The sequence below is a fragment of the Salipiger marinus genome, assembly GCF_035481585.1.
In the GTDB taxonomy this organism is placed as follows: Bacteria; Pseudomonadota; Alphaproteobacteria; order Rhodobacterales; family Rhodobacteraceae; genus Salipiger; species Salipiger marinus.
This window is the reverse complement of record NZ_JAYKSL010000003.1, coordinates 281,126-322,427: the sequence shown is the minus strand read 5'-3', so window position 1 is coordinate 322,427 and position 41,302 is coordinate 281,126. Positions and strand designations below refer to the sequence as shown.

General features: G+C 69.0%; 46 protein-coding genes, 1 tRNA gene and 1 other RNA gene (1 of these 48 only partly in view). 13 read left to right on the top strand and 35 right to left on the bottom strand.

Annotated elements, in window-relative coordinates; all coding sequences use genetic code 11:
* Positions 1–238: 238 nt before the first annotated feature.
* The 6 genes from VK682_RS06395 (at position 239) to ffs (ending at position 4,542) form a co-directional block, all read left to right on the top strand.
* Positions 239–853 carry a histidine phosphatase family protein gene (locus VK682_RS06395; RefSeq protein ID WP_324781578.1) on the top strand — a complete coding sequence of 205 codons (615 nt, stop codon included), beginning with the start codon at positions 239–241 and terminating at the stop codon, positions 851–853.
* Positions 850–1,548, top strand: coding sequence for an HAD family hydrolase (locus VK682_RS06390; RefSeq protein WP_324781577.1), 699 nt, complete (start codon positions 850–852; stop codon positions 1,546–1,548). Before VK682_RS06395 ends, VK682_RS06390 begins: the two co-directional genes overlap by 4 nt.
* A 133-nt stretch (positions 1,549–1,681) precedes the next feature.
* Complete coding sequence (locus VK682_RS06385; RefSeq protein WP_324781576.1) at positions 1,682–2,686, top strand: ABC transporter substrate-binding protein; 1,005 nt, start codon at positions 1,682–1,684, stop codon at positions 2,684–2,686.
* Between the two features lie 53 nt (positions 2,687–2,739).
* Positions 2,740–3,528, top strand: coding sequence for an ABC transporter ATP-binding protein (locus VK682_RS06380; protein WP_324781575.1), 789 nt, complete (start codon positions 2,740–2,742; stop codon positions 3,526–3,528).
* A gap of 109 nt (positions 3,529–3,637) precedes the next feature.
* Complete coding sequence (locus tag VK682_RS06375; protein WP_089843091.1) at positions 3,638–4,399, top strand: ABC transporter permease; 762 nt, start codon at positions 3,638–3,640, stop codon at positions 4,397–4,399.
* Between the two features lie 44 nt (positions 4,400–4,443).
* Positions 4,444–4,542, top strand: an RNA gene (gene ffs, locus VK682_RS06370) — signal recognition particle sRNA small type.
* A 274-nt stretch (positions 4,543–4,816) separates the two neighbouring features.
* Here ffs and VK682_RS06365 read toward each other — a convergent pair.
* Complete coding sequence (locus VK682_RS06365) at positions 4,817–6,079, bottom strand: MFS transporter (protein ID WP_089843094.1); 1,263 nt, start codon at positions 6,077–6,079, stop codon at positions 4,817–4,819.
* Positions 6,080–6,625: 546 nt separating this feature from the next.
* Between VK682_RS06365 and VK682_RS06360 the strand changes: the two genes are divergently transcribed.
* The gene (locus VK682_RS06360) at positions 6,626–8,077 is read left to right on the top strand and encodes a sensor histidine kinase (protein WP_230795833.1); all 1,452 of its coding nucleotides are present in this window, start codon (positions 6,626–6,628) and stop codon (positions 8,075–8,077) included.
* 155 nt (positions 8,078–8,232) lie between these two features.
* On the opposite strand, the gene VK682_RS06355 is transcribed toward VK682_RS06360, so the two are convergent.
* From VK682_RS06355 to VK682_RS06345, 3 genes are read right to left on the bottom strand one after another with little or no spacing between them, the layout of a single operon-like run.
* On the bottom strand, positions 8,233–9,021 hold the full coding sequence (locus VK682_RS06355; RefSeq protein ID WP_089843100.1) for a metal ABC transporter permease: 789 nt from the start codon (positions 9,019–9,021) through the stop codon (positions 8,233–8,235).
* The gene (locus tag VK682_RS06350; protein WP_089844044.1) at positions 9,021–9,767 is read right to left on the bottom strand and encodes an ATP-binding cassette domain-containing protein; all 747 of its coding nucleotides are present in this window, start codon (positions 9,765–9,767) and stop codon (positions 9,021–9,023) included. Before VK682_RS06350 ends, VK682_RS06355 begins: the two co-directional genes overlap by 1 nt.
* Complete coding sequence (locus VK682_RS06345; protein WP_230795834.1) at positions 9,758–10,243, bottom strand: transcriptional repressor; 486 nt, start codon at positions 10,241–10,243, stop codon at positions 9,758–9,760. The genes VK682_RS06350 and VK682_RS06345 overlap by 10 nt, the downstream gene beginning before the upstream one ends.
* Before the next feature lie 94 nt (positions 10,244–10,337).
* Between VK682_RS06345 and VK682_RS06340 the strand changes: the two genes are divergently transcribed.
* Entirely contained in the window at positions 10,338–11,336 is a 999-nt protein-coding gene (locus VK682_RS06340) for a zinc ABC transporter substrate-binding protein (RefSeq protein ID WP_230795835.1), read from the top strand.
* Between the two features lie 379 nt (positions 11,337–11,715).
* Here the strand turns inward: VK682_RS06340 and VK682_RS06335 are convergent, their stop codons facing one another.
* The 17 genes from VK682_RS06335 to VK682_RS06255 form a co-directional block, all read right to left on the bottom strand.
* Positions 11,716–12,495, bottom strand: coding sequence for a LamB/YcsF family protein (locus VK682_RS06335; RefSeq protein WP_230795836.1), 780 nt, complete (start codon positions 12,493–12,495; stop codon positions 11,716–11,718).
* Positions 12,496–12,507: 12 nt separating this feature from the next.
* Complete coding sequence (locus VK682_RS06330) at positions 12,508–13,521, bottom strand: 5-oxoprolinase subunit C family protein (RefSeq protein WP_230795838.1); 1,014 nt, start codon at positions 13,519–13,521, stop codon at positions 12,508–12,510.
* Entirely contained in the window at positions 13,518–14,252 is a 735-nt protein-coding gene (locus VK682_RS06325; RefSeq protein ID WP_230795839.1) for a 5-oxoprolinase subunit B family protein, read from the bottom strand. Before VK682_RS06325 ends, VK682_RS06330 begins: the two co-directional genes overlap by 4 nt.
* Positions 14,253–14,334: 82 nt before the next feature.
* Positions 14,335–15,591, bottom strand: coding sequence for an aminotransferase class V-fold PLP-dependent enzyme (locus tag VK682_RS06320; RefSeq protein ID WP_089843119.1), 1,257 nt, complete (start codon positions 15,589–15,591; stop codon positions 14,335–14,337).
* Between the two features lie 2 nt (positions 15,592–15,593).
* Positions 15,594–15,803, bottom strand: a complete 210-nt coding sequence (locus VK682_RS06315) for a DNA gyrase inhibitor YacG (RefSeq protein ID WP_089843122.1) — start codon at positions 15,801–15,803, stop codon at positions 15,594–15,596.
* The gene (locus tag VK682_RS06310; RefSeq protein ID WP_089843124.1) at positions 15,800–16,828 is read right to left on the bottom strand and encodes a ribonuclease E/G; all 1,029 of its coding nucleotides are present in this window, start codon (positions 16,826–16,828) and stop codon (positions 15,800–15,802) included. Before VK682_RS06310 ends, VK682_RS06315 begins: the two co-directional genes overlap by 4 nt.
* A complete protein-coding gene (locus tag VK682_RS06305) occupies positions 16,825–17,406 on the bottom strand; it encodes a Maf family protein (protein ID WP_230795840.1) in 582 nt (193 codons plus the stop codon). The genes VK682_RS06310 and VK682_RS06305 overlap by 4 nt, the downstream gene beginning before the upstream one ends.
* Before the next feature lie 87 nt (positions 17,407–17,493).
* Positions 17,494–17,712, bottom strand: coding sequence for a translation initiation factor IF-1 (infA, locus tag VK682_RS06300; protein WP_005978431.1), 219 nt, complete (start codon positions 17,710–17,712; stop codon positions 17,494–17,496).
* Between the two features lie 105 nt (positions 17,713–17,817).
* Positions 17,818–18,702, bottom strand: coding sequence for a carbon-nitrogen hydrolase family protein (locus VK682_RS06295; protein ID WP_230795841.1), 885 nt, complete (start codon positions 18,700–18,702; stop codon positions 17,818–17,820).
* A 168-nt stretch (positions 18,703–18,870) separates the two neighbouring features.
* A complete protein-coding gene (locus tag VK682_RS06290; RefSeq protein WP_324781574.1) occupies positions 18,871–19,479 on the bottom strand; it encodes a GNAT family N-acetyltransferase in 609 nt (202 codons plus the stop codon).
* A complete protein-coding gene (locus VK682_RS06285) occupies positions 19,476–19,874 on the bottom strand; it encodes a ketosteroid isomerase-related protein (protein ID WP_230795843.1) in 399 nt (132 codons plus the stop codon). The genes VK682_RS06290 and VK682_RS06285 overlap by 4 nt, the downstream gene beginning before the upstream one ends.
* Positions 19,871–20,317 (bottom strand): arsenate-mycothiol transferase ArsC, encoded by a 447-nt coding sequence (locus tag VK682_RS06280; protein WP_089843142.1) that lies wholly within the window; start codon positions 20,315–20,317, stop codon positions 19,871–19,873. The genes VK682_RS06285 and VK682_RS06280 overlap by 4 nt, the downstream gene beginning before the upstream one ends.
* Positions 20,318–20,320: 3 nt before the next feature.
* Positions 20,321–20,800: a UPF0262 family protein gene (locus VK682_RS06275; protein ID WP_089843145.1), complete on the bottom strand. Its 480-nt coding sequence runs from the start codon at positions 20,798–20,800 to the stop codon at positions 20,321–20,323.
* A 101-nt stretch (positions 20,801–20,901) separates the two neighbouring features.
* Complete coding sequence (gene hisD / locus VK682_RS06270) at positions 20,902–22,203, bottom strand: histidinol dehydrogenase (protein ID WP_230795844.1); 1,302 nt, start codon at positions 22,201–22,203, stop codon at positions 20,902–20,904.
* 203 nt (positions 22,204–22,406) lie between these two features.
* Positions 22,407–22,874, bottom strand: coding sequence for a DUF2948 family protein (locus VK682_RS06265; protein ID WP_230795845.1), 468 nt, complete (start codon positions 22,872–22,874; stop codon positions 22,407–22,409).
* The gene (gene murA / locus VK682_RS06260; RefSeq protein ID WP_230795847.1) at positions 22,871–24,142 is read right to left on the bottom strand and encodes a UDP-N-acetylglucosamine 1-carboxyvinyltransferase; all 1,272 of its coding nucleotides are present in this window, start codon (positions 24,140–24,142) and stop codon (positions 22,871–22,873) included. Before murA ends, VK682_RS06265 begins: the two co-directional genes overlap by 4 nt.
* A gap of 3 nt (positions 24,143–24,145) precedes the next feature.
* The gene (locus tag VK682_RS06255) at positions 24,146–24,307 is read right to left on the bottom strand and encodes a hypothetical protein (RefSeq protein ID WP_165616716.1); all 162 of its coding nucleotides are present in this window, start codon (positions 24,305–24,307) and stop codon (positions 24,146–24,148) included.
* A gap of 209 nt (positions 24,308–24,516) precedes the next feature.
* Between VK682_RS06255 and VK682_RS06250 the strand changes: the two genes are divergently transcribed.
* Positions 24,517–24,591: transfer RNA gene (locus VK682_RS06250), tRNA-Thr, on the top strand.
* A 104-nt stretch (positions 24,592–24,695) separates the two neighbouring features.
* Here the strand turns inward: VK682_RS06250 and VK682_RS06245 are convergent.
* The 6 genes from VK682_RS06245 to VK682_RS06220 all read right to left on the bottom strand — a co-directional run bounded on the left by VK682_RS06245 (position 24,696) and on the right by VK682_RS06220 (position 30,314).
* Positions 24,696–25,508, bottom strand: coding sequence for a phosphodiesterase (locus tag VK682_RS06245; RefSeq protein ID WP_230795849.1), 813 nt, complete (start codon positions 25,506–25,508; stop codon positions 24,696–24,698).
* A complete protein-coding gene (locus VK682_RS06240) occupies positions 25,508–26,539 on the bottom strand; it encodes an ABC transporter ATP-binding protein (RefSeq protein WP_230795851.1) in 1,032 nt (343 codons plus the stop codon). The genes VK682_RS06245 and VK682_RS06240 overlap by 1 nt, the downstream gene beginning before the upstream one ends.
* A complete protein-coding gene (locus VK682_RS06235; protein ID WP_089843166.1) occupies positions 26,536–27,324 on the bottom strand; it encodes an ABC transporter permease in 789 nt (262 codons plus the stop codon). Before VK682_RS06235 ends, VK682_RS06240 begins: the two co-directional genes overlap by 4 nt.
* 4 nt (positions 27,325–27,328) lie before the next feature.
* Positions 27,329–28,132, bottom strand: coding sequence for an ABC transporter permease (locus tag VK682_RS06230; protein WP_089843169.1), 804 nt, complete (start codon positions 28,130–28,132; stop codon positions 27,329–27,331).
* Positions 28,133–28,198: 66 nt separating this feature from the next.
* The gene (locus tag VK682_RS06225; protein ID WP_089843172.1) at positions 28,199–29,194 is read right to left on the bottom strand and encodes an ABC transporter substrate-binding protein; all 996 of its coding nucleotides are present in this window, start codon (positions 29,192–29,194) and stop codon (positions 28,199–28,201) included.
* Positions 29,195–29,198: 4 nt separating this feature from the next.
* A complete protein-coding gene (locus VK682_RS06220) occupies positions 29,199–30,314 on the bottom strand; it encodes a LacI family DNA-binding transcriptional regulator (RefSeq protein ID WP_230795852.1) in 1,116 nt (371 codons plus the stop codon).
* A 250-nt stretch (positions 30,315–30,564) separates the two neighbouring features.
* Here VK682_RS06220 and VK682_RS06215 point away from each other — a divergent pair, with 250 nt between their 5' ends.
* Positions 30,565–31,515, top strand: a complete 951-nt coding sequence (locus VK682_RS06215) for a class I SAM-dependent DNA methyltransferase (protein WP_230795853.1) — start codon at positions 30,565–30,567, stop codon at positions 31,513–31,515.
* Positions 31,516–31,545: 30 nt separating this feature from the next.
* On the opposite strand, the gene VK682_RS06210 is transcribed toward VK682_RS06215, so the two are convergent.
* The 6 genes from VK682_RS06210 to VK682_RS06185 form a co-directional block, all read right to left on the bottom strand.
* Positions 31,546–32,457, bottom strand: coding sequence for an autotransporter outer membrane beta-barrel domain-containing protein (locus VK682_RS06210; protein WP_230795854.1), 912 nt, complete (start codon positions 32,455–32,457; stop codon positions 31,546–31,548).
* A 30-nt stretch (positions 32,458–32,487) separates the two neighbouring features.
* Entirely contained in the window at positions 32,488–33,084 is a 597-nt protein-coding gene (gene recR, locus VK682_RS06205; RefSeq protein WP_230795855.1) for a recombination mediator RecR, read from the bottom strand.
* Positions 33,085–33,109: 25 nt separating this feature from the next.
* A complete protein-coding gene (locus VK682_RS06200; RefSeq protein WP_089843189.1) occupies positions 33,110–33,454 on the bottom strand; it encodes a YbaB/EbfC family nucleoid-associated protein in 345 nt (114 codons plus the stop codon).
* A 111-nt stretch (positions 33,455–33,565) separates the two neighbouring features.
* The gene (locus VK682_RS06195; RefSeq protein WP_230795856.1) at positions 33,566–33,922 is read right to left on the bottom strand and encodes a hypothetical protein; all 357 of its coding nucleotides are present in this window, start codon (positions 33,920–33,922) and stop codon (positions 33,566–33,568) included.
* A gap of 72 nt (positions 33,923–33,994) precedes the next feature.
* Complete coding sequence (locus VK682_RS06190) at positions 33,995–35,755, bottom strand: DNA polymerase III subunit gamma/tau (RefSeq protein WP_230795857.1); 1,761 nt, start codon at positions 35,753–35,755, stop codon at positions 33,995–33,997.
* A gap of 144 nt (positions 35,756–35,899) precedes the next feature.
* A complete protein-coding gene (locus VK682_RS06185; RefSeq protein ID WP_230795858.1) occupies positions 35,900–36,745 on the bottom strand; it encodes a DUF4394 domain-containing protein in 846 nt (281 codons plus the stop codon).
* A 220-nt stretch (positions 36,746–36,965) separates the two neighbouring features.
* Here VK682_RS06185 and VK682_RS06180 point away from each other — a divergent pair, with 220 nt between their 5' ends.
* Together VK682_RS06180 and VK682_RS06175 are read left to right on the top strand one after the other, a co-directional pair.
* Entirely contained in the window at positions 36,966–37,550 is a 585-nt protein-coding gene (locus tag VK682_RS06180) for a protein-tyrosine phosphatase family protein (protein WP_230795859.1), read from the top strand.
* Positions 37,551–37,634: 84 nt separating this feature from the next.
* On the top strand, positions 37,635–38,543 hold the full coding sequence (locus VK682_RS06175) for an alpha/beta hydrolase (RefSeq protein ID WP_230795861.1): 909 nt from the start codon (positions 37,635–37,637) through the stop codon (positions 38,541–38,543).
* Between the two features lie 201 nt (positions 38,544–38,744).
* Here the strand turns inward: VK682_RS06175 and VK682_RS06170 are convergent, their stop codons facing one another.
* The gene (locus VK682_RS06170) at positions 38,745–39,518 is read right to left on the bottom strand and encodes a DUF1013 domain-containing protein (protein ID WP_089843199.1); all 774 of its coding nucleotides are present in this window, start codon (positions 39,516–39,518) and stop codon (positions 38,745–38,747) included.
* Between the two features lie 138 nt (positions 39,519–39,656).
* Between VK682_RS06170 and VK682_RS06165 the strand changes: the two genes are divergently transcribed.
* A complete protein-coding gene (locus VK682_RS06165) occupies positions 39,657–40,301 on the top strand; it encodes a ribonuclease T2 family protein (RefSeq protein WP_230795862.1) in 645 nt (214 codons plus the stop codon).
* Between the two features lie 401 nt (positions 40,302–40,702).
* On the opposite strand, the gene VK682_RS06160 is transcribed toward VK682_RS06165, so the two are convergent.
* Positions 40,703–41,302, bottom strand: the 3' portion of a protein-coding gene (locus tag VK682_RS06160; RefSeq protein ID WP_230795863.1) for a sulfotransferase family 2 domain-containing protein. It continues 48 nt past the right edge of the window; the window shows 600 of its 648 coding nt (coding positions 49–648); the start codon falls outside the window, past its right edge; its stop codon occupies positions 40,703–40,705.

Sequence of the window (41,302 nt, the reverse complement as noted above, 5' to 3'; positions counted from 1 at the left end):
CGCTGCCCCTCGCGCTCCCCGGGATATTTATCCCAAGAAGAAGAGGCGGACCTTCTTCTTGGCAAAAATATCCCCGCCGGAGGCTCCGGCGCTGGCGAGGCAGAGCGTCCGCCGCCCGTTGCGCGCCACGGCCAAGCCTGATCTGATAAGCCCGCATCTGATGTGGAGATCTGCGATGACCCCCCGCCCGACCCGTTTCCCGCGCGATCCCGCGCGCCTCTGGCGCCAGAGCTGAGCCATGGCGCGTCTGCTCTATCTCAGCCACCCGCAGGTGCGCATTGATCCCGCGCAGGACGTCCCGTCATGGTCGCTTAGCCCGGAGGGGGCGGCGCGGGTTGCTGCGCTGGCGGCACGCGGCGCGCTGGCGGGCATCACCCGGGTTGTGTCCAGCGCGGAGGTCAAGGCGCTGGAGACGGCGCGCCCGCTGGCCGCCAGCCTCGGCTGCACCGTCGAGATCCGCCCCCGCATGCACGAGAACGACCGCAGCGCCACCGGCTTCCTGCCGCCTGCGGAGTTCGAAGCCGTGGCCGACCGGTTCTTCGCCGAGCCGCAGACCAGCGTGCGCGGCTGGGAGACTGCCGCCGCCGCGCAGGCCCGGATCCTGTCGGAGGTGGCCGCCTGCCTGAGCGACGAGACCTGCGGCGACGTGCTCTTCGTCGGCCATGGCGGGGTCGGCACCCTGCTGCTCTGCGCGCTGCTGGGGGTGCCGATCAGCCGCGCCTATGATCAGGGCCCCGGCGGCGGCGGCAATGTCTTTGCCTTCCGCTGGCAGCCCCGGCAGGCCCTGTCGCGCTGGCAGCCGATGGAAACGCTCGCCGCCCCCTCTGCCGCATCCCAAGAGGCCCCGGCATGACCGCACTGCCATTCGCCGCCGTGATCTTCGATCTGGACGGAACGCTGGTCGACAGCGAACGTCTTGCGCTGGAGGCGGGGCGGCGCGCCTTCCGGCGCTTCGGCGTGACCGTGACCCCCGGCTTTCTGGAGGGGCTGATCGGGCGCGACCGGGAGACCGTCGCGCAGGTCTTTGCCGCGCAATATGGCGATCTGGACCAGAGCGCGCTGAACGCGGCCATCCGCGCCGAATCCGCCGCGCTGCGCCGGACCGAAGGCGCGCCGCTGAAGCCCTTCGCGCGCGAGCTGGTGGCGGAGATCGCAGCCCTTGGCCTGCCCATGGCCGTGGCCACCAGTTCCGGCCGCGCCGCCGCAGAGGCAAAGCTGGCGCGGGCCGGGCTGCGCGCCGCCTTCCGGGTGCTGGTCTCCGCCGACTGCGTGCACCGGCCCAAGCCCGCGCCCGAGCCCTATCTGCTGGCCGCCGCGCGGCTCGGGCATCCGCCCGCCCGCTGCCTTGCCTTCGAGGACAGCGATACCGGCGCCGAGGCCGCACATGCGGCGGGGATGCGCGTGGTGCAGGTGCCCGATCTTGTGCCCGGATCCGGACGCCATGCGCATCACATGGCCGTCGATCTGCGCGCGGGGGCGCAGGCGGCGGGGCTTCTGCCGTCGCGGGATGCACCTTCTGCCCAGCCTGCAGGCACATCTCCCGAATGATGCACAAAACTCGGGCGCATGTCATGTCTCAATGCTGGACTTCGCCACATTTCCGGGCATTCTGGTGCCAGCCATGACACACCCGCCGCAAAACACGGCGGAAATTCCGCCCCAACAGGGAGACACCCGCAGCATGACCCCCCGCGCCCTCGTTCTGGCCACCGGGCTTCTGGCCGCCGCCTCGGCGGCTCAGGCCCAGACCGCCCTGCCCTTCGCGCTCGACTGGAAATTCGAAGGCCCCGCCGCCCCCTATTTTGTCGCCATCGACAACGGTCATTTCGCCGAAGCCGGGCTGGAGGTCGAGGTGACCGCCGGTCAGGGCTCGCTGGACGCGATCCCCAAAGTGGCCACCGGCGCCTTTCCCGTGGGCTTTGCCGACATCAACTCGCTCATCAAGTTCCTTGACCAGAACCCCGGCGCCCCGGTCATCGGCGTGATGATGATCTACGACAAGCCGCCCTTCGCCATCATCGGGCGCAAATCGCTGGGCATCGAGACGCCGAAGGATCTGGAGGGCAAGGTGCTGGGCGCCCCGCCGCCCGACGGCGCATGGGCGCAGTTCCCGATCTTTGCCGCCGAAAACGAGCTTGATACCACAGCCATCACCATCGAGCCGGTGGGCTTCCCCACCCGCGAACCGATGCTGGCCGAAGGCAAGGTGGCCGCGATCACCGGCTTCTCCTTCACCTCCTATCTCAACACCGCCCGGCTGGGCGTCGAGGAATCCGACCTCACCACCCTGCTCATGGCCGATTACGGCGTCGATCTTTACGGCAATGCCATCATCGCCAATACCGACTGGGCCGAGGCCAATCCCGAGCTGCTGAAAAGCTTCCTCGCCGCCGTGGCGGCAGGCTGGAAGGACACCGTGGCCGATCCCGCCACGGCGGTGGAAAGCCTCGTGTCGCGCAACCCGGCCTCGGATTCGGAGCTGGAACTGCGGCGGCTGGAACTGGCGCTGGAGGCCAATGTGGTCACCGACTGGACCAGCGCCAACGGCTTCGGGCTCATCGACGAGGCGCGGATGGACAGCGCGGTCGAACAGATCAAGCTGACCTACGAGTTCCAGAACGCCCCCGACGCCGCGCTCTATTTCACCGAAAGCTACCTGCCCGAGGCAGGTTTTCCGCTGCAGTGACCCCCACGCCGGGGGAGGGTCCGCCCTCCCCCGCTGCCCTGCCAGAGACCACCATGACCCATCTGATCGAGATCACCGGCGTGCGCCACGCCTACAGGACCGCCAAGGGCCCGCTGCCGGTGCTGGACGGGCTTGACCTTGCCGTGCCCGAAGGCGGCTTCACCGCCGTGGTCGGCCCCTCCGGCTGCGGCAAATCCACCCTGACCAAGCTGGTGGCGGGGCTGCTGATCCCCGATCACGGCGAGGTGCGGCTGCATGGCAGCCCCGTCACCTCGCCGCGCGCCACCGTGGGCATGGCCTTCCAGAACCCGGTGCTGCTGGAATGGCGCAGCATCCTGAAAAACGTGCTGCTGCCGCTGGAAATCGTGCCCACCGATCTCAGCAAGTCGCAGCAGGAGGACCGCGCCCGCCACCTGCTGAGCCTTGTCGGGCTCGAAGGCTTCGAGGACAAGCGCCCTTCGGAACTCTCCGGCGGCATGCGGCAGCGCGCCTCGCTCTGCCGCGCGCTGGTGCACCAGCCCGAGGTGCTGATCCTCGACGAACCCTTCGGCGCGCTCGATGCCTTCACCCGCGAGGATCTGTGGCAGATCATGCACCAGCTCAAGGCGAAGGAACCTTTCACCGGCGTGCTCATCACCCATGACCTGCGCGAGGCGATCTATCTCGCCGATCAGGTGGTGGTGCTGTCGGGCCGCCCCGCCCGCACGCAGTACACGCTGGACCTGCCGCAGCAGGGCCCGCGCGACATCGCGCATCTTTATACCGCAGAGGCCGCGGAGCAGCTCGCCATCCTGCGCCACCAGATCGAGATCGCCCAAGGGCGCAGCCCCGCCGCCGCCTGACCCGCCGCCCGGATCTTCCGGGTTTCCATTGGCCAGAAATATCCCGGGGGAACGCGCCCCCGGCGCGTGGGGGCAGAGCCCCCGTCTCCCCCAGCAGCCGAGCCCGCCCATGACATTCCGCCAGATCGCCGTCCCCACCGCCGCCATGCTGATCTTCCTGCTGCTGTGGGAGGCGCTGGTCTGGATCATGGGCTGGCCCAATTACAAGATGGCCTCGCCCTCCGACCTCGTTCCCGCCTTCGAGCGCTACTGGCCGCTGTTCCTGACCATGGGCTGGCAGACGCTGTGGCGCACCGTGGCAGGGCTGGTGCTGGCGGTGATCTTCGGCACGGCCCTTGGCATGATCATGGGCTTTTCCCGCACCATGCGCGACGCGCTCTACCCGCTGCTGGTGGGCTTCAACGCCATCCCCAAGGCCACCGTGGTGCCGATCGTGGCGCTGATGTTCGTGGGGATGCACGATTTCAACACCGTGCTCATCGCCTTCATGATCTCGTTCTTTCCCATCGCGGTCTCGGTCTCCATCGGCCTCTCGACGCTGGAGCCGGAATATCGCGACATCCTGCGCAGCCTTGGCGCCAGCCAGACCACCATCTTCCGCAAGATCGCCCTGCCCAAGACCCTGCCGGAATTTTTCGGCGCGCTGAAGGTCTCGGTGACGCTGGCCTTCATCGGCACCAACCTGATGGAGATCGTCTCGCCGCATGGCCGCGGCCTTGGCGCGCTGTTTGACAGCGGCAAGACCAATTCCGACTATCCGCTGATGTTCGCCGTGCTCATCGCCTTGGCCTTCCTTGGCATCGTGCTCTATTACATCGTGGTCGCGCTGGAAAAAATCTTTGCGGGCTGGGCGGATCGCGCCCCCGGCTGAGACAGGGGGTTGCACATCGCCCGCGTGACGACTAGATGACGCCTTGAGAGGTTGGCGCGGGCAGGCGCCTCGCCAACCCGGTCAGGTCCGGAAGGAAGCAGCCGTAACGAGCCCCGCTTGGGTCGTTGTCCAGCCTCTCACCTTACCTCCCCCTCATGCGCTCGAGATGAACCACAGCCCGTGCTCCTTCCGAGGCAGGGTGCCGAGCGGAGGGTTTCTGCCGCCCCGCGGGCGGCTCCGGCTTCGGCCTGCGCCGTTGCCCGAACCGCGCGTCAGCCCTTTGTCACCCCGTCCTTCGAGGCCAGGATGCGGCCCTGCCTGCCGCTCGCGGCCCCGCGGGCAAGGAGGGCAGCCGCCGCGAAGCGCGGCAGAAAACGGTCCATCGTCTGCACGAAGCGACCGGTTTCGGCCTGCCCTCTACCGTGCCGCGTCTGTTCCGGAGGCCTCGGCGTTTTCCACCGCCCATTCCCCTGCCGCCTCAACCGCGACGGGCGATGCCGTGGGGAGCACGTTGAGGTAGCTGTCGGTGTCCTCCGCCGAGGCGACCGCCCGCTGTGTCATGCGGTAAAGCGCATAAAGCGCGATCCCCAGAAAGGTCACCGCAAGCACCAGCCAGAAGGCCTGCGGGGCAAGGCGCTGCATCGCCCAGCCGGTGACAAGCGGACCGGCAATCGCCCCCAGCCCGAAGGTGAAGACCAGCCCGCCGGAGGCCGCAGGCATGTCCGCGGCAGGAAGAGAATCGTTGGTATAGGCCAGCAGCAGCGCATAGAGCGGCGTCGTGACGCCCCCCGCAAGAAAGGCTGCGGTCATCAGCGGCCAGAGCCCGCTGCCGGTCACCCCTCCCATCGCGCAGGAGGCAGCGCCCAGAACCGCCAGACCAAAGATCAGCCTGCGCCGGTCCATCCGGTCCGACAGCCAGCCGATGGGATATTGCAGCACCAGCGCGCCTGCGAACAGCATCGCGATAAATAGGGCGATCTGCGACGCGGAGAGGCCGATCTGGGTGCCAAAGACCGCGCCCATGCCGGATTGCGTGGCATAGACGCTGCCCAGCAGGAAGATCCCCACCGTGCCGAGCGGCGAGCCCTGAAACAGGCGGCGCAGCGGCATCGGGCGCGCGACCTCCACCACCGGAACCACCGCGACGGACAGCAGGATCGGCGCGAAGGAGACCGAGACGAGAATGGACGCGCAGATAAACAGCACCGATGTTGCCGGATCGCCCAGGGTCAGCAGCCCCTGCGCGCCGATGATCCCCAGCGTCTGCGCGATCATGTAGGCCGACAGCAGCTTTCCCCGGGTCTGATTGGTGGCCGCGGCATTCAGCCAGCTTTCGGCTGACACATAGATGCCGGACATGCAGAACCCCACGAGAACCCGCAGCACGGTCCAGGCCCAGGGCTCTGCCAGAAGCGGCAGCGCGATCAGCGCCGCCGACATGAAGCTGCCAAGCGCCGCGAACACCCGCACATGACCCACGCGCTGGATCATCAGCGGCGTAAGCCGCGCTCCCGACAGGAAGCCCAGAAAATAGCCCGAGGTCACCACCGCCAGCGCGGTCGAGGAAAACCCCTCGAGCCCGCCGCGCAGACCGATCAGCGTAAAATGCATGCCGTTGCCGAGCATGATCAGCACCACGCCAAGCAGCAGGGCCCAGACCCCTGAAAGCACCTTGATCATCCCCTGCCCTTTTCGACCTGCGGCCTCGTCCACTGCCCGTCAGGCTAATAGGACGGGCCCGTTCTGCTCTTGCAGCAACGCCGTCTGATCCTCCGTTTGCGACAGGCGACACGGGCGCCGAGGCTGGCAACGATCTGGCCCCCGCCCCTTCCCCGACCCGGAAGCGGGGCTTTGACGGGTGATCGCGCCGTGCGCGAGACTGCACCTTTGGGCTGGTGACGTCGAAACGTCATCACGCCAGAACGATGATGCCTTCGCGGCGCGCAGGCAGCCGCCCTTCGCCGCGCACGCCAAGCCCCGTTCAGCGGATCACCTGCCGCGCGGCACGCGCGGGCAGGATGGCTGTGGCCTTGCTGTGCCCGGCCAAGCCTCATATGCTGCCGGGAAAGGCTGGGTCGACTTTCGCTGGACGCTGGATGAGCTGCGGAGATGGGGTCAGGCAGGCTCGCCCGACTTACGCGCCCGTGGCACCCGCGTCTTGGGGTTGGCTTCCCGGCCCATGGTCAACTATTGCGGCTTACATGTGAACATGCGCGCGGAGCGGACATGGCTGAACTGTCGGAAAATCTGGACGCTGAGGCTCTGCGCAACGCGGTGTTCGAGGCGGCGCCGCATGGCTATCTGATCCTTGACCCCGACTTCACCATCATCGACGTCAACCAGCAGTATCTGGACCTGACACGGACCCGGTGGGAGGATCTGGTCGGCGTCGCGATATTCGAGGCGTTTCCGGACAATCCCGATGATCCGAACGCCGATGGCGTGCGCAACCTGCGCGCCTCGCTGGAGACGGCGCGCACGACGGGCCGCACCCATGCCATGGCGGTGCAGAAATATGACATCCCGCTCCGCGAGCCGGGGGGCGGCTTCGAGGAGCGTTACTGGAAGCCGCTGAACACGCCGATCCTGCGCGACGGCAAGGTCGTGGCGCTGATCCACCATGTCCGCGATGTCACCGAGGAGACGCTGTTCCGCCGCGATCAGGCGATCCGCCTGCGGTCGGCCCAGCGGCTCAACGATCTTGCTTTCTGGGAATACGACCCCAGCACCGAGACCATCTACGTCTCGCGGGCCTTCGCCATCATGCTGGGCCTTCCGGAACGCGAGGGCACGCTGCCGGCGCCGGTCATCTTTGCCTTGGTCCACGCTCAGGACCGGGACGAGTTTCACGCCGCCTTCGAACAGGAAATGAACGCGCCGGAACATACCTCCGTGGCCCTTACGCACCGGCTGGTGCGGGAGGATGGCGCCACCCGGTGGCTGTCATCGCATGGGGAGCTTGTGCGGGATCACCGCGACGCGCTGCCCCGCTTCGTTGTCGTCAGCCTCGACATCACCGCCTCGAAGGAGCGCGAGGAAAAACTGGCGCAGACGCTGGAAGAACGGGACCGCCTACTGGCGCAGAAAGAAACGCTGTTGGGCGAGGTGAACCACCGCATCAAGAACAGCCTTCAGCTTGTGGCCAGCATCCTCAACACCGCCGCGCGCAGGGCCAGCAAGGGCGAAGTGCGCGAACGGCTCGAAGAGGCGGCGGCGCGGGTCCGCGCGGTCACCTCCGTGCACGAGATGCTTTACCGCTCGAACGAGGTGACGAGCGTCGCCTTCGGAGACTACCTGCGCGAGCTGTGCGGCAATCTTGCATCCGGCGATGCCGGGACAGCCGGTGTGGCCGTCCAGTGTGATCCGGCTGAGGTGAAACTGCCCGCGGACAAGGCGATCCCGCTCGCGCTGATCGTGAACGAACTGGCGACGAACGCGATCAAGCACGGGCTTTCAGGCGTTCCGAACGGGATCATCAAGGTCGCGACCCGTCTGGACGCTGGCGATCTGGTGCTGGAAGTCGCCGACAACGGCACCGGGAAGGCCGAAGGCGCCGAACAGGGTCTTGGCACACGCATCATCGACGGTCTGGTTGCGCAGCTTGGCGCCGCCATGCACACAAGCCCCGCGAAGCCCGGGTATCGCGTGGTCATCCGGGTGCCGCTCCAGACCAGATGAGCCTGCGCTGTCTGATCGCAAAGCACGGGGCCTTCGTCGCGCTTTCAGGGCCCTGCGCTGACCGGCCCCCTGCCTGACGTCAAAAGCGGCAAGGCCGCCCGCCGTCATCGGCACGCGAGTTCAAGATGCGCGGCACGGATAGGCCCGTGATCCGCTCAGCCGCGCAGCGCGCTTGCTGCGGCGGAGACGGCAAAGATCGCCGCCGCCACGCAGACCATCGACGGCCCGGCGGGCGTGTCGAACCACAGCGCCATCTGCAGCCCTGCAAGGGCCGAGACCGCACCGATCGCTGCCGCAAGCAGCGCCATCCGCTCCGGCGTGCGGGAAAACGGGCGGGCCGCGGCGGCGGGGATCAGCAGCATGGCCCCGATCAGCAGCACCCCCACCACCTTGATCGCCACCGCCACCGTCAGGGCCAGCGCCACGGTCAGGATGCGCTGCTCGCGCCGCGGATCAAGCCCGCTCGCCCATGCCAGATCCGGCGAGACGGTGGTGGTCAGCAGCGCCTGCCAGCGCCACACCATCAGCGCGCTGACCGCCAGCCCCCCGCCCCAGATCACCGCCAGATCGGCAGGCGTCACCGCAAGGATGTCGCCAAACAGATAGGCCGACAGGTCAAGCCGCGCGCCCGGCACGAAGGTGATCGCCACCAGCCCCACCGCCAGCGCGCCATGCGCCAGCACCCCCAGCACGGTGTCCAGCGCCAGCCCCCGCTCGCTCAGCGTGCCGACCAGCAGCGCCATCAGCAGCGCCACCGCCAGCGTGCCCGCAAAGACCGGCAGGGACAGCGCCAGCGCCAGCGCCACGCCCAGAATCGCGGCATGGGCCGTGGCATCGCCAAAATAGGCCATGCGCCGCCACGACACGAAACAGCCCAAGGGAGCGGCGGCCAGCGCCAGCCCCAGCCCCGCCAGCGCGGCGCGGACAAGAAAATCATCCAGCATCAGTGCACATGATCCGTATGGTCGTGGCTGTGGTCGTGATCGTGGCTATGGCTGTGCTCGTGCCGGTAAAGCGCCAGCGCGCCATGGGTGCCGGTGCCGAACAGCGCCCGGTATTCCGCCGCCTGCGCCACGGTTTCGGGATGACCCTGACAGCAGACATGGCCGTTCAGGCAGACCACGCGGTCAGAGGCGCTCATCACCACATGCAGCTCATGGCTGACCATGACCACGGCGCAGCCCAGCCGGGCGCGGATCTGTTCGATCTGCCGGTAAAACGCCGCCGATCCGGGCTGGTCCAGCCCCTGCGTCGGCTCGTCCAGCAGCAGAAGGTCAGGCCGCCCCAGCAGCGCCCGCGCCAGCAGCACGCGCTGGAACTGCCCGCCCGACAGGTCGGCCATGGGCCGGTCGGTCAGCGTGCCCGCCCCCGCCTCGTCCAGCGCCGCCTGCGCCTGCGCCGCCGCGATCCGCCGGGGCAGCGACAGGAACCGGCCCACGGTCAGCGGCAGCGTCGCGTCGATCTGCAGCTTCTGCGGCACATAGCCCAGACGCAGATCTGGCTTGCGGCGAATCTCTCCGGCCTCGGGGCGCAGCGCGCCGATCAGCGTGCGCAAGAGCGTCGACTTGCCGGATCCGTTGGGACCGACGATGGTCACGATCTCGCCGGGATCGACATGGAAATCCACGTCGCGCAGCACCACCTGCCCGGCCAGCGCCACCGTCATGCCTTTGGCCTCGATCAGCCGCACGGCTTGGCCTCGCGGCAGCGCGGGCACAGGCCCTCGGCCTCCACCACCACCCGCTCCAGCGCAAAATCAAGGCTCTCCGCCGCCGCGCGCACCGCATCGGTGATGGCGCGGGCGGGCATCTCCGCCACCGCCCCGCAGGCGCGGCACAGCAGGAAGGCGGGCTTGTGGCGCTCGCCGGGATGGGCGCAGGCGACAAAGGCGTTCAGCCGCTCGATCTTGTGGGCAAAGCCGTTGGAGACCAGAAAATCCAGCGCCCGATAGACGGTGGGCGGCTGCGCCGCCCGGCCTTCCTCGCGCATCACGTCCATCAGGTCATAGGCGCCCATGGCCCGGTGCTGGCGCAGCAGGATCTCCAGCACCCGGCGCCGCTGCGGCGTCAGCGACAGCCCATCGCGCGCGCAGACCTCCTCGGCGGAATGCAGCCCGTGGCTGCGGCACTGGTCGTGATCGTGGCGGGTGAAACCAAGCGGGTCCATGCGGCCTCCGTGTTTGGGGCTTGATATGTTATAGCAGGGGCGCTATCAAGCCCGGATCGTTACACTATAACATCACAACCCGAAAGAGGCTCCGATGCTGCGCTCCCTGCTTCCCGCCCTGCTGCTCTCCTCCACCGCCGCCCTCGCCGAGGTGCCGCGTGTCGCCACCGACATCGCACCGGTGCAGGGGCTGGTGGCCAGCGTCATGGGGGATCTGGGCACGCCCGCGCTGCTGGTCCCGCCCGGCGCCTCGCCGCATGACCACGCGCTCAAACCCTCCGAAGCGCGCGCCCTGCAGGAGGCGCAGCTGGTGGTCTGGATGGGCGAGGCGCTGAGCCCGGACATGGCGCGCAAGATCGACGCCATCGCGGGCGAGGCTGCGGCGCTGGCGCTGTTCGACCTGCCCGGCACCCGCCACCTTGCCACCCGCGAGGACGTGCTGTTCGGCGCCGCCGACACGCATGACGAGGATCATGACGCGCATGCGCATGACGACCACGCGGCGGAGGACGGCCACGAGGACCAAGGCCACGACGATCACGCCGCAGAGGATCACGGCCATGACCACGCCCATGGCGCCGACGACCCGCATGGCTGGCTTGATCCGCAGAATGCCCGGCTCTGGCTCGGGGCCATCGCCGAGGCGCTGGCAGAGGCCGATCCCGACCATGCCGACACCTACCGCGCCAATGCCGCAGCCGCCGAAGCCCGGCTTGACGAGGCCGTGACCAGCGCCCGCGCCACGCTCGACCCAGTGCAGGAGGCGCGCTTTGTCGTCTTCCACGACGCCTACCAGTATTTCGAACAGGCCTTCGGGCTGCAGGTTCTGGGGGCGCTCCGGCTGTCGGACGCCACCTCGCCGAGCCCGGCCCGGCTCGCCGCGCTGCGCGACGCGCTGGAGGCCGAAGGCGCCACCTGCATTTTCGCCGAACCGCAGTTCGACCCGCATCTGATCGAGACGGTCACCGCCTCCACCAGCCTGCCCGTGGCCGAGCTTGACCCGCTGGGCAGCACGCTTGCCCCCGGCGCCGATTTCTACCCCCGCCTGATCGAGGACATGGCGCAGCGCATCGCCACCTGCGCGCAGGGCTGACTGCGGCGTCCAGCGGCCACAAATATCCCGGGGGAGCCCCCGCAGGGGGCGGGGGCAGAGCCGCCGCTTTCCCCTTTTTGCCCGCCTCTGGCGGACGGGGGCAGAGCCCCCTCTTTCCCCTTCTTGCCCGCCTCTGGCGGACGGGGGCAGAGCCCCCTCTTTCCCCTTCTTGCCCGCCTCTGGCGGACGGGGGCAGAGCCCCCTCTTTCCCCTTCTTGCCCGCCTCTGGCGGACGGGGGCAGAGCCCCCTCTTTCCCCTTCTTGCCCGCCTCTGGCGGACGGGGGCAGAGCCCCCTCTTTCCCCTTTTGCCCGCCTTTGGCGGGCGGAGGCAGCGCCCCCTCTTCTCCCCTCAGCCCGCTCTGGCGGGCGGGCCCGTCCTCAGCCCGCGGCGCCGCGACGGCCCGCAAACGGCGCCAGCGTCACGCCCGCCGCCTCCAGCGCCGCGCGCACTGCGCGGGCGATCTGCAGGGCGGTGGCGCCATCGCCATGCAGGCAGATCGTGTCCACCGGCGCCGGGATCCGCGCGCCGCTTTCCGTGACGATGGCACCCGCCTGCACCATCTCCACCATGCGCCGCGCCGCAAGATCGGGATCGTGGATCACCGCCCCGGGCAGCGCCCGGTCCACCAGCGTCGCATCGTCGTTATAGGCGCGGTCGGCAAAGATCTCGCCCGCCCAGGCACAGCCCAGCCCCTCCACCGCGCGCTGCTGCGCGGTGGCGGCCAGCACCATGATGATGATGTCGGGATCGACGCGCAGCGCGCCCTCATAGGCGGCCCGAGCCAGCGCCTCGTCCTCGGCGCACATATTGGCCAGCGCCCCGTGCAGCTTCAGATGCCGCACCGAACCGCCCGCCGCGCGCGCCATGGCCTGCGCCGCCCCAAGCTGCCACGCCACCAGATTGCTCAGGCTTTCGCCCGCGATCTGCATCCGCCGCCGCCCGAAGCCCTGCAGGTCGGGAAAGCCCGGATGCGCGCCGATGCCGGTGCCCTGCGCCACCGCCACGCGCATGGTCTGCGCCATCACGTCCCAGTCCCCGGCATGGATGCCGCAGGCGATGTTGGCGGAGGTGATGACCTCCAGCAGCGCGGCATCCTGCCCCATGACCCAAGGGCCAAAGCTTTCGCCCATATCCGCGTTCAGATCGACGCTTGGCATGTCCTGCCCTCCTCAGTGATCGTGATGCTCGCCATTGGAAAATCCGCTGACCAGTTTCAGGCTCAGCAGGTCGCGCACCTCGGACGGGTGGCGGATCAGAGGCGCCACCTGCCCGCGCAGCCCCGCCATCTGCGCGCGATGCGCCACCTCCGCCGCCAGCGCCTCGTCGAGCGTCACGAAGCGGAACCGCAGATCCGCCCCGGCGGGCGCCTGCGCCACGCGCGGCAGATCGGCGGGAATGACCGTGCCCAGCCGGGGATAGCCGCCGGTGGTCTGGCATTCCGCCATCAGCACGAAGGGCGCGCCATCGCCGGTGATCTGGATGTCGCCCGGGGTGATGACCTCGGACACCACCGACAGCCCGCCCTCGACGCCAAAGCCCTCGCCTTCCGGCACCAGCTTCACGCCCATGCGGTTGGCGCGGGAATCGCGCACAAAGCGGGTCCGCCCCAGCCGGTCGCGCTGCTCTTCGGGGAAAAGCCCGGTCTGCAGGCTGGTCACAAGGCGCAGCAGCCCGCCGGAGAACCGGTCCTCCACGGCAAGCTTGCGCCCGGTCGGCCCGCCGCGATCCGGCCCCGCAGGCAGCACCTCGCCGGGCTCAAGCCGCGCGCCCAGCCCTGCGGTCAGATGCGCCGACTGCGCCCCCAGCACCATCGGCAGATCAAACCCGCCGCCAAGGCTCAGATAGCCGTAAACCCCCGCGGTCACCGGCCCCAGATCCAGCACCGCGCCCTTGGGCAGGGCATGCACCGCGTGCCAGACCACCGGCTGCCCGTCGATCTGCGCGCGCATCGGCGCCCCGGTCAGCGCGATGCGCAGATCCGACAGCGCCTCGAACCGGCCCCCGGCTCCGGCCATTTCCAGCGCGGCGCCCTGCGGCTGGTCCAGCAGCGCCGCCGCTTCGGCCAAGGCCTGCCGGTCCATGGCGCCGCCGCGCGACAGGCCCTGCCCGATCCAGCCGGGGCGGCCCGCATCCTGCACCGTCACCGCCGGGCCGACCGACAGCACCCGCAGCCCGCCGCTCATGACAGCACCTCCGACGTCACGCCGCCATCCGGATCGGCGGCAAGCCGGTCAAACTCCGTCTCGGACAGCGCGGGAAATTCCACCTCGTCCCCCGGCGCCAGCAGGAAGGGCCGGGCATGGCCCATGCGGAACAGCGGCGCTGCGGTCTGGCCCACATGGCGCCAGCCGGTGGGGGCGGTCACAGAAAAGATCACGAACTGCCGGATCGCCAGCACCAGCGCGCCCTTGGGCACCTTGGGGGTCAGCGCCTGCTGGCGGGGGATGTTCCAGACCGGCGGCAGCTCGCCCAGATAGGGCTGGCCGGGCGCAAACCCCAGCGCCGTAACCCGCACCCGCGCGCTCGACAGCGCCTCCACCGCCTGCGCCTCGGTCATGTCGGCGAGACCGGCGGCCTCCGCCAGCTGCGGGCCAAGCTGGCCGCCATAGGCGGTGGGGATGCGGTGCAGCCGCCGTCCCTGCGGCAGCGGCGCCTCGCGCCAGTCGCGCGAGGCCATCAGCGGGCGCAGCCGCGCCTCAAGGTCGGCATGAGACAGCGCCAGCGGATCGAAGCGCAGATAGGTCGACACCAGCGAGGAGGAAAGCTCGGTCACCCCCTCCCAGTCTTCGGCCTCAAGCGCGGCGCGAAAGGCAAGCGCGGCACGGTTGGCGGCCTCGTCCAGCCGGTCGCCAAAGCTGACCAGCAGGCCATCAATGCCGACGGTGCGCAACAGGGGGGAAGTTTCGGCGGTCATGGCGCGAACCTTGGCGCGCCCGCCGCGCGACCGCAACCGCCTTTTGGCACGCCCCGTCTCCGGGGGCGTGCCGGGCTGGCGGTCAGTCCAGAATGCGGGCCATGGCGGAGAGCAGCGCCGCCACCTCGGCTTCGGAATTGTAATGGCAGAAGGACACGCGCACGCAGTCGGCCTGCCCCAGCGGCGTCAGCACGTTGCCGGAGTAATGGTCCGCCTTGCGCGTATGCACCCGGATGCCTTCGTCCCGCAGCGCCGCCACGATCTCGGGCGAAGGGTGCCCCTCGGCATAGAAGCTGACCAGCCCTTCGCGCGCGGCATTGTCGATGCCGCCAACGATGGTGACGCCGGGCAGTTCGGCCAGCCCCTTGAGGTTGCCGGTGCCATGCAGCGCCACCTGACAGAGCCGCGCCTCCTGTTCGTGGATGGCGTGACCCGCCGCCACGATCAGCTCGCGCGGATCGGTGGCGTCGCTGACCTGACCGCCCAGCCATTCGAAATAGTCCACCACGTCCGAGAAGGTGGCATAGGCGCCGGTATCCCGCGTGCCCAGTTCCCACGTGCCCTTCGGCCCGTTCATCAGCGCGTTATGCGGCAGGGCCGACAGCCGGTCCGAGGCATAGGCGAGCCCGTAGCCATGGCGCGAAAACACCTTGTAGGGAGAGATCACATAGCCATCCACCCCTGCCGCGGTCAGGTCGATGCCGCCATGGCAGGCATGCTGGATGCCGTCCACGATGATATAGGCCTCGGGCGCCACGGCGCGGATCGCGGCGGCGATGGCGGCCAGATCCATGCTCATGCCGGTGACGGGCGAGGTGTGCAGGATGGTGGCCACGCGCACGTCCGGCGTGACGGCAGCGGCATAGGCTTCGGCGGTGACGAGCCCCGTGGCGTCGTCATGCGGGATCAGCACATGGCGCTTGCCCGCCACTTCGGACCAGCGGGCGGCGGCGCTGCGCGAGGCCGGGTGTTCGATGGTCGAGCCCAGCACCACCCCGCCTTCGGGCGCGCCAAGACAGGCATCGGCGATGAGCCGGAACAGCAGTTCGGTGCCGCTTTCGCCGACAAAGATCTGCCCGCCCTCGGGGGCGTTGAAAAAGCCGCGCGCGTCTTCCTTGGCCTTGGCGATGATCTCTCCCAAGGCGGCGGAAGCGGGATTGTCGCGGCCCTGATTGTCGGGGATCGCGGCAAAACGGGCCGAGGTTTCGGCCACCGCGCTGAGCGTCAGCGCGCCGCCCGCGTTTTCAAAGAAGATGCGCGGCCCGGTGAAGGGGCAGCTGTCCACATGGGCAAAGCGGGCGCGGATGGCGTCCAGAAGGCCGGGCGTGTCTGCAATCATGGTCAATGCCTTGTCTGCTTGGTCGGGGTGTCGGAGAGCCGGGAAAGTTCACGCTCCGCCGCTTCCAGCGCCTCTTCGACATCCTGCGGATCGGTCGAGGGCACGGCGTAGCTGCCCGACATCCAGCGCGCCAGATCCACATCGGCACAGCGCCCGGAACAGAAGGGACGGTATTTGGTCTCGGTCGGTTTGCCGCAGATCGGACAGCTCATCTCAGCACCTCGGTCAGGGGCACGCGGTCGCGCTTGCGCTGGATTTCCATCAGGCCCAGCTGGGTCCAGCCCGCAAGGATGGTTTCGGTCGCATCGGCCTTGAGCGCGGCGCGCAGCACCTGTTCCAGCGCGCGGCGGTCCTTTTTGGGCATGGGCGCCGGATCGACGATGACCTGTCCGCCCAGTCCGCGCAGCCGCAGCTGGCGCGGCAGTTCCTTCAGCGCGGCGGCATTGGCCTTGAGCCCCGCTGCGGGCGAGCTGTCGGCGCCGGTGTTCACATCCACCGCGACCAGCGCGCGGGTGGGTTCGATCCGCATCGACCCGCCGCCGGACAGCGGCACGTCGGGGCTTTGCAGCGTCTCGATCATGTCATGCACGCTGTGCCGGTCAAAGCTGCCGGGGCCCGCATCCAGATCGGCCTTTTCCCAGTCGCGCCACGCCAGCGCATGGGGGCTGTCGCCTTCGACCAGCGTTTCCGCCTCGCCGCTGGTGTCGGCCATGACCTGCGCGCAAAGCTGCGCCATGGCGGCGATGTCTTCGGCGATGTCGTCGGGATCGGCGCCGTCACAGGCCGACCGCAGGATCAGCCCGTCTTCGCCGGTCATCACCTCATGCGCGATTTCCAGAAGCTGGTCGCGCAGGTCGTCATCCTTGATCTGGCGCGACACGTTGAGCCCGGGCGCGCCGGGGGTGACGATGGCATAACGCGACTTGAACAGGATCCGCGTGGTCACCGGAATGGCCTTGCCCGGTTCGGCAAAGCCCGTGACCTGCACGAGGATCGGCTGGCCCGGCGCCAGCCCCTTGACCTGCCGCAGAAAGGCGGACCCGTCGGGGGTGCGCAGGAACATGCCGCCCTGCCCCTTCATCGGGCGTTCGGCCACGCCACGATAGATGGTGCCGGGGCGGGGGTGGTCGCTGTCGATCAGCAGATCCTGCAGCACGCCATCGACGATCAGGGCGGCGGCCTCGACCTGCTCCCCCTGCTGCGTCAGATGGTCCAGCGCGATGGTGCGGCCCTTCATGCGTCGGTCTCCCGGTAAAGCGGATAGCCTGCGGCGGCCAGAAGATGCGCGGTTTCCGCCAGAGGCAGTCCCATGACGGCGGGAAAGCTGCCGTTGATCCACGGGATGAAGGCGCCCGCAGGCCCCTGAATGCCGTAGCCGCCCGCCTTGCCCTGCCAGTCGCCGGTGGCGAGATAGGCGTTGAGTTCAAGGTTGGAGAGCAGTTTCATCTTCACCTGCGTGACCACGTCGCGTTCCCACAGACGGGATCCGCGCCGCACCGCCACGGCGGTGACGACCCGGTGACGACGGCCCGCAAGCGCGGTCAGAAACTCCGCCGCCTCGCCCGCGTCGCGCGGCTTGCCAAGGATGCGCCGCCCCAGCGCCACGGTGGTGTCAGCGGACAGGACGATGTCATCCTCCGCCGCCTCCACGGCCAGCGCCTTTTCCCGCGCGAGGCGGATGCAGTAGGGGCGGGGCAGTTCGCCCGGCATCGGATCTTCGTTGATGTCGGGCGGAAGGATGGCGTCTGCGGTCACGCCAAGCTGCGCGAGCAGGTCGCGCCGTCGCGGGCTGCCGGAGCCAAGAACAAGTTTCATAGGCGGCCCCCCGCGGTCTGTGCGCGGCCCGGACCCGGGCCGCCTCCGCTGACGGATCCCGCAGCCTGTGCCGGATCCGCGCGGAGCTTATTTGAAGCGATAGTTGATCCGGCCCTTGGTCAGATCATAGGGGGTCATTTCCACCTGAACCTTGTCGCCTGCAAGAACACGGATGCGGTTCTTGCGCATCTTGCCTGCCGTATGTGCGATGATCTCATGGCCGTTTTCAAGCTCGACCCGGAACGTCGCATTGGGCAGGAGTTCCTTCACGACACCGGGGAATTCGAGCGTGTCTTCCTTGGCCATGCTGTCTCCTAGACTTACCGTTCCGTGGCTATGACGGAACGCGATACGATATGCGCCCGAACGGTGCAATTTTCAAGGGTGCAATTGCAGGACGCTGAAACAGCGTCACCGCAGCGCCCGCAGCACTGCGGGGCCGTCGCGCCCGGACTGGTCGGTCCAATGGCTGCGGTTCAGCACCCCCCCATCGTCGCGGACCCGCGCGATGGCGTCAAGGTCCAGCGTCGCATAGGTCCAGCCGGGCTGGTCCAGCACCCCTTCGGCCAGCACGCCGGTGGCGGGAAACCCCCTGTCCGGTGGGCCGAACACGCCGCCCCGGCCCGAATTGGTGTCCACCGCCTCCGACCAGTCGCAGAGCCCCACGGTCGAGGACATGATGCTGACGCATTGCTGTTCCAGCGCCCGGGCCATGGCGCCGATGCGCACCCGGCTGTAGCCTGCCAGCGCCTCGGTGCAGGAGGGCACCAGCAGCAGCTCGGCCTCGCGCAGCGCATGGCCAAGCAGCGGATATTCCGAATCATAGCAGATCAGGATGCCGATGCGCCCCAGCGCGGTGTCGAAGACCTGCAGCGGGCCGCCCCCCACCACGTTCCAGTCCTCGCGTTCGAATCGGGTCATGATCTGTTTGTCCTGCGCGCCCATGGCGCCGCCGGGCGTGAAAAGCCGGGCGCGGTTCACCGGACGGGCCGAGATCGTGGCATCAAAGACCGGGGCGGAAGCGGCAAGGATATGCACCCCGTGCCGCGCCGCCAGATCGGCATGCAGCGCATCCGCCGCAGGCACCAGATCCGAGACGGCATGCAGCGACGCCTCCAGATCCGCCGCCGTGGCGGCGCCCGCCAGCGTGGCCAGTTCCATCGCGCCATATTCCGGGAAGACCAGCAGCTGCGCCCCCTGCCCCGCAGCCTCGGCGACCCAGGTGCCGAGCTTGTGCACATAGGCGTCCCAGTCCGCGAGCATGTCCATGGGATAGGCGGCGGTGGCGATTTTCATGGGCGTGGTCCTTTCCGGGAGCGGTGGTGTTGATGGGGGCTCTGCCTCGTCCGCCGGGGGCGGACTGACATGAAAGAGGGGGCTCTGCCCCCGTCCGCCACAGGCGGACTGACATGAAAGAGGGGGCTCTGCCCCCGTCCGCCGGGGGCGGACTCCCCCGGGATATTTTCAGCCAATGGAAACCGGGGGATCGCGCAGGTCGCGCAGCCAGAAGTTGAGGCGGTGGTCGCTCTGCGCGCTGTCGCCAAGATCGGTCCAGCGGAAGCTGGCTGCGACCCCCGGCAGCGGCGCGTAGCCGCGTCTGCGCCAGAACGGGTCGAGCGGGCGGTAACCTGCGGGCCGCGCCGGGTGACCGGCAGGGCGTTCGACGGCGCAGAAGGCGCTGTAGCGGCGGCCAAGCGCGCGGGCATGGGCCTCGCGCAGGTCGAAAAACCGGTGGCCGATGCCCTGACCGCGCGCCTCCGGCAGCAGCACCGATTCGGCGCAGTAGAAGATCTCTGCAAGCGGGAGGCCAGTCCCGGCGAAGGCCTGGGCGAAATCCTCCGCGTGGTCCTCCATCGGCGTGCCGGTGGCAGCCCCCATCAGCCGCGCGCCGTCGAAGGCGCCGACCAGCACCGCGCCGGGGCTGTCGCGATAGGTCTCCAGATAGCCGCGTTCGTACTCGAGATCCCCGTCATAGAGATAGGGGAAGTCGCGGAACACCGCGATGCGCAGCCGCGCCACATCCTCGAGCGCGGCGTCGAGCGCCGCGCCCGTCAGCACCCGCACCTCGGTCATGCGACCTGCCGCACCCAGTCGGCAAGGTTGTAATAGGTCACGACCCGGCTGATGCGCCCGTCCTTCAGCGTGAAGAACGAGCCCGCAGGCAGCCGGTAGGTCTGGCCGCGCGCCGGGGGCAGCCCCTCATCGGTCTGCAGATAGGTGCCGTTGACGATGTATTCGGCGGCGGCGCGGGTGCCGCCTTCGGCCTCGAACACCACCATGTCGGTGAGCGTCTCGTCATAGCTGCGGGTCATGTGGGCGCAGAATGCGGCGAATTTCTCGGTGCCGGTGCGCACCTCGCCTTCGTTGACGTGATGGGCCACCTCGGGATCGAGGCAGGCCAGCATGGCTGCCGTGTCCTTGGCGTTGAAAGCGTCGAAATAGCGCCGGATGATGTCGCTTGCTGTCATTGTCCCCCCCATCGGGCCTTGAGTTTGTCGTGAATCTGGTCGCGGGTCTGGCGATAGGCGTTGAGCTTGGTTTCCCGCGTTTCGCCAAGCCCGGTCGGATCCATGATCGGCCAGTATTCCACGGTCAAGTGATAGAACCGCGTCAGTTCCAGCGCCGCGCGCTGTGCGGCGGGCGACATGGCGACGATCAGGTCGAAGCCCGACAGGGTTTCTCCCATCTGCTCCATCTCCTCGAAGCTGCGGGCACGGTGCCGCGACAGCTCCACCCCGATCTCCTTGCAGACGGCGATGGCGAAGCCGTCGATTTCCAGATCGTTGACCACGCCCACCGACTGCACATAGGTGCCGGTGCCGTAGAATTTCTTCATGATCCCCTCGGCCATGGGCGAGCGCACGGCGTTGTGGTCACAGCAGAACAGCACCGATTGCGGCAGTTGCGGCAAGGCTCAGCCCCCGAAATGCAGCACGCAGATGAGGGTGAACAGCCGCCGGGCGGTGTCGGTATCCACCTCGGCCTTGCCCTCCAGCCGCTCCTGCAGGATGCGCGCGCCCTCGTTGTGGATGCCGCGCCGGGCCATGTCGATGGTCTCGATCTGGCTGGGGGCGGCGGTCTTGACCGCATCGAAATAGCTTTTGCAGATCTGGAAGTAATCCTTCACCACCTGCCGGAAGGGCGACAGCGACAGATGGAATTCCGCCGCCTTTTCCCCCGCCTCGGTGGCGATGTCGAAGACCAGCCGCTTCTCGCGGATGGCAAGCCCCAGCCGGTAGGGCCCGGCGGGCGCTGCCCGGTCCTCGCGCGCGGGCAGGATGAAGCGGTTGCGCTCCATCAGGTCGAACATGGCGACGCGGCGCTCCTGCTCGATCTCGGGCGTGGGCGCGGGCAGGTTGGCATCGTCGAGGTCAATATGGGCGATATGGCTCATGGCATCGTCCTTGCGCGGTTGCCCAGCAGTAGCGCGGCCCGCCCGCCCCCGCAATGCAGCGATGCGGTCCCGGCACCGGGCCGGGACCGCCGCTGCGGGGATCAGCCGTTCAGCTTGCGCAGCCGGGCCGTGACCGACAGCCCGTGCGCCTGCAGGCTTTCCGACCGCGCCAGCACCTCGGCGGCGGGGCCGATGGCGCGCAGGGCTGCGGGCGACATCTGCGCCAGCGTGGTGCGCTTGAGGAAATCCAGCACCGACAGCCCCGAGGAAAAGCGCGCCGAGCGCGCCGTGGGCAGCACATGGTTGGGGCCGCCCACGTAATCGCCGATGGCCTCCGGCGTCCATTGCCCCAGAAAGATCGCGCCCGCATGGCGGATCCGCGCCGCCAGCGCCTCGGAATCGGCCACGCACAGTTCCAGATGCTCGGGCGCCACCCGGTCCGACAGCGCCGCCGCCTCCGCCAGATCGCGGGTGACCACGATGGCGCCAAAATCGCGCCAGCTGGCCGCGGCGATGGCGCGCCGCTCCAGCACTTGCAGCAGACGCTCCACCTCGGCGGCCACGGCGCGGCCGAATTCCGCATCGGGCGTCAGCAGGATCGCCTGCGCGCTTTCGTCATGTTCGGCCTGGCTCAGCAGGTCAAGCGCGATGAATTCGGGATCGTTGTCGCCATCGGCGATGACCAGAATCTCCGACGGCCCCGCGATCATGTCGATCCCGACCTTGCCAAAGACCCGCCGCTTGGCCGCTGCCACAAAGGCATTGCCCGGGCCGGTGATCTTGTCCACCGGCGCCACGGTCTCGGTGCCATAGGCCAGCGCCGCGATGGCCTGCGCGCCGCCCATGCGGTAGATCTCGTCGACCCCGGCGATGCGCGCGGCCAGCAGCACCAGCGGGTTGACCACGCCATCGGGGGTGGGCACCGCGATGCAGAGCCGCTCCACCCCGGCGACCTTGGCGGGAATGGCGTTCATCAGCACCGAGGACGGGTAGCTGGCAAGCCCGCCCGGCACGTAAAGCCCCGCCGCCGCCACCGGCGTCCAGCGCCAGCCCAGCGTCGCACCATCCGGATCGGTCCAGCGCGCATTCTCGGGCATCTGGCGCACGTGATAGGCGCGGATCCGCTCCGCCGCCGTTTCCAGCGCCGCGCGCTCGGCGGCAGGCACCCGGGCGCATTCCTCCGCGATCTCCGCGGGCGTGAAGGCCAGCCGGTCGGCGGTCAGATCCAGCCGGTCAAAGCGCCGGGTCAGATCCAGCACCGCCGCATCGCCGCGCGCGCGCACGTCGGCGATGATCGCGGCGACCGTGTCGTCCACATCCGGGCTGTCCTCGCGCTTGGCGCCAAGAAGACGCGCAAAATCGATCTCGAAATCCGGCTCGCGCGTGTCAAGAAAGACGGGCATGAACACTTCCTTTCAGGGCTTTGGGCGGACATAGCGCCCCGCCGCCCCCGCCTCAAGCGCAAGAGCCGCGCGCCCCCGCTTCTTCTGACTGCAAATATCCCGGGGGAGTCGCCGCAGGCGACGGGGGCAGCGCCCCCTCTCTCCGGATCTGTCCGGGGCGGACGGGCGGGCAAAACCCCGACGCCCGACGCCTGCCGCGCCGCTCAGTCGGGATGGCGCGGCAGCTTGCCCGAGACGGCATTGTAAGGCCGGGTCACGTCGCGCAGGCGCAGTTCCAGCGCCTCCACCGTGGCGCGCAGCACCCCGTCGCCGGCCAGCGTGAAGATGACCGACCCCGCGCCGTCTTCGCCCGGCTCGAACCCCACCGACAGCAGCGACAGCACCGTGTCGCGCGCCTCGCGCTGGACACCCTGACTGGCCACGCCCAGCACATGCTCCACCACCAGCACCGCGCGCACCCGCTCGGGCGGCAGGCCTTCGGCGCCCTCCTCGCGGCGCAGCCGGTTCACCAGCAGCACCAGCCGCCGCTGCCGCCGCTCGAAGGACATGTCCGCCACCGTCAGCACCGAATCCTGCAGCAGCGCCGACAGCACCTGCAGATCCTCGGCATCCAGCGCGCCCAGATTCAGCGGCTGGCCGCCCGCATCCTCGAATCGTGCATCTCTGGTCACTCGCCCTTGATCCTTTCGATCTTTGCGCCCACGCCGCGCAGCTTGCGGACTACATGCTCATAGCCGCGATCCAGATGATAGACCCGGCTGACCACCGTCTCGCCCTCGGCGGCAAGCCCGGCAAGGATCAGCGACACGCTGGCCCGCAGATCGGTCGCCATCACCGGCGCGCCGCGCAGCGCCTCCACGCCGCGCACCCGGGCCGTGCCGCCATGCACGTCGATCCGCGCGCCCATGCGCATCAGTTCCGGCGCGTGCATGAAGCGGTTTTCAAAGATCTTCTCTTCCAGCACGCTGTCACCTTCGGCGGTGCAGAGCAGCGCCATCATCTGCGCCTGCAGGTCGGTGGGAAAGCCGGGGAACGGCTCCGTCACCACGTTCACCGCCCGCACCCGGCCATTCTTGCGCGCCACCTTCAGCCCGGTCGCGGTTTCCTCGACCGAGATCCCCGCCTCGTCCAGCTTTTCGCAGAAGGCCTGCAGCAGATCGATGCGCCCGCCCAGACATTCCACCTCGCCGCCGCAGATCGCCGGGGCCAGCATATAGGTGCCAAGCTCGATGCGGTCGGTGACCACGCGATGCGTGGCGCCGCCCAGCCGGTCCACACCCTCGATCTCGATCCGGGACGTGCCCTCGCCCTCGATCCGGGCGCCCATCTTGCGCAGGCACTGCGCCAGATCCACGATCTCCGGCTCGCGCGCGGCATTTTCCAGCACGGTTGTCCCGCGCGCCAGCACCGCCGCCATCAGCGCGTTTTCCGTGGCGCCCACCGACACCAGCGGAAAGCGCACGACGCCGCCGCGCAGCCCGCCCGCAGGCGCCTTGGCATGCACATAGCCGTCGCGCAGATCCATCTCGGCCCCCAGCGCCTCCATCGCCCGCAGATGCAGATCCACCGGACGCGCGCCGATGGCACAGCCGCCGGGCAGCGACACCTGCGCCTCGCCATGCCGCGCCAGCAGCGGCCCCAGCACCAGAATCGACGCGCGCATCTTGCGCACGATGTCATATTCGGCCCGGGTCGAGGTCAGCGCGTGGCTCGACAGCGCCAGCACCTGACCGTCGTTCAGCGCCTGCACCTCGGCGCCCAGCGACTGCAGCAGCAGCGTCATGGTGCGGATGTCCGACAGCCGCGGCGCGTTGGTCAGCGTCAGCGGCTCGTCCGACAGCAGCGTGGCGGGCATCAGTGTCAGGCAGGCGTTTTTTGCACCTGCGATGGGGATCTGCCCCGAGAGCGGACCGTTGCCCGTCACCAAAATGGAATCCATGCTTCAGCCGTCCTTTTCGCTGCTCTGCCCCGGAGCTGGTTTTTCTGTCCCGCCCCGCGCCTTGGCCTGCGCCTTGCGGCGCGCCAGATTCGCCTTGAGGGCGGCTTTGAGCCGGTCCTCCCGGGTTGGGGCGGGGGATTTGGGGGTGCCTGTCTTGCGCTCCATGTGCCTTCTTTAAACGAGGGACGAAAAACCGTCCAGATTGCGCTTGCACCCCCGGAACTTTGAGTCTAATCACCGCGCCACGCCAACCCGGCGCCCGGCGCTTCTACGAAGCAGCGCAGGGAATTCCGGGAAAGGCGATGAAAGCAAAGGCTTTTCCAGAGCCGCTTGATCCAGGGTCTTCTCTGGAGCAGCAATCTGGAGGGACATAGGCTGTGGTAGCTCAGTGGTAGAGCACACCCTTGGTAAGGGTGAGGTCGAGAGTTCAATCCTCTCTCACAGCACCATCCCCCTTCCTGTATCTCATTCATAATGCGGCACCTCTTGGCGCGCGCGTTGGTGCGCCCTGTGGCGCGGCAGGACCGGCTCCGGCCCCGCCGTCACGCTTGGGTCAGTCAAAGGGCCATGGTCCGGAAAACCGGCCCAAGGGCAGCAGGGTGCTGGTCAGGCAGGGCCCCGGCACCTCGTGCCAGCGATAGAGGGTGACCGCGCCCGGTTCCAGCACCAGCCCCGGATCCCGCCCCGCGCGATGGTCCAGCGCCACGGCATGACAGGGGGCGGGCGCGATCTGGCAGGGGATTCGCCCGATCTGCCCGGTCACTGCCCGGTGCACATGGCCCGAGATCATCCGCACCGGGCCGGGATGCGCCTCCAGCCGGGCCATCAGCGCGGCCCCGTTATGCAGGTTGTCCGCATCCATCGCCGGAATCCCCGAAGGCAGCCACGGATGATGCGTGGCGATCACCGCAGGCTGGTCGCCAAGGGCGGTCAGGGCGCTGTCCAGAAACGCCAGTCCTTCGGCACAGAGACGCCCGTGATGCGCGCCCTCCAGCAGCGTGTCGAGCGCGATCACCGAGTAAGGGCCAAAATCCCGCTGCCAGTGTATCGGTCCCTCCGCAGGCAGCCACGATGCCCCGGCACAGGCCGCACGCATCGCGGCGCGCTGGTCGTGATTGCCCGGCACCGCCAGCCAAGGCAGATCGAGCGTCGCCATGATTTCGAGGAAATGCGCGTATTCCTCGGGGGTGCCGTGATCGGTCAGATCGCCGGTTACAATCGCGCAGGCGACCCCTTCCAGCAGCGGCAGCCGGTCGTTGATGGTGGCAACCGCCAGCCGCAGCGCGGTGGCGGTGTCGGAGCGGCCACAGACCAGCGCGCCCTTGGCGACGATATGGGGGTCGGTGATCTGGATGAAACTGGACATCAGGCGTGGTCTTCCGCAGGCAGGGACAGGAGCGCGTCGGGCGCGATGGACAGGCGCACGGCCTCGCCGGGTCTGGGCGCGCTGTGCCCGGCATGCAGCGCGGTCAAAAGGTCGGGGGCCGCCCCCGACAGCGCGAGGCGGTAATGGGTGCCCAGAAAGGTTACCGCCTCGACCCGGGCGGCCAGCGGGCCCTCGGGGTCAAGCCGGATATCCTCGGCCCGCACGAACACCTGCTGGCCCGCCGCGCCGGGGCGCAGCCGCAAAGCGCCGCCCGGCAGATGCAGGTGATCCCCGGAGACGCGCCCGCGCAGCGGCATCGCCCCGCCGACAAAGCGGGCGACAAAGCCGGAGGCCGGGTTGCGGTAAAGCGTCTCCGGCGTGCCGATCTGCGCCACCTGCCCCGCCCGCATCACCGCCACGCGGTCGGCGATGGCCATGGCCTCGTCCTGATCGTGGGTGACAAAGATCGCGGTGATGCCGAAGCTGCGCAGCAGCAGCGCCAGTTCGTCGCGCAGCTGGCCGCGCAGCGCCGCATCCAGCGCCGACAGCGGCTCGTCCAGCAGCAGCACCCGGGGGCGCGGCGCGATGGCACGGGCCAGCGCCACGCGCTGCCGCTGCCCGCCCGACAGCGCCGTGACCGCCCGGCTGGCATAGGGCTGCAGCTGGCAGAGCGCCGTGACCTCGTCGACCCGGGCGTCGATATCGGCCCGCGCCAGCCCCTGCATCTTCAGCCCGTAGCCGATATTGGCCCGCACCGACATGTTGGGAAACAGCGCATAGGACTGGAAGACCATGCCGATGCGGCGCCGTTCCACCGGCAGCGCCGTCACCTCCTCGCCGTCGAACAGCACCCGGGCGCCGGGATCGGGCTGTTCCAGACCGGCGATGATGCGCAGAAGCGTGGTCTTGCCACAGCCGGAGGGCCCAAGCAGCGACAGGATTTCGCCCGGCGCGATGGTCAGATCGGTGGGCAGCAGCGCCTTGGTGCCACCGGCAAAGGTCTTGGCGACGCGGGACAGGGACAGGGTCATGACAGGATCCTCTGGGCACGGGCGCTGGCCCATTGCATGGCCACCAGCAGCGGCACGATCATCACGAAGAAGACCAGCGTATAGGCGGAGGCGATTTCCAGCCGCATGGAGGCGTAGCTGTCCGCCAGCCCCACCGGCAGCGTTTTCAGATAGGGGGTGTGCAGCATCCATGTCAGGTTGAATTCCCCGATGGACAGCGTGACCACGGTCAGCGCCCCGGCCAGAATGCCCGGCAGGGCATTGGGCACCACGATGTCGACAAAGCGCCGCGCCGGACCGGCGCCCAGCGTGGCCGCCCCCTCCTCCAGCGTTTTCAGGTCGATGGCGGCCAGCACCGCCAGCACGGAGCGCACCATGAACGGCAGCGTGTAAAGCACATGGCCGACAAGGATGAAGGCCCAGCTGGTGCGGAACCCGCTATAGGATCCATAAAGCTGCAGCAGTGCCAGCGCCAGCGCCAGACCGGGAACGGCCAGCGGCAGCGAGATGAACTCCTCCAGCACGCGCGCGGCGCGACCGGGACGGCGGGCCAGCGCATAGGCGGCAGGCACGCCCAGCACCAGCGTCACCGCCAGACAGGCCAGCGCCAGCCAGATCGACAGCAGGATGCTGGAGGCGTAAAGCCCCCAGACCTCGCCCACCCATTTCAGGGTCAGGCCGGAGGACAGGCCGCGGAAATAGTTCACGGTCAGCCCCGCCAGCACCGACTGCACGATGGGCACCAGCAGGAAGGCGCAGGCCAGCAGCGTGACGGCGAGCGGGATCAGACGGGTCGGGTGTCGCATGTCCTTAGCCCCCCGCCGCCACGGTGCCGCCGGACAGGCTGCGCGCGAGCAGCAGCAGCGCCCATGTCACCAGCCCCAGCACCACCGACAGCGCCGAGGCCATGGCGATGTTCGCCGACAGGGTGAATTCGGTGTAGATCACCATGGGCAGCACGTCGATGTCGGTTGCCAGCGTGAAGGCGGTGCCAAAGGCCCCCATCGCGGTGGCAAAGGCAATGGCCCCCGCCGCGATCAGCGCGGGCGCCAGCGCGGGCAGCACCACATCGACCATCACCCGCCATGGCGGCGCCCCCAGCGTGCGCGCGGCCTCTTCCAGCGCGGGGTCGATCTTTTCCGCCGCCGCCATGACGGTCAGCAGCACGCGGGGGATCGAGAAATAGAGATAGCCCAGAAACAGCCCGGTGACCGAATAGGCAAAGACCCAGTGGCCGGGCAGAAGCTGGTTCACCAGACCCTGCCGCCCGCCCAGCAGGATGATCATGAATCCCACCACCACGCCGGGAAAGGCCAAGGGCAGCGTCAGGATCGACAGCAGCACCCGGCGCCCGGCAAAGCGGCTGCGTGCCAGAAACAGCCCCGCCGTGGTCGAGACGGCCAGCGCGGCGGCGGTCACCGCCAGCGACACCAGCAGCGTCTGGCCCAGCGTCGCGAGGTAACGCGGGGTGCGCAGGATGGTCAGATAGATCGCCCAGCCCTCGGCGCCTTCGCCGGAGGCAAGGACCAGCCGCACCAGCGGGATCGCCAGAAAGGCCAGCGCGAAGCTGGCGAGCGGCACGAGGCACAGCAGAAGAAAGGAACGGTGGCTCACAGCGGGGCTCCGGTGCGGACAGGGGGACGGGGCGATGCGCCGGGCACCGCCCCGTCGGGGTCGCGGTTACTTGACTTCGTTCAGGTAGCGCTCGCCAAAGGCGGCCTGCGCGCGCTCCATCTCGGCATAATCCACGGCCACGGCGCGCTCGTAATCGGCGGCGGGCAGGAACTTCTCGGCCACCTCGGCGGGCAGATCCACCGGGCGGGCGGGCTGCAGATAGGCATTGGTCCAGATCGCCTGCCCTTCATCCGACAGGATGAAATCCAGCGCGCGCTTGCCCGCCTCGGGATGGGGGGCATCGGCGACAAGGCTCATGACATAGGGCACGCGCACCGAACCTTCGCAGGGCAGGACGAACTCGAAGTTGCCGTCCTCCTCGTATTTGGCGCGATAGGCGTTGAAGTCGTAATCGAACAGGATCGGAATCTCGCCCGATACCACCCGCGCATAGGAGGTCTGCTTGGGCACCAGCGGGTCGTTCTGCGCCAGATCGTTGAAATAGGCGATGGCGGGGTCGAAATTGCCCAGATCGCCGCCAAAGGCCATGTTCGCGGCCACGGCACCGGCATAGCCCACAAAGGCCGAGGACGGATCAAGATAGCCCACCATGCCGCGATATTCCGGCTTGGTCAGATCGGCGAAACACTGCGGCACCGGCGCGCCCCCCAGCGCGTCGACATTCACGAACAGGCCCAGCGTGCCGTAATGCACGGCGAACCAGCGGCCTTCGGGATCCTTCAGACCGTCGGGGATCTCGTCAAAGCCTGCGGGCTTGTAGGGCTCCACCACGCCTTCCGCCCCCGCCTTGATGCCGGTGGTGACGCCGTAATAGGCCACATCCGCCACCGGGCTCGCGCGTTCGGCCAGAAGCTGGCTCAGGGTCTGGCCGGAGTTCTTGTTGTCATGCGGCATCTGGATGTCGGCCTGCGCATCCAGCGCGTCCAGCATCGAGGCCCAGTCCGCCCATTCCGGCGGGCAGTTGTAGCAGATGGCGTCTTCGGCCAGCGCGGGCATGGCGATCGCGGTTGCGAAAAGCGCCGAAAGAACAGTATGTTTCATCGGTTCATCCTTGTTTGAGATCGGTCTTGAGCGAGAGAACGGACGGCGGCCGGGGGGCAACCCGGTCGTCGTCGCGGCGATCCGCGCGGGGAGGTGCCAGCGTGGCCCCCGCGCGAAAGGTGAAGGGCAAGGGCGGCAGCTGCACCGGGGCGCCGCCCTGCAGAAGGTCCAGCAGCGTCAGCGCGGCCTGACGGCCCATCGCAGCGGGCTCGGTCTCGATCGTGGCCAGCGGCACGTCCAGCAGCCGCCCGATCTCGATGCCGTCGAACCCCACCACCGACAGGTCGCGCGGCACCCGCCAGCCCAGCAGGCGCGCGGCCTTCTGCACGGCGATGGCCAGAAAATCGTTCGAGGCGAAGATCGCGGTCAGTTCGGGCAGCGCGGCAAGGGTCTGCGCCAGCCGTTCGGGGGTATTGGCCTCGGCCTCGGTCAGCTCGATCAGCACCGGGTCGGGCAGGCCGCGCAGGCGGCATTCGGCCAGAAACCCGGCATAGCGGTTGCGCGAGCGGTCGGAACTGGCAAAGCGCAGCGCCAGAAACGCCGTGCGCCGGTGCCCCAGATCGCCAAAGCGGCGGGCGACCTCGCGCGCGGCGGCGCCGTTGTCCACATGGGCGGAGGGCAGGCCCGCCACCGGATCGTGGAACATCAGCGCCACAGGGATGCCGCGCGTCCGCGCCAGCGCAAGCGCCGCGCTGTGCTCCGGCGCCACCATGGTCACGATCAGCCCGTCGACCTCTTTCGCGATCAGCGTCGCGATGGCGTCATTGTCGGCGGCACCGTCATAATTGGAACTGGCGATCAGAAGCTGGTAGCCGGTGCCCGCCAGCACCGTCTGCAGCCCCTGAACCGCCTCGGCAAAGACCGGGTTGGCAAGCGACGGCACAAGGCAGCCCACCGTCATCGACCGGCTGCTCTGCAGCGCCCGCCCCAGCGCGCTGAAGGAAAAGCCAAGATCCTGCGCGGCCTTCTGCACCCGGCTGCGGACATCGGCGCTGGCGGGTCCGGAATTGTTCAGCACCCGGCTTGCCGTGGCGATGCCACAGCCCGCCCTGCGCGCCACATCCTTGATGGTGACCTTGGCCTTCACCTGCTCCACTCTCCGATATGGAAACGTTTCCATGTGGGGATACAGGCGATTCCCAACAGGAGTATGACGCCCGGCGGCAAACTTGGGCGCGGCGCGGCCCGACCGGACCCGCGCCCCTGCCCGCCCGCGTCACCGCGCCGCTGCCCGGCGCTCCGGGCGGTCTCTTGACAGGGCACGGGGGCAGGCGTAACGCGCCTTCCGATGCGCCATATTGCGGCGCAGCGTGTCGTCCGCCGCGTGGCCGGTTTCCGGCAAATGAGCGGGCCCTTTCGAAAGCGCGATCATGGTTGGAACGCCATTCCCTTCGGGCCAGCCGGATGCCGACCGGCGGGCCTCCTTTGCCGAAACGCTGGTGCATCTGGGCGATCTTGCGGGCGCCCTCGAGGTGCTGTCGGGCGCGCTGGATCTGGCGCCGGGCTGGGCGGCGGGCTGGTTCCGGCTGGGGGAACTGCACGAGATGGCGGGCGACCGCGTCGCTGCCATGGCAGCACTGGACCGCGCCGTGACCGCCGATCCGCGCGATCCGCTGGGCGCGGGGCTGAAGCGTGACCTGCTGTCCGGGCAGGCCGTGTCGGAAACCATGCCCCCCGCCTTCGTGGAGCTGCTGTTTGACCAGTATGCGCCCCGGTTCGAAGCCTCGCTGGTGGACCGGCTGGGCTATTGCGGCCCCGCATGGATCCTGCACGAGCTTGACCGCACCGGCTTTGGCCGGGCGGCCCGGGCGCTGGATCTGGGCTGCGGCACCGGCCTTGCCGGAGAGGTGCTGCGCCCGCGCTGCGACTGGCTGGAAGGTTATGACCTGTCGGGCGGCATGCTGGCCGAAGCGCAGGCCAAGGGGCTGTATGACCAGCTTGAAAAACGCGACATCGCCACGCTGGATCTGGGGCCTGCGCGCTATGATCTGATCGTGGCGGCGGATGTGTTCATCTATCTGGGCGCGCTGGAACGGATCATCGGCTGGTGCGCCGGATCGCTGGCGCCGGGCGGGCGGCTGGCCTTCACCGTCGAACTGGGCGAGGCGCCGGTGACGCTGCGCGAAAGCCGCCGCTTTGCCCATTCGCGCAGCTATGTGGCGGGCCTGATGCAGGATGCGGGCTTTGGCGCGGTGCAGCTGGCCGAAGGCGTGCTGCGTCAGGACCGGGGCGCGGGCATCGTCGCGCTTTGCGTCGTGGCGGGGCACAGCGCCTTCAGCTACGACCGGGAAGGCGACGGCGAAACCGAGGCGCTGGCCTGACACCGGCCCGGAACCGGCCTGACCGGCGCGCTAGAAGCCGTAGCGCGCCGTCACCGCAAGACCCAAGGCGCCGCCGCTGTCCTGCCGCGCCTCGATCCGGGCGGCAGGGTGCGCGCCCCCGCCCAGATCAAGCCCCAGCGCCAGCCGGTGACCCGACAGCAGGTCGGTGGGCTCCACCCGGCGGGAGAGCCCGTCCCTGGCATAGTCAAAGCTGTCCTGCTGCCCGCCAAACGCCTCCCATGCCGCATAGGGGCGCAGCGCAAGGCCGTGGTGGCGCATCGGTGCGCCAAGCTCCACATGCAGCGCGGTGGCGGTGCTGGCGTGGTCGTCCACCCGGCCCTGCAGCCCGTTCAGGGCGTAGTCGCGGGTCTGATGGTGGATCACATCCGCCGCCACCCGCAGGTCAAGCCCGGTGCCCGGCGTCATGCCCTGCCGCAGCATCCGGTCCGCGCGCAGGCTGAGCCCCAGCAGACGGCCATCATGATCGGCGCTGCCGGTGGCAAAGCCCGGGCTCGACAGCTTGTTATGGGTGCGCCCGACAAAGACCGCCGCGCCATAGTGCAGCCCGGCCCGCTGCCCGGCATAGGCGGCGCCAAGGAAATAGGACCGGATGCGCGCCTCGTGCAGGTCATCCTCCAGTTCGGACCGGCCCTGCGCATAGCCGATGAACGGCGTCACGCCATTGGCAAAGCCCCAGCCGGTCACCAGCCCGCGATCGGACAGGATGCTGTCCTGCGCGCCCGAGGGGCTGACCTCGCCCCGCGCCAGAAAGCCCCCCGCAAAGGCGCCCCGCTGCCGCGCGTCGAGCGCGGTCTCGCCGATGCCGCGCCCGATGTCGCGCGCCAGCAGATCCATCTGCGACAGCGGCGCAGGGTCAGGCAGCGTCTGCGCCCCCGCCGCCAGAGGCAGGGCAAGCAGACCGGCAAGGATCAGGAATTTCATGAATCGTCTCCGCAACCAGAAGCGGCGCGGTCAGATCCGCCGCCGCGCGTTGAGGGCGGCGGTGATGGTGCCGTCGTCCAGATAGTCAAGCTCGCCGCCGATGGGCACGCCCTGCGCCAGAGACGACAGCGCCACCCGGCCCGCAAGCTGGTCGGCGATATAATGCGCGGTGGTCTGGCCGTCCACCGTGGCATTCAGCGCAAGGATCACCTCTGTCACCGCTTCCGCCTCGATGCGGGTGACAAGCTGCGGAATCCGCAGCTCCTCCGGCCCGACCTGATCCAGCGCCGACAGCGTGCCGCCCAGCACATGATACCGCCCGCGGAAGGTGCCGGAGCGTTCCATGGCCCAGAGATCCCCCACATCCTCGACCACGCAGAGCAGGCCATTGGCGCGGCGCTCGTCGGCGCAGATGTTGCAGATGTCCCCGGTGCCCACATTGCCGCAGTTGAGGCATTCACGCGCGCTGGCCGCCACCTCGGTCATCAGTTCGGCCAGCGGCTGCAGCAGCTGCGCGCGCTTGGCGATCAGATGCAGCACCGCACGCCGCGCCGACCGCGGGCCAAGGCCCGGCAGCCGGGCCATCAGCTCGATCAGCGCCTCGATGGGGTCGTTTCTGCGGCTCATGCGGGCAGGCCCGTGCGGTGCCCGTTCAGAACGGCAGCTTCATGTCCGCAGGCAGGCCCATGCCTTCGGTCAGCTTGCGCATCTCTGCCTCGGCAGCTTCCTGAGCCTTGGACTGCGCGTCCTTGACGGCGGCAAGGATCAGATCCTCCACCACTTCCTTGTCATCGGCATTGAAGATCGACGGATCGATGTCCAGCGCCTTCAGCTCGCCCTTGGCGCTGGCGGTGGCCTTGACCAGCCCGGCGCCGGATTCACCGGTGACGGTCATCGCCTTCAGATCTTCCTGAAGCTGCGCCATCTTGCCCTGCATGTCCTGCGCGGCCTTCATCATCTTGGCCATGTCGCCAAGACCGCCCAAACCCTTCAGCATGTCATCTCTCCTGTCTGCGGCCCCAGCCGGGCCTGCCTGTCTGGTGCCCCGACCGGGGCTTGCCCCCTAGATACGGGGGCGGGCGCGCTGCGGCAAGGGCGGGGGCGCCGATCAGTCGGTATCGCGGCCCGCCATCTCGTCCAGAAGCCGCGTCGCCAGCAGCGCCACGCCGCCCAGAATCAGCGAGCGCCCGATCTGGTCGGTGATGTTGGTGGGGGCAAAGGGTTCGATCTGGTCGCGGGTGGTCTGGGCCGCGCGGCGCAGCCGCGACCGGCGCGGCAGATCGCCGAACTGCTTGGCGCGCGGCACATGGGCAAAGCGCGGCTTGGCCTTCAGCAGAAAGACCCCCACCGCCAGCAGCCCGCCTGCGAACAGCAGCGGCCCCAGCCGTTCCGTGCGCGAGGCAGGCAGGGCACGGTCCCGCAGGCGGGTAAGGTCGGGCAGCGCGGGACGGCTGGGCAGCTTCATGGCGGCATCCTTTGAATGAGGGGCATCAGGGTTGATGCTCAACCCGCAGACCCCGCCCTGCGTTCCCTGCGCTTATTCCTCGAAAGGATCCCACTCATCCTCGACCTCGGGCAGCGCGTCCTCGGCGGCCTGCTGCGCCTCGGCCTCGGGGGTGTGGATGCGCACGATCCGCGCCTTGGGAAACACCGCCAGCGCCGCCAGCACCAGCGGATGCTTCTCCGCCTCGGCCTTCAGCGCCAGATCCGCCGCGTCGCGCTTTTCCACCACCGTGGGCGTGGTGCAGCCGTTGACCACCGACACCCCCCAGCGCGTGCCGGTAAAGCGCTGCAGCGCGCTGCCAAGCCGCTGCGCCAGATCGGGCGCCGCCCCGTCGGCGGGGGTGAATTCGATGCGGCCCGGCTGATAGGCGGCCAGCCGCAGGCCGCTTTCCACCTCCACCAGCAGCTTCACGTCACGGTTGGCGCGGATCAGCTCCAGCACGTGGTCAAAGCTGGGATAGCGCGCCAGCGCCTGATCGGCGGCCACGGCCAGCACCGCCGACCCAGCCAAGGCCGAAGGCCCCGCAGGTGCTGCATGGCTGGGCTGCGGCGCGCGGCCCATGGCCTGCGCAGCGCCACCCTGCGCCTGAGCGCCGCCGCCCCCTCCGCCGCCGCCCGGACCCGAAGGCGGGGGCGACTCCTGCAGCCGCCGCAGCAGATCCTCGGGCGAGGGCAGTTCGGCCACATGGGTCAGCCGGATCACCGCCATTTCGGCGGCCATCATCGCGTTGGGGGCCTGCCCCACCTCGTCCAGCGCCTTGAGCAGCATCTGCCACATGCGCGTCAGCGCCCGCATCCCCAGCCCTTCGGCCAGCGCCAGCCCGCGGCTGCGTTCATCCGGCCCGATGGTCGGATCCTCCGCCGCCTCGGGCGTGATCTTGACCACGGAAATCCAGTGGGTGATCTCGGCCAGATCGCGCAGCACCGCCATGGGATCGGCGCCATCGGCATATTGCTGCGACAGTTCGGTCAGCGCGCCGGGCGCATCGCCGCGCATGATCTTTTCGAACAGATCCATGACCCGGCCCCGGTCGGCCAGCCCCAGCATCGCGCGCACCTCGTCGGCGGTGGTCTCTCCGGCGCCATGGCTGATCGCCTGATCCAGCAGCGAGGTGGCATCGCGGGCCGAGCCTTCGGCGGCGCGGGTGATGAGCGCCAGCGCGTCATCGCTGATCTGCGCCCCCTCGCGCCCGGCGATGCGGCGCAGCAGGTCGATCATCACCTCGGGCTCGATCCGGCGCAGGTCGAAGCGCTGGCAGCGCGACAGCACCGTGACCGGCACCTTGCGGATCTCGGTGGTTGCAAAGATGAATTTTACATGCGCGGGCGGCTCTTCCAGCGTCTTCAACAGCGCGTTGAACGCGCTGGTCGACAGCATGTGCACCTCGTCGATGATGTAAATCTTGTAGCGCGCCGAAGCCGCGCGGTAATGCACGCTGTCGATGATCTCGCGGATGTCGTTGACGGAGGTGTTGGAAGCCGCGTCCATCTCCATCACGTCGACATGGCGGCCCTCCATGATCGCGCGGCAATGCTCGCAGACGCCGCAGGGATCGGTGGTGGGCCCGCCCGTGCCATCGGGGCCGATGCAGTTCATGCCCTTGGCGATGATCCGCGCCGTGGTCGTCTTGCCGGTGCCACGGATGCCGGTCATGATGAAGGCCTGCGCGATGCGGTTGGCCTTGAAGGCGTTCTTCAGCGTGCGCACCATCGCCTCCTGCCCCACCAGATCGGCGAAGGTCTCGGGGCGGTATTTGCGGGCGAGCACCTGATATTTCGGGCTGTCGTCGGTCATGGGCAACCTTCCTGCGGAGTTGCGCGGAAGGTAAGGGACCGGGCGCCCGCCGTCCACCGCATCGACGGGAGGAAAACGCGAGACGCAGGCGCCCGGTGAACCTGCGCGCCAAGGGATCAGGCGCGCAGAGCCGTGGTGACGGGATTACATCGCGGGCGCGACGGCAAAGCCGGTGAAGCCGCCCATGCCCAGATCGGCCTGCATCGTGGCAGCACCGGTGGCAAGGTCGATCTCGTAAAGCCCTGCGGTGTCAGCGCCTTCCATCTGCAGGATGGCCCAAGCCATGTCGGTGCCCTCTTCCGGCGACAGGATGTCCATGCCACCCCATGCCGACAGGTCGACCTCGGCCCCGTCCACGGTGACCTTGCCGATGGTCATCAGCGTGCCGTCATTGTTGGCAAGGCTCACCAGCGCGTCGGTTTCGGCATCCAGCGCAAACTGCGCGGTGCTGCCTGCCTTGGCGCCGGAAATGGCGTTGGTATAGGCATTGGCAAAGATCATCGGCTCGGTGCCGGCATGCGCGTCACCCTCGGCGTAATAGGCATCGGTGAAGCGGCGCACCGATCCGGCGCGCTCGTCGCCATCGCCAAAGCCTGCGGGGAAATACACAAGGTTGTCGCCCGCGCTGGACACGGCGCGCACGGCGTCGATGGCATTGTTGAAATCGAACGCGACCTTGGCGCCGTCGGCGATGGTGGCGTCTTCCATGAAGCTCGCCTCAAGATCGGTCAGCGCGCCGGTGGCGGGGTCGATGCCATAGATGGTGCCCGCGCCCAGACCCAGCAGCTCGCCGGTGACGGGACGCCATGCGATGGCGTGCAGCATGGTGTCAAGCTCGTGGGTCTCCACGGTGGCGGGATCGGCGGCATCGGGCATCACCACAAGGGTCATGCCATCTTCGGCAAGGGCAAAGCCCATGGCGGCGGCCTGATCCTGCGCCAGCGCGGGGGTGGCGCCGGCAAGGGCAATCAGGGCTGCGGCGTGTGTCATGCGAAAGGTCATGGGGATCCTCGTCATCAGGGTGCTTCAGGTCAGTAAGGGCAGCCGCCTGCTTGGCCAGCCGCCCGACACACGAACACACGCAGCGCCGCGCCACGAAGTTTCAGCGCGGCGCCAAGTTTCTGCGCGGCCTGCGGAATTTGGCCCGCCGAATCGGCTGGGACGGGGGCGGCGGTCGTGTATCATCCCGCCCGGAGGAAGGGAGAAAGTGATGGAACACGGCAACGGGCCGCGCGTGCGCAGGCTGGCCGAGCCCCGGCTTGGCCCGGGCTCTGGCGGCGGTGCGTCGGTGATCCATGCGGTGGCGGTGGGGGGCGGCATCCTCGCGCTGGCGCCGCTGCCCGGCGATGGCGGCGACTACCATGGCGATCTCGACCATATCGCAAGCTGGGCGCCCGCCTTTCTGCTGACGCTGGCCCTGCCCGAGGAACTGTTCGCGGCGGGCGCCATGACGCTGGGGCAGGACATTCAGGACCGGGGCAGCCGCTGGCTGCACCTGCCGGTGCGCGCGGGCGACACCCCCGACCCCGCCTTCACCCGCAGCTGGCCAGAGGCCAGTGCGCGGATGCGCCGCGCCCTGATCGGCGGCGGGCGGGTGCTGGTGCATGGCCGGGGTGGGCATGGGCGGTCCGGCATGGTGGCGCTGCGCCTGATGATCGAGACGGGCGAGGTGCCGGACACCGCGCTGGCGCGGCTGCGCGCCATCCGCCCCGGCGCCGTGGCCACCCGGGCGCAGCTGGACTGGGCGCGCGCCGCCCGGCGCGAAACCCCGCGCGGGCCCCGGCCTGCGGTCTGAGCCTTTTCACCGTCCTGCGACCTGCGCTAGGACGATGTCTGCCAGCAGCATGAGCCAGCCCCCACCCTTGCCGGAGCGAGCCCCATGCCTCTTTGCCGCCGCAGCTTTCTTGCCGCCCTCGCCGCCTTCGCCGCCCTCGCCCTGCCCCCGGCCCGTCTGGCCGCGCAGCCGGTGCCGCAGGTGGTGGATTATCCGCTGTTTGAAACCCCGCCCGCCACGCACCGGCTGGCGCAGACCGATCTGCGGATCGACGGGCTGGGCTACCGGATCTTCACCGCCTGCCCGCTGGGCCAGCCCCCCGCCGCAGGCTGGCCGTCGCTCTGGATGCTCGACGGCAATGCCGCCTTCAGCCGACTGAACGCGGCGGATCTTGCGGCGCATCCCGGGCTTGCGGTGGTGGGGATCGGCTATCCGGTGGACACGGCGGTGGACGCGCGCGCCCGGTCCCGCGATTACACGCCCCCCGTCGCCCAGTGGCCCGAAGGCGATCCGGCGCAAAGGCGCCCCACCGGGGGCGATGCCGCCTTTCGCGCACGGCTGCTTGGGCCGATTGCCGGGGCGGTGGCGCAGGGGATGCCGCTTGATCCCGCCGCGCGGACGCTCTGGGGCCATTCCTATGGCGGGCTTTTCGTGCTGGGGACGCTCTTCGCCACACCCGAGGCATTCCGGGCCTATGTCGCGGTCAGCCCCTCCACCCATTTTGGCGGCGGCGCGCTGGCCGGAGCCGAAGCCCGCGCCCGCGCCCGCACCGGCGCTCCGGCGCGGCTGCTGATCCAGCTCGGAGACCGCGAATACCGGCGCGGAACCGAGGCGCCCGCCACACCGCGCCCGGCCCCGCAGACCATGGAGCTGGCCGAAAGACTGGCGCGGCGCGCCGATCTGGTTCTGGAACTGGAGGTGTTCGAGGGGCTGGGCCATGGCGCGACCTTCGCCGCCAGCTTCCCCCGCGCCTTCGCAGTGGCGCAGGACGGGGACCAGCCTCCGGTCCCGTAACCGCCCCCGCGCACCGCTGATCCGGTGTCAGCGGAGCGCCAGCGCGAATCCGCCGCGCCCCGTGCCAGTTGCAGTCTCTTGAGAAAGGGGAAGGTCCAGACCCGGGGTTCCCAAGGGCCGCGCCACCGCCCCGAACGGACGGCAGCGCAATCGCCCCATGACAGGGGCGGCCCGGCCCTTGGACCGGGCCGGGCGCACGGCTCAGCGCCGCGGAGTGTCGTCTTCGTCTTCGTCCTCGTCGTCATCCGACCCGGCGGGCAGGTTGAAGAAGCTGTCCGCATCCGCGAAATCCGACGGGCCACGGGTGTCTTCCTCGTCTTCGCCGCGCGGATCGGACAGCGAGAACGTCTCCAGCCCCTCGATGGCCGTGGGCAGGCGCGGTTCGGTCTCCATGCCAAGGCTCTGCGAGGTCGAGACCAGCTTGCGCCGCTCGTCATCGGTCATCACCTCGTCACGCGACTTGGCGGCCTTGGCGACGGCAGCATCCAGCTCCGACTGGCGGCACAGGCCCAGCGCCACCGGATCAATGGGCTGCATGTTCTGGATGTTCCAGTGGGTGCGCTCGCGGATGGTCTGGATGGTGGGCTTGGTGGTGCCGACCAGCTTGGCGATCTGGCTGTCCGCCAGTTCGGGATGGAATTTCACCAGCCACAGGATGGCGTTGGGCCGGTCCTGACGCTTGGACAGCGGGGTGTAGCGCGGACCGCGCCGCTTGTCCTCGTCGACGGCGGCGGGATTGTATTTCAGCTTGATCTTGTGCAGCGGGTTCTTTTCCGCCTTCTCGATCTCGGAGGCCTCGATCTGGTTGTTGGCCACCGGATCAAACCCCTTCACGCCCCCGGCCACGTCCCCGTCAGCGATCCCCTGAATCTCCAGCTCGTGCATGCCGGTCAGATCCGCGATCTGCTTGAAGGTCAGCGTGGTGTTGTCGACGAGCCAGACGGCGGTCGCCCTCGAGTGCAGCAGTTTGGCCATGGATATGCTCCTTGCAAATCTTCTCCCCGCCCCCAAGGCCTGGGCCTCGGGAGGTCCCGGAATGTTTCCGGGACGGGTTTCCGTTGTCGGGGAACTTCAGGCTTATATAATTGCGCAGGACAAAAGAGGAAAGAGAAAATGCGCTGGTGCCTTCTGCTGCTGCTGACAGCCCTGCCTGCCCGCGCCGAGGGAGAGCGGCCCGGCCGCTTCGACTATTACGTGCTGGCGCTGTCCTGGTCGCCGACATGGTGCGCGCTGGAAGGCCGGGCCGAAGGCTCGCCGCAATGTGACCGCGCGCTTGGCTGGGTGCTGCACGGGCTCTGGCCGCAGAACCGGCGCGGCTGGCCCTCCTATTGCCCAAGCCCGCATCCCGCGCCCGACCGGCGGCAGACCGCCGCCATGGCCGACATCATGGGCACCTCCGGGCTGGCATGGCACCAGTGGCGCAAACATGGCAGCTGCACCGGGCTGCCCGCGACCGAGTATTTCGCGCTTTCGCGCCGCGCCTTCGAAAGCCTTGCCAAACCCGCAGCGCTTGACCGGCTCGCCGCTCCCGTCACCCTGCCCGCAACGCTGGTGGAGGAGGCCTTCCTGCAGGCCAATCCCGGCCTTGCACCCGACATGCTGACCATCACCTGCCGCGCAGGACGCATTCAGGAAGCGCGCCTGTGCCTGTCAAAAGATCTGGAGCCGGTGCCCTGCGGTCTGGATGTGGTCAAGGACTGCCAGCTTCGCGACGCCCTGCTCGACCCGGCGCGCCCGGCTGAAACGCCCCGCCCATAAATGCCTCCGGCGGGGATATTTTTAGCCAATGGAAACCAGATCGGCATCAATTCCCTGAACTGCGCCGCGGGTCGGCTGACGATCCCATGGCTGACTGAAGCCATTGTTGCTCAGGATCCCCTCTGCCATCGCAGTCCCGCAGCTGGCGCGCGGTTGAAGAAAACGGCGCGCCGCGCCCAGTTCTGCACATTTTGTTAACCTGACTCGCAGATGCTCTGGGCACGGTACAGGCGGGGACGCCGATGACCGTGCCGATGGAAGCCAGTGGCTTCTCTCAGCCCGCCTCTCGCCGAGGCGGGCTGTTTCAGTCCAACCCGTCGTTTCCATTGGCTAAAAATATCCCCGCCGGAGGCATCCTGCCGCAGCCGCAGGCGCGCGGGCTGGGGAGTGGCGCGGCGGGGTCAGCCGAAGCTGTAGCCGAAGCGGGCGATGTCTTCGGCGCAGATCTCGGCGATGCGGGCAGCGCTCTCGGGTGTGTAGTAGCCACGGTAATCGGCGCGGCGGTCCGAGCGGTTTTCGTGCGTCATGCGCGGGAGAAAGCCCAGATGGCGGGCCAGCGGCGCCATGTCCTCCTCCAGATGTTCTAGCCGGATCCACAGCCCCGCGCGGTCCTGTCCCGAAGCGTCGCGCAGGTAGCGGCCATAGGGCCAGGCCCGCAGGCGGGCAGCGGTATCTGGATGGCTGACGAAGCCGGCAAAGCTCAGCTGGCGGGCCAGCGTCACGGCGGGATGGGCGAAGTGCTGGACGCGCAGCCAGTGGTAGTAGCTCACCACCCGGTCCCACGGGTTGCGCACCAGCGCAAAACACAGGAGCCCGTCCAGATCGGCCGCCGTCACCACCCCATCGATCTCGGCGAGGCCGGAATGTTTCCAGAGCCGCCCCGCCGGCTGCAGCACCTTCAGCCGGGCACGGCGGCGCTGCGCCTTCGGCGTGTCGCCGATCAGGATGTCATCGGGCCGCGCTCGCGCCTCCAGCGCGAGCGCCAGCGCCGTGCCGCCGGT

Coding starts and splice junctions, on each gene's coding strand:
- VK682_RS06395 (WP_324781578.1), top strand. CDS start 239: ATGGCGCGTCTGCTCTATCTCAGCCACCCGCAGGTGCGCATTGATCCC.
- VK682_RS06390 (WP_324781577.1), top strand. CDS start 850: ATGACCGCACTGCCATTCGCCGCCGTGATCTTCGATCTGGACGGAACG.
- VK682_RS06385 (WP_324781576.1), top strand. CDS start 1,682: ATGACCCCCCGCGCCCTCGTTCTGGCCACCGGGCTTCTGGCCGCCGCC.
- VK682_RS06380 (WP_324781575.1), top strand. CDS start 2,740: ATGACCCATCTGATCGAGATCACCGGCGTGCGCCACGCCTACAGGACC.
- VK682_RS06375 (WP_089843091.1), top strand. CDS start 3,638: ATGACATTCCGCCAGATCGCCGTCCCCACCGCCGCCATGCTGATCTTC.
- VK682_RS06365 (WP_089843094.1), bottom strand. CDS start 6,079: ATGATCAAGGTGCTTTCAGGGGTCTGGGCCCTGCTGCTTGGCGTGGTG.
- VK682_RS06360 (WP_230795833.1), top strand. CDS start 6,626: ATGGCTGAACTGTCGGAAAATCTGGACGCTGAGGCTCTGCGCAACGCG.
- VK682_RS06355 (WP_089843100.1), bottom strand. CDS start 9,021: ATGCTGGATGATTTTCTTGTCCGCGCCGCGCTGGCGGGGCTGGGGCTG.
- VK682_RS06345 (WP_230795834.1), bottom strand. CDS start 10,243: ATGGACCCGCTTGGTTTCACCCGCCACGATCACGACCAGTGCCGCAGC.
- VK682_RS06340 (WP_230795835.1), top strand. CDS start 10,338: ATGCTGCGCTCCCTGCTTCCCGCCCTGCTGCTCTCCTCCACCGCCGCC.
- VK682_RS06335 (WP_230795836.1), bottom strand. CDS start 12,495: ATGCCAAGCGTCGATCTGAACGCGGATATGGGCGAAAGCTTTGGCCCT.
- VK682_RS06330 (WP_230795838.1), bottom strand. CDS start 13,521: ATGAGCGGCGGGCTGCGGGTGCTGTCGGTCGGCCCGGCGGTGACGGTG.
- VK682_RS06325 (WP_230795839.1), bottom strand. CDS start 14,252: ATGACCGCCGAAACTTCCCCCCTGTTGCGCACCGTCGGCATTGATGGC.
- VK682_RS06320 (WP_089843119.1), bottom strand. CDS start 15,591: ATGATTGCAGACACGCCCGGCCTTCTGGACGCCATCCGCGCCCGCTTT.
- VK682_RS06315 (WP_089843122.1), bottom strand. CDS start 15,803: ATGAGCTGTCCGATCTGCGGCAAACCGACCGAGACCAAATACCGTCCC.
- VK682_RS06310 (WP_089843124.1), bottom strand. CDS start 16,828: ATGAAGGGCCGCACCATCGCGCTGGACCATCTGACGCAGCAGGGGGAG.
- VK682_RS06305 (WP_230795840.1), bottom strand. CDS start 17,406: ATGAAACTTGTTCTTGGCTCCGGCAGCCCGCGACGGCGCGACCTGCTC.
- infA (WP_005978431.1), bottom strand. CDS start 17,712: ATGGCCAAGGAAGACACGCTCGAATTCCCCGGTGTCGTGAAGGAACTC.
- VK682_RS06295 (WP_230795841.1), bottom strand. CDS start 18,702: ATGAAAATCGCCACCGCCGCCTATCCCATGGACATGCTCGCGGACTGG.
- VK682_RS06290 (WP_324781574.1), bottom strand. CDS start 19,479: ATGACCGAGGTGCGGGTGCTGACGGGCGCGGCGCTCGACGCCGCGCTC.
- VK682_RS06285 (WP_230795843.1), bottom strand. CDS start 19,874: ATGACAGCAAGCGACATCATCCGGCGCTATTTCGACGCTTTCAACGCC.
- VK682_RS06275 (WP_089843145.1), bottom strand. CDS start 20,800: ATGAGCCATATCGCCCATATTGACCTCGACGATGCCAACCTGCCCGCG.
- hisD (WP_230795844.1), bottom strand. CDS start 22,203: ATGCCCGTCTTTCTTGACACGCGCGAGCCGGATTTCGAGATCGATTTT.
- murA (WP_230795847.1), bottom strand. CDS start 24,142: ATGGATTCCATTTTGGTGACGGGCAACGGTCCGCTCTCGGGGCAGATC.
- VK682_RS06255 (WP_165616716.1), bottom strand. CDS start 24,307: ATGGAGCGCAAGACAGGCACCCCCAAATCCCCCGCCCCAACCCGGGAG.
- VK682_RS06245 (WP_230795849.1), bottom strand. CDS start 25,508: ATGTCCAGTTTCATCCAGATCACCGACCCCCATATCGTCGCCAAGGGC.
- VK682_RS06240 (WP_230795851.1), bottom strand. CDS start 26,539: ATGACCCTGTCCCTGTCCCGCGTCGCCAAGACCTTTGCCGGTGGCACC.
- VK682_RS06235 (WP_089843166.1), bottom strand. CDS start 27,324: ATGCGACACCCGACCCGTCTGATCCCGCTCGCCGTCACGCTGCTGGCC.
- VK682_RS06225 (WP_089843172.1), bottom strand. CDS start 29,194: ATGAAACATACTGTTCTTTCGGCGCTTTTCGCAACCGCGATCGCCATG.
- VK682_RS06220 (WP_230795852.1), bottom strand. CDS start 30,314: ATGGAAACGTTTCCATATCGGAGAGTGGAGCAGGTGAAGGCCAAGGTC.
- VK682_RS06215 (WP_230795853.1), top strand. CDS start 30,565: ATGGTTGGAACGCCATTCCCTTCGGGCCAGCCGGATGCCGACCGGCGG.
- VK682_RS06210 (WP_230795854.1), bottom strand. CDS start 32,457: ATGAAATTCCTGATCCTTGCCGGTCTGCTTGCCCTGCCTCTGGCGGCG.
- recR (WP_230795855.1), bottom strand. CDS start 33,084: ATGAGCCGCAGAAACGACCCCATCGAGGCGCTGATCGAGCTGATGGCC.
- VK682_RS06200 (WP_089843189.1), bottom strand. CDS start 33,454: ATGCTGAAGGGTTTGGGCGGTCTTGGCGACATGGCCAAGATGATGAAG.
- VK682_RS06195 (WP_230795856.1), bottom strand. CDS start 33,922: ATGAAGCTGCCCAGCCGTCCCGCGCTGCCCGACCTTACCCGCCTGCGG.
- VK682_RS06190 (WP_230795857.1), bottom strand. CDS start 35,755: ATGACCGACGACAGCCCGAAATATCAGGTGCTCGCCCGCAAATACCGC.
- VK682_RS06185 (WP_230795858.1), bottom strand. CDS start 36,745: ATGACACACGCCGCAGCCCTGATTGCCCTTGCCGGCGCCACCCCCGCG.
- VK682_RS06180 (WP_230795859.1), top strand. CDS start 36,966: ATGGAACACGGCAACGGGCCGCGCGTGCGCAGGCTGGCCGAGCCCCGG.
- VK682_RS06175 (WP_230795861.1), top strand. CDS start 37,635: ATGCCTCTTTGCCGCCGCAGCTTTCTTGCCGCCCTCGCCGCCTTCGCC.
- VK682_RS06170 (WP_089843199.1), bottom strand. CDS start 39,518: ATGGCCAAACTGCTGCACTCGAGGGCGACCGCCGTCTGGCTCGTCGAC.
- VK682_RS06165 (WP_230795862.1), top strand. CDS start 39,657: ATGCGCTGGTGCCTTCTGCTGCTGCTGACAGCCCTGCCTGCCCGCGCC.